This is a genomic window from Microvirgula sp. AG722, from assembly GCF_003269145.1.
Lineage (GTDB): Bacteria > Pseudomonadota > Gammaproteobacteria > Burkholderiales > Aquaspirillaceae > Microvirgula > Microvirgula aerodenitrificans.
In genome coordinates this window covers 1-46,111 of the sequence record NZ_QLTJ01000022.1, presented here as the reverse complement: position 1 = coordinate 46,111, position 46,111 = coordinate 1, and the positions used below count along the sequence as shown (strand labels likewise).

The 46,111-nt window shown below is 66.2% G+C and carries 45 protein-coding genes and 1 pseudogene; 10 read left to right on the top strand and 36 right to left on the bottom strand.

Annotated features, from left to right (window positions below; all coding sequences use genetic code 11):
- Positions 1-333 precede the first annotated feature (333 nt).
- From DFO50_RS17555 to DFO50_RS17450, 22 genes are all read right to left on the bottom strand, one after another.
- Positions 334-696 carry a DUF2069 domain-containing protein gene (locus DFO50_RS17555; protein ID WP_028499400.1) on the bottom strand — a complete coding sequence of 121 codons (363 nt, stop codon included), beginning with the start codon at positions 694-696 and terminating at the stop codon, positions 334-336.
- A complete protein-coding gene (gene tatC / locus DFO50_RS17550; protein ID WP_028499401.1) occupies positions 693-1,439 on the bottom strand; it encodes a twin-arginine translocase subunit TatC in 747 nt (248 codons plus the stop codon). The genes DFO50_RS17555 and tatC overlap by 4 nt, the downstream gene beginning before the upstream one ends.
- A complete protein-coding gene (gene tatB / locus DFO50_RS17545) occupies positions 1,436-1,993 on the bottom strand; it encodes a Sec-independent protein translocase protein TatB (protein WP_112692933.1) in 558 nt (185 codons plus the stop codon). Before tatB ends, tatC begins: the two co-directional genes overlap by 4 nt.
- Positions 1,994-1,996: 3 nt before the next feature.
- Positions 1,997-2,218: a Sec-independent protein translocase subunit TatA gene (gene tatA / locus DFO50_RS17540; RefSeq protein ID WP_028499403.1), complete on the bottom strand. Its 222-nt coding sequence runs from the start codon at positions 2,216-2,218 to the stop codon at positions 1,997-1,999.
- Between the two features lie 110 nt (positions 2,219-2,328).
- The gene (locus DFO50_RS17535) at positions 2,329-2,652 is read right to left on the bottom strand and encodes a histidine triad nucleotide-binding protein (protein WP_028499404.1); all 324 of its coding nucleotides are present in this window, start codon (positions 2,650-2,652) and stop codon (positions 2,329-2,331) included.
- Positions 2,653-2,675: 23 nt separating this feature from the next.
- Complete coding sequence (locus DFO50_RS17530; protein WP_028499405.1) at positions 2,676-3,002, bottom strand: phosphoribosyl-ATP diphosphatase; 327 nt, start codon at positions 3,000-3,002, stop codon at positions 2,676-2,678.
- A 104-nt stretch (positions 3,003-3,106) separates the two neighbouring features.
- Positions 3,107-3,511, bottom strand: coding sequence for a phosphoribosyl-AMP cyclohydrolase (hisI, locus tag DFO50_RS17525; protein ID WP_036386105.1), 405 nt, complete (start codon positions 3,509-3,511; stop codon positions 3,107-3,109).
- A gap of 59 nt (positions 3,512-3,570) precedes the next feature.
- Positions 3,571-4,338 (bottom strand): imidazole glycerol phosphate synthase subunit HisF, encoded by a 768-nt coding sequence (gene hisF, locus DFO50_RS17520; protein WP_028499407.1) that lies wholly within the window; start codon positions 4,336-4,338, stop codon positions 3,571-3,573.
- 99 nt (positions 4,339-4,437) lie between these two features.
- A complete protein-coding gene (gene hisA, locus DFO50_RS17515) occupies positions 4,438-5,178 on the bottom strand; it encodes a 1-(5-phosphoribosyl)-5-[(5-phosphoribosylamino)methylideneamino]imidazole-4-carboxamide isomerase (protein ID WP_028499408.1) in 741 nt (246 codons plus the stop codon).
- Positions 5,179-5,189: 11 nt separating this feature from the next.
- Positions 5,190-5,555 carry a hypothetical protein gene (locus tag DFO50_RS17510; protein WP_146745134.1) on the bottom strand — a complete coding sequence of 122 codons (366 nt, stop codon included), beginning with the start codon at positions 5,553-5,555 and terminating at the stop codon, positions 5,190-5,192.
- 43 nt (positions 5,556-5,598) lie between these two features.
- Positions 5,599-6,243: an imidazole glycerol phosphate synthase subunit HisH gene (hisH, locus tag DFO50_RS17505; protein ID WP_028499410.1), complete on the bottom strand. Its 645-nt coding sequence runs from the start codon at positions 6,241-6,243 to the stop codon at positions 5,599-5,601.
- Complete coding sequence (gene hisB / locus DFO50_RS17500; RefSeq protein ID WP_028499411.1) at positions 6,240-6,833, bottom strand: imidazoleglycerol-phosphate dehydratase HisB; 594 nt, start codon at positions 6,831-6,833, stop codon at positions 6,240-6,242. Before hisB ends, hisH begins: the two co-directional genes overlap by 4 nt.
- Position 6,834: 1 nt before the next feature.
- Complete coding sequence (gene hisC, locus DFO50_RS17495; RefSeq protein ID WP_107889078.1) at positions 6,835-7,899, bottom strand: histidinol-phosphate transaminase; 1,065 nt, start codon at positions 7,897-7,899, stop codon at positions 6,835-6,837.
- A 119-nt stretch (positions 7,900-8,018) separates the two neighbouring features.
- Complete coding sequence (hisD, locus tag DFO50_RS17490; RefSeq protein ID WP_028499413.1) at positions 8,019-9,317, bottom strand: histidinol dehydrogenase; 1,299 nt, start codon at positions 9,315-9,317, stop codon at positions 8,019-8,021.
- Between the two features lie 59 nt (positions 9,318-9,376).
- Entirely contained in the window at positions 9,377-9,994 is a 618-nt protein-coding gene (locus DFO50_RS17485) for a LysE family transporter (protein ID WP_028499414.1), read from the bottom strand.
- An 11-nt stretch (positions 9,995-10,005) separates the two neighbouring features.
- Positions 10,006-10,644: an ATP phosphoribosyltransferase gene (gene hisG, locus DFO50_RS17480; protein WP_028499415.1), complete on the bottom strand. Its 639-nt coding sequence runs from the start codon at positions 10,642-10,644 to the stop codon at positions 10,006-10,008.
- A gap of 22 nt (positions 10,645-10,666) precedes the next feature.
- The gene (locus DFO50_RS17475; protein WP_028499416.1) at positions 10,667-11,467 is read right to left on the bottom strand and encodes a flagellar brake protein; all 801 of its coding nucleotides are present in this window, start codon (positions 11,465-11,467) and stop codon (positions 10,667-10,669) included.
- Between the two features lie 49 nt (positions 11,468-11,516).
- On the bottom strand, positions 11,517-12,113 hold the full coding sequence (locus DFO50_RS17470; RefSeq protein ID WP_028499417.1) for an SCO family protein: 597 nt from the start codon (positions 12,111-12,113) through the stop codon (positions 11,517-11,519).
- Between the two features lie 34 nt (positions 12,114-12,147).
- Positions 12,148-13,056, bottom strand: a complete 909-nt coding sequence (gene cyoE / locus DFO50_RS17465) for a heme o synthase (RefSeq protein ID WP_051528888.1) — start codon at positions 13,054-13,056, stop codon at positions 12,148-12,150.
- Complete coding sequence (locus DFO50_RS17460) at positions 13,038-14,072, bottom strand: heme A synthase (RefSeq protein WP_051528889.1); 1,035 nt, start codon at positions 14,070-14,072, stop codon at positions 13,038-13,040. Before DFO50_RS17460 ends, cyoE begins: the two co-directional genes overlap by 19 nt.
- Positions 14,072-14,599, bottom strand: coding sequence for a hypothetical protein (locus DFO50_RS17455; protein ID WP_028499419.1), 528 nt, complete (start codon positions 14,597-14,599; stop codon positions 14,072-14,074). The genes DFO50_RS17460 and DFO50_RS17455 overlap by 1 nt, the downstream gene beginning before the upstream one ends.
- A complete protein-coding gene (locus DFO50_RS17450) occupies positions 14,596-15,258 on the bottom strand; it encodes an SURF1 family protein (RefSeq protein ID WP_028499420.1) in 663 nt (220 codons plus the stop codon). The genes DFO50_RS17455 and DFO50_RS17450 overlap by 4 nt, the downstream gene beginning before the upstream one ends.
- Positions 15,259-15,310: 52 nt before the next feature.
- On the opposite strand from DFO50_RS17450, the gene DFO50_RS17445 reads away from it, so the two are divergent.
- Entirely contained in the window at positions 15,311-15,514 is a 204-nt protein-coding gene (locus DFO50_RS17445) for a DUF2909 family protein (protein WP_028499421.1), read from the top strand.
- Positions 15,515-15,523: 9 nt separating this feature from the next.
- Here the strand turns inward: DFO50_RS17445 and DFO50_RS17440 are convergent, their stop codons facing one another.
- The 5 genes from DFO50_RS17440 to coxB form a co-directional block, all read right to left on the bottom strand.
- Positions 15,524-16,387, bottom strand: a complete 864-nt coding sequence (locus DFO50_RS17440; RefSeq protein ID WP_028499422.1) for a cytochrome c oxidase subunit 3 — start codon at positions 16,385-16,387, stop codon at positions 15,524-15,526.
- A 10-nt stretch (positions 16,388-16,397) separates the two neighbouring features.
- Positions 16,398-16,574, bottom strand: a complete 177-nt coding sequence (locus DFO50_RS17435; RefSeq protein ID WP_084300092.1) for a DUF2970 domain-containing protein — start codon at positions 16,572-16,574, stop codon at positions 16,398-16,400.
- Positions 16,571-17,119 carry a cytochrome c oxidase assembly protein gene (locus DFO50_RS17430; RefSeq protein ID WP_028499423.1) on the bottom strand — a complete coding sequence of 183 codons (549 nt, stop codon included), beginning with the start codon at positions 17,117-17,119 and terminating at the stop codon, positions 16,571-16,573. The genes DFO50_RS17435 and DFO50_RS17430 overlap by 4 nt, the downstream gene beginning before the upstream one ends.
- Positions 17,120-17,216: 97 nt before the next feature.
- The gene (ctaD, locus tag DFO50_RS17425) at positions 17,217-18,851 is read right to left on the bottom strand and encodes a cytochrome c oxidase subunit I (protein WP_028499424.1); all 1,635 of its coding nucleotides are present in this window, start codon (positions 18,849-18,851) and stop codon (positions 17,217-17,219) included.
- Positions 18,852-18,862: 11 nt separating this feature from the next.
- The gene (coxB, locus tag DFO50_RS17420) at positions 18,863-19,981 is read right to left on the bottom strand and encodes a cytochrome c oxidase subunit II (protein ID WP_028499425.1); all 1,119 of its coding nucleotides are present in this window, start codon (positions 19,979-19,981) and stop codon (positions 18,863-18,865) included.
- 200 nt (positions 19,982-20,181) lie between these two features.
- Between coxB and bioD the strand changes: the two genes are divergently transcribed.
- Both bioD and DFO50_RS17410 read left to right on the top strand, forming a co-directional pair.
- Entirely contained in the window at positions 20,182-20,811 is a 630-nt protein-coding gene (bioD, locus tag DFO50_RS17415; protein ID WP_028499426.1) for a dethiobiotin synthase, read from the top strand.
- 5 nt (positions 20,812-20,816) lie between these two features.
- Positions 20,817-21,473 (top strand): TIGR02117 family protein, encoded by a 657-nt coding sequence (locus DFO50_RS17410; protein ID WP_112692932.1) that lies wholly within the window; start codon positions 20,817-20,819, stop codon positions 21,471-21,473.
- A gap of 16 nt (positions 21,474-21,489) precedes the next feature.
- Here DFO50_RS17410 and tal read toward each other — a convergent pair whose 3' ends face one another.
- The 8 genes from tal to DFO50_RS17370 all read right to left on the bottom strand — a co-directional run bounded on the left by tal (position 21,490) and on the right by DFO50_RS17370 (position 36,598).
- The gene (gene tal / locus DFO50_RS17405) at positions 21,490-22,551 is read right to left on the bottom strand and encodes a transaldolase (protein WP_028499428.1); all 1,062 of its coding nucleotides are present in this window, start codon (positions 22,549-22,551) and stop codon (positions 21,490-21,492) included.
- A gap of 89 nt (positions 22,552-22,640) precedes the next feature.
- Positions 22,641-23,951, bottom strand: coding sequence for a phosphate regulon sensor histidine kinase PhoR (phoR, locus tag DFO50_RS17400; protein ID WP_107889074.1), 1,311 nt, complete (start codon positions 23,949-23,951; stop codon positions 22,641-22,643).
- Complete coding sequence (gene phoB / locus DFO50_RS17395; RefSeq protein ID WP_028499430.1) at positions 23,948-24,637, bottom strand: phosphate regulon transcriptional regulator PhoB; 690 nt, start codon at positions 24,635-24,637, stop codon at positions 23,948-23,950. Before phoB ends, phoR begins: the two co-directional genes overlap by 4 nt.
- Before the next feature lie 108 nt (positions 24,638-24,745).
- Positions 24,746-27,808 (bottom strand): EAL domain-containing protein, encoded by a 3,063-nt coding sequence (locus tag DFO50_RS17390; protein ID WP_084300094.1) that lies wholly within the window; start codon positions 27,806-27,808, stop codon positions 24,746-24,748.
- Positions 27,809-28,305: 497 nt separating this feature from the next.
- Positions 28,306-30,081, bottom strand: a complete 1,776-nt coding sequence (gene lpdA / locus DFO50_RS17385; RefSeq protein ID WP_112692931.1) for a dihydrolipoyl dehydrogenase — start codon at positions 30,079-30,081, stop codon at positions 28,306-28,308.
- Positions 30,082-30,184: 103 nt separating this feature from the next.
- Positions 30,185-31,822 carry a dihydrolipoyllysine-residue acetyltransferase gene (gene aceF, locus DFO50_RS17380; protein ID WP_112692930.1) on the bottom strand — a complete coding sequence of 546 codons (1,638 nt, stop codon included), beginning with the start codon at positions 31,820-31,822 and terminating at the stop codon, positions 30,185-30,187.
- Positions 31,823-31,918: 96 nt separating this feature from the next.
- Positions 31,919-34,591 carry a pyruvate dehydrogenase (acetyl-transferring), homodimeric type gene (gene aceE / locus DFO50_RS17375; RefSeq protein ID WP_028499433.1) on the bottom strand — a complete coding sequence of 891 codons (2,673 nt, stop codon included), beginning with the start codon at positions 34,589-34,591 and terminating at the stop codon, positions 31,919-31,921.
- A 564-nt stretch (positions 34,592-35,155) separates the two neighbouring features.
- The gene (locus DFO50_RS17370) at positions 35,156-36,598 is read right to left on the bottom strand and encodes a M48 family metalloprotease (RefSeq protein ID WP_107890303.1); all 1,443 of its coding nucleotides are present in this window, start codon (positions 36,596-36,598) and stop codon (positions 35,156-35,158) included.
- Between the two features lie 119 nt (positions 36,599-36,717).
- Between DFO50_RS17370 and DFO50_RS17365 the strand changes: the two genes are divergently transcribed.
- From DFO50_RS17365 to rlmH, 4 genes are read left to right on the top strand one after another with little or no spacing between them, the layout of a single operon-like run.
- The gene (locus DFO50_RS17365; protein ID WP_036386065.1) at positions 36,718-37,716 is read left to right on the top strand and encodes a DUF2804 domain-containing protein; all 999 of its coding nucleotides are present in this window, start codon (positions 36,718-36,720) and stop codon (positions 37,714-37,716) included.
- Positions 37,700-38,371, top strand: a complete 672-nt coding sequence (nadD, locus tag DFO50_RS17360) for a nicotinate-nucleotide adenylyltransferase (protein ID WP_233495300.1) — start codon at positions 37,700-37,702, stop codon at positions 38,369-38,371. The genes DFO50_RS17365 and nadD overlap by 17 nt, the downstream gene beginning before the upstream one ends.
- Entirely contained in the window at positions 38,372-38,764 is a 393-nt protein-coding gene (rsfS, locus tag DFO50_RS17355) for a ribosome silencing factor (protein WP_036386070.1), read from the top strand.
- 22 nt (positions 38,765-38,786) lie between these two features.
- Positions 38,787-39,257, top strand: a complete 471-nt coding sequence (gene rlmH, locus DFO50_RS17350) for a 23S rRNA (pseudouridine(1915)-N(3))-methyltransferase RlmH (RefSeq protein WP_028499438.1) — start codon at positions 38,787-38,789, stop codon at positions 39,255-39,257.
- Positions 39,258-39,271: 14 nt separating this feature from the next.
- On the opposite strand, the pseudogene DFO50_RS17345 reads toward rlmH, so the two are convergent.
- A pseudogene (locus tag DFO50_RS17345) lies at positions 39,272-39,712 on the bottom strand (YidB family protein); the annotation flags it as partial.
- Positions 39,713-39,969: 257 nt separating this feature from the next.
- On the opposite strand from DFO50_RS17345, the gene DFO50_RS17340 reads away from it, so the two are divergent.
- The 3 genes from DFO50_RS17340 to DFO50_RS17330 all read left to right on the top strand — a co-directional run.
- Positions 39,970-41,259, top strand: a complete 1,290-nt coding sequence (locus DFO50_RS17340) for an NCS2 family permease (protein WP_107889071.1) — start codon at positions 39,970-39,972, stop codon at positions 41,257-41,259.
- Positions 41,260-41,270: 11 nt separating this feature from the next.
- Complete coding sequence (gene guaD, locus DFO50_RS17335; protein WP_112692928.1) at positions 41,271-42,578, top strand: guanine deaminase; 1,308 nt, start codon at positions 41,271-41,273, stop codon at positions 42,576-42,578.
- Positions 42,579-42,984: 406 nt separating this feature from the next.
- A partial coding sequence (locus tag DFO50_RS17330; protein ID WP_146745133.1) for a hypothetical protein occupies positions 42,985-46,111 on the top strand: 3,127 nt, incomplete at its 3' end.

Genomic DNA, 46,111 nt, shown 5'->3' with positions numbered 1-46,111 from the left:
GGGGTCTGGATGTCGACCTGCGGCAGGCCGCTGGCGGTGCGCTGCACCACCGGCTGCTGCGTGCTCGCGGCCCCCGGGTCGGCGACGATGCCGTCCGCGCCGGCGCCGGCAGCCAGCAGGAACAGCAGCGGAATCAGCAGGGACGGCACGCAGCGGCGGACGAGGGGCATGGTGACGGCGCGGGACGGATTGGACTCCGTCACGCTACGCGGCACCGGCGCGCATGCCATCTGCCGGATTCCCGAGTTGCAACGGGAAGCCGCTGATTATTTGCTGGTTTTTACTGCAGAAAGCAGCAGGAAAGACGGCATTGACCGGGTCAATGCCGGGGGATCAGCGCACCGGGATGCCGGCCATCCGGGCGAATCTGGCGTAGTAGACCGCCGAGGCGAAGAACAGGGTGCACAGCGCGATCTCGATGCCGGCGCAGACACGGGACAGGAGTACGGTGTCCGACCAGGCCCGCATCACGCCTTCGGCAAAGAAGAACAGGATGAACATGCTCGCCCACTGGTAGGTGTAGACCCGGCCGCGCAGGACGCCGAACAGCGGCGCCAGCAGCAGCAGGCTCTTCAGCGCCATCAGGCTGCCGCCCGGACGCAGCGGCGCCAGCCACAGCTCCCATGCCAGGGTCAGCACGATCAGGCCGATCAGGCTGGTGATCGCCCCCCAGTGGCACACGGCGATCCGGTTCATGCGTCCTGCTCCTTGCGTGGCTGCGGCTTGCCGAGCCAGCCCGAGCAGATGATGCCCAGTTCGTACAGCAGCCACAGCGGCAGTGCCAGCATGATCTGCGACAGCACGTCCGGCGGTGTGACCACGGCGGCGACGACAAACGAGCCGACGATCACGTACGGACGGGCTTCGCGCAGTTTTTCGACGGTGATGATGCCGAAACGCGTCAGCAGCACGACGATGACCGGCACTTCGAAGGTGATGCCGAAGGCGAGGAACATGCCGAGCACGAACGACAGGTATTTGTCGATGTCGGTCATCATCGCCACGCCATGCGGGGTGACGGCGGTCATGAAGCCGAATACCACCGGGAATACCAGGAAGTAGGCGAACGACATGCCGATCAGGAACAGCGAGATCGACGCCACCATCACCGGCAGGATCAGCCGCTTCTCGTGGCTGTACAGCCCCGGGGCGACAAAGGACCACAGCTGGTACAGCGTGTTCGGCAGCGCCAGCACGAAGGCGACCATCATCGTCACCTTCAGCGGGACGAAGAACGGCGTGGTGACGTCGGTGGCGATCATCTGCGCACCGGCCGGCATCACCTGCATCATCGGTCGCGCCAGCAGCGCGTAGATGTCGCCGGACCAGTGGAACAGCGCAAGAAAGACGATGACGATGCCGAGGATCACGCGCACCAGGCGCGTGCGCAACTCGAGCAGGTGCGCGACGAGGGGTTGTTCGGTAGCGGGTTCGGTCATGCGGCCTTGCTGGAAACGTCGCCGGCCGCAGGCGGGGTGGCCGGCGGCGGCGGGGCGGTGGCAAACAGGTCGAGCTGGCCGTCGTCGACGTCCGGCGCCGGCTGACCGTCGGTCGCCGGGGTATCGCTGGCGGCGACGCTGACCGTGTCGGTCGCAGTGGCGGCAGGCACGGTGTCAGCCGTTGCGGCATCGGCGCGCAGGTCGAAGGCGGCGGCCACGCTGTCGCCGGCTTCACGCACGGCGGCGCCGGCCTCGGCCAGCGGTGCCTCGATGCCGGACTTGACGTCGTTGACCGCGCCTTCCACTTCGCTCATCTGGCGATGGATGGTCTGGCGCAGGTTGTCGGCGGCATCGGTCATTTCGCTGCCCAGTTGCCTGAGTTCGCTGAAACTGGTCTCGCGCTGGATGTCGGTCTTGACGTCATTGACGTAGCGCTGGAGCCGGCCGACCAGGGCGCCGACGGTACGGGCGACACTGGGCAGCTTCTCCGGCCCGATGACCACCAGCGCGACGATGCCGATGACCAGCAGCTCGCCGAAACTGATGTCGAACACGGCTTACTTCTTGTCAGTCGGTTCGGCGTCGATCACGCGGCCTTCCTTCTGCGCCGCGCTGTCGTCGGCCTTGGCGGCGGGAGTGGCGTCACTGTTCATGCCGTCCTTGAAGCCCTTGACGGCGGAGCCCAGGTCCTGACCGACGTTGCGCAGCTTCTTGGTGCCGAAAATCAGCACCACAACGACCAGCACGATGAGCCAGTGCCAAATGCTGAACGATCCCATAATGTCCTGCCTTCAGATATCGATGTTGCCCCCGCGCGGCGGGTGCGGATGGTAAGTAAATGCCCGTCCCGGCGGGAAGCGGGGGATTGGCGGCGTCGCCGCGCGCGATTTTACGCTGCTTCGCCCAGTACGTGGACGTGCAGATGAAACACTTCCTGCCCGCCGGCCTCGCCGGTATGCACGATGGTCTTGTAGCCTTCGCTGAGGCCCTGCTCGCGCGCGAGTTTCGACGCGGTGACCATCAGTTTGCCGAGCAGCGGTGCATCGCTGTCGTCGACCACGAACAGCGAGTCGATATGCCGTTTCGGGATCACCAGAAAGTGCACCGGTGCCTTCGGATGGATGTCGTGGAAGGCCAGCACGTCGTCGTCTTCATACAGCTTGCTCGACGGGATGTCGCCGTGGGCGATCTTGCAGAAAATGCAGTCGGTCATGGGGGAAAACCTTGCGGATGCGGTCAGGAAGCGGTCCGCGACGCTTTTTCGTCGTGGCCCGAGATGCCTTCGCGGCGCTTGAGCTCGGCCAGCACGTCCTCGGGACGCAGGCCGTGGAAGGCAAGCAGCACCATCGAGTGGAACCACAGATCCGCCACTTCCCGCACCAGGTGCAGCTTGTCGCCGTCCTTGGACGCCATCAGCGTCTCGGCGGCTTCTTCCGCAACCTTCTTCAGGATGGCATCTTCGCCCTTGTTGAACAGGCTCGCCACGTAGGACGAGCTCGGGGCCGCGCTTTTGCGCGCTTCGAGCGTGTCGGCAATGCTGTACAGCACTTCGGCGGGAATCATGGTTCGCACTTTCGTGAGTCTGGGGAGTTACCGGCGCCAGTCTAACGGCGCCGGATGACAAAAGCAGCCCGGCAGGTCAAGAAAACCGCATGCCGGGCCCGGATTCAATGCGCGTCCGGTTTGCCGTAGATCGCTTGCGGATCCTTTTTCACCGCGTCGGTCACGATCCAGGCACTGCCTTCGAGCCGGCGGTAGAAGCAGCTTTCGCGGCCGGTGTGGCAGGCAATGCCGCCAACCTGCTCGATCAGCAGCAGCACGGCGTCGCCATCACAGTCGAGGCGGATTTCCTCCACGCGCTGCAGATGGCCGGACTCTTCGCCCTTTTTCCACAGTTTGGCGCGCGAGCGGCTCCAGTAATGCGCGATATGGGTGTCGGCGGTCAGCTGCAACGCTTCGCGGTTCATCCACGCCACCATCAGGATGCGGCCGGTGCGCGCATCCTGGGCAATGACGTTGACCAGCCCCTGTTCGTTGTAATGGACCAGATCGGCCCAGTCCTGCGGGTGCATCGTACTCATCGTGCTTCTCCTGGCTGCCGGGCCGGCGATACGTTCGCCGGCTTAAATGCTTAGAGTCGGACTTCAATGCCCTGCGCGCGCATCAGCGCCTTGGCCTCGCCGACAGTATGCTCCCCGAAGTGGAAGATGCTGGCGGCCAGCACGGCATCGGCATGGCCTTCGATGACGCCGTCGGCCAGATGCTGCAGGTTGCCGACGCCGCCGGATGCAATCACCGGCACGTCGACGGCATCGCTGACCGCTCGGGTCAGCGGCAGGTTGAAGCCGATGCGGGTGCCGTCGCGGTCCATTGACGTCAGCAGGATTTCACCGGCGCCCAGCGCCTGCATCCTGCGCGCCCATTCGACCGCATCGAGCCCGGTGGCGTTGCGGCCGCCATGGGTGAACACTTCCCAGCGGTCATTCTCCGGCGAGACGCTCTTGGCGTCGATGGCGACGACGATGGCCTGCGAGCCGAAGCGGGCGGCGCAGTCGGCCACCAGTTGCGGGTTGGTGACCGCCGAGGTGTTGATGCTGACCTTGTCGGCACCGGCATTCAGCAGCCGGCGGACATCGTCCACCGCGCGGACGCCGCCGCCGACGGTCAGCGGAATGAAGACTTCCGCCGCCACCGACTCGATCACGTGCAGGATGATGTCGCGTGCGTCGCTGGAGGCGGTGATGTCGAGAAAGGTCAGTTCGTCCGCGCCCTGCTCGTTGTAGCGTCGCGCGATTTCGACCGGATCGCCGGCATCGCGCAGGCCGACGAAATTGACACCCTTGACCACCCGTCCGGCGGTCACGTCAAGGCAGGGGATGATACGTTTGGCTAGCGACATGGAGTCGGTCTGTTCCTGTTGGGTGAACGCGCGGCACGCCGCGACACCCGCCCCCTCGCGAGGGCGGGCCGGTACGCGGCGGCCGCGCCGCCGGGCCCCTTACGCGGCCAGCGTGTCGGCCAGATCCTGCGCGGCCTTGAAGTCGAGCGTGCCTTCGTAGATGGCGCGACCGGTGATCGCCCCCTCGATGCCTTCGCTCTCGACGGCAGACAGCGCGCGCACGTCGTCGAGGTTGGTCAGGCCGCCGGAGGCAATGACCGGGATGGTCAGCGCCTGGGCCAGCTTGACGGTCGCTTCGACGTTGACACCGGACAGCATGCCGTCGCGGCCGATATCGGTGTACACCACCGACTCGGCACCGTAGTCCTGGAAGCGTTTCGCCAGGTCGACGACGTTCTGGCCGGTCAGTTTGGCCCAGCCGTCGACGGCGACATTGCCGTCCTTGGCGTCGAGACCGACGATGACATGGCCGGGGAAGGCGTCGCAGGCGTCACGCAGGAAACCGGGGGTCTTGACCGCAGCAGTGCCGATGATGACGTAGGTCAGGCCGAGGTCGAGATAGCGCTCGATGGTGTCGAGATCGCGAATCCCGCCCCCCAGCTGGACCGGCATGTCATCAGCCACTTCGGTCAGGATGTCGCGGATCACGCCGAGATTCTTCGGCTTGCCGGCAAAGGCACCGTTGAGATCGACGAGGTGCAGGCGACGAGCCCCCTGATCGCGCCAGTGCGTGGCGACTTCGACCGGGTTGTCGGAGAACACGGTGGCATCTTCCATGACACCTTGGCGCAAACGGACGCATTGTCCGTCTTTCAGATCGATGGCGGGAATGAGCAGCATGATTGCCAGATTTACAAATGGTTGGGTTGAGTCCACTGTTCCAGCGGACAATCCGGACTCGCCGGGATACTGGCGGTGTCCGACAAAAGCACGGTACGAGCCTCGCGGCGATCGCGTCCGAGCACGGCAGCGTACAGCACCCGGTCATGACCGAGCGCCCCACGCCAGTTAACTTTGATGATGCCGGCGCGATCCGCGCCATACCGGCGTGCGCCGCCCCAGGCCGACTGCGTCAGCTGGACATCGTGCACATCGCCGGACGGGTGATAGCAGCCGAGCACGGCACGGCCGACATCGTCGAGCAGCGCGGGTTTCGGTACATGTTCGGGCGGGCGGTCGGCCAGCGGCAGCAGGTTCACCAGCATCAGCAGCGCCATGGCACTCATGTCCGGGCCACGCATCCGCGGGCAGTGACGGATGTCATGCGTCGCTCCCGTCCCAGCCGATGAAATTGTCCAGCAGCCGCAGACCGGCCGCCGCGCTTTTCTCCGGGTGGAACTGGGTGGCGAACACATTGCCGCGCCCGAGGATGGCCGAAAAGGCAAACGGATATTCCGCAAAGCCGAGGCTCAATGCAGGGTCGGCCGGCGCCATGTAGTAACTATGGACGAAATAAAACCGCGCGCCATCTTCCACGCCGTCGAACAGCGGGTGACGGCGGGTCTGCCAGACTTCGTTCCAGCCCATGTGCGGCACCTTGAGCCGCGCACCGGCCGCATCGAGCTGGCCGCTCGGGAAACGCTTGACCGTGCCGGGGTAAAAACCGAGCGCGGCGGTGTCGCCTTCCTCGCTGTGGTCGAGCAGCAGTTGCGCGCCGACGCAGACACCAAAGAACGGCTTGTTGCGGGCGGCGTCCAGCACCACGTCGCGCAGCCCGGACTGCACCAGCCCGGCCATGCAGTCGCGCATCGCGCCCTGCCCCGGAAACACCACCTTGTCGGCAGCGGCCACCAGCTCGGGCCGGTCTGTCAGCAGGATCTCGGCCCGCCCGGCGGACACATGCTCCAGCGCCTGGGTGACCGAGCGCAGATTGCCCATACCATAATCGACGACTGCGATTTTCATGCCGTCAGCGTCCCTTTGGTCGACGGCGTGCGGCCGGCCATGCGTTCATCGGGTTCGACCGCCATGCGCAAGGCACGGCCAAAGGCCTTGAACACGGTCTCGGCCTGGTGATGGCTGTTGACGCCGCGCAGGTTGTCGATATGCAGCGTGACCATCGCGTGATTGACGAAACCGTGGAAGAACTCGCTGAACAGGTCGACGTCGAAGCTGCCGATCGTCGCGCGGGTGAATTCCAGGTTGTAGACCAGGCCCGGACGGCCGGACAGGTCGATGACCACGCGCGACAGTGCCTCGTCGAGCGGCACGTAGGCGTGACCGTAGCGGCGGATGCCGCGCTTGTCGCCGATCGCCTGCGCGAAGGCCTGGCCCAGCGTGATGCCGATATCCTCGACCGTGTGGTGCGCGTCGATATGCAGGTCGCCGGCCGCCTCGATATCGAGGTCGATCAGGCCGTGGCGCGTGATCTGGTCGAGCATGTGATCGAGGAAGGGCACGCCGGTCCGGAAGCGGCCGACCCCGGTGCCGTCGAGGTCGATCGACACCGTGATCTGGGTTTCAAGGGTATTGCGGGTAACGGTAGCTTGGCGCATGTCAGGCAAACAGTGCATTGAGGACCGCCAGCATGGCGGCATTGTCTTGTGGCGTGCCCACGGTCAGCCGCAGGCAGTTGTCGAGCATCGGGTGGGCGCCGTGCAGATTCTTGATCAGGATGCCGGCTTCCTTCAGCGCTGCATAGGTCGCCGGGGCATCCGGTACGCGGATGGTGATGAAATTCGCCTCGCTCGGATAGACGGTCAGCGCCGGCAGGCGGGCCAGCGCGTCGGACAGCCGGCGGCGTTCGGCGCGCAGCTGCGTTGCCTGCCGGTCCAGCACGTCGAGGTGTTCGAGCGCGAACAGCGCGGCAGTCTGGGTCAGCACGTTGACGTTGTACGGCAGCCGCACCTTGTCGAATTCGGTCAGCCACGCCGGACTGCCGGCCAGGAAGCCCAGTCGCAGCCCGGCCAGGCCGAGCTTGGACAGCGTGCGCATCACCACCACATTGTCGAATTCGCCCAGTCGCGGCAGGAACGAGTCGTCGGCAAAGGCGTGATAGGCCTCGTCGATCACCACCAGGCCCGGGCTGGCCGCGCGGATCACGTCCTCGACCGTGGCACGGTCGAAGCGCGGCCCGGTCGGGTTGTTCGGATAGGACAGGAAGGTCAGCGCCGGACGATGCTCGCGCACGGCGGCCAGTGTGGCGTCCAGGTCGATCTGGAAATCGTCGCGCAGCGGGACGCCGACATATGCCAGCCCGCAGAAGGTGGCGATCATCCGGTACATGACGAAACTCGGCTCGACCGCCAGCAATGTGGCCCCCGGTCTGGCCAGCGTCATCGCCACCAGCTGGATGATTTCGTCCGAGCCGTTGCCCAGCAGCAGATCCATGCCGGCCGGCACGCCGAAGCCAGCGGCGATCCTGGCCTTCAGGCCGGCCGGGGACGGGTCCGGATAGCGATTGATCAGTGCGTCGGCCAGTCTGGTCCCCATCTCGGCACGCAGCGCGTCCGGCAACCGGTACGGATTTTCCATCGCGTCGAGCTTCAGATAGCCCGAGGCATCGTGTACGTGGTAGGCCGCAAGTGCGGCAATTTCAGGGCGAATCAGTGGGGAGGTCATCTCTCAACTCGGGCACGACAACAATTTCGGCAGGCCGGGCAGTCGCCCGGACCTTCATTATGACGCCATCACGGGAAATACCCAGTACTGGATTGCCCGCTGCCGGGCAGCCCCGGCCATCAGTCGTGCAGGCGCATCTCGGCACTGCGTGCGTGGGCGATCAGCCCTTCGCCATGCGCCAGCGGACTGGCGATACGGCCCAGGGTCTGTGCCCCGGCCTCGCTGACGCGGATCAGGCTGGAGCGCTTCTGGAAGTCGTACACCCCCAGCGGCGACGCAAACCGCGCGGTGCGCGACGTCGGCAGCACGTGGTTCGGTCCGGCACAGTAGTCACCCAGCGATTCGGACGTGAAACGCCCCATGAAGATCGCGCCGGCATGACGCAGCTGCGGCAGCCACGCTTCCGGATCGGCGACCGACAGTTCCAGGTGCTCGGGCGCGATGCGGTTGGAGATGTCGCACGCCTCGGCCAGGTCGGCGACCTGGATCAGCGCGCCACGGTTGGCCAGGCTGGCGGCAATGATGTCGCGACGCGGCATGGTCGGCAGCAGGCGCTCGATGCTGGCGCGGACTTCGTCGATAAAGGCCGCGTCCGGACAGAGCAGGATGGCCTGGGCGATCTCGTCGTGTTCGGCCTGGCTGAACAGGTCCATCGCGATCCAGTCGGCCGGCGTGCTGCCGTCACAGATGACCAGGATTTCCGACGGACCGGCCACCATGTCGATGCCGACCACGCCGAACACGCGACGCTTGGCGGCGGCAACATAGGCATTGCCGGGGCCGGTGATCTTGTCGACGGCGGGAATGGTTTCGGTGCCGTGGGCCAGCGCGGCGACAGCCTGGGCCCCGCCGACGGTGAACGCACGGTCGACGCCGGCCAGATAGGCGGCGGCCAGTACCAGGTCGTTGCGTTCGCCACCCGGCGTCGGCACCACCATGATGATTTCGCCGACACCGGCCACCTTGGCCGGCATGGCATTCATCAGCACCGAGCTCGGATAGGCGGCCTTGCCGCCCGGCACGTAGATGCCGACCCGGTCGAGCGCCGTGACCTGCTGGCCGAGCAGCGTGCCGTCGTCCTCGACGTAGCTCCACGAGCTGCTCAACTGGTGCTGGTGGTAGCGTCGTACCCGGTCCGCGGCCTGTTCCAGCGCGATGCGCGTCGCATCGGGGATGCGCCGGAACGCGGTTTCCAGTTCGGTGCGGGTCAGTTCCAGCGCCGTGGCGGACGCCGGGGTGAAACGATCGAAGCGGGCGGTATATTCGACCAGCGCGGCATCGCCACGCACCTTGACGTCTTCGACGATCGCGGCAACGGCGGTGTCGACCGCCGGATCCTGCGCGCTTTCGAAGGCGAGCAACTCGGACAGCGCGGCGTCGAAGCCGGCCTCGGCGGTATTCAGAATGCGGACAGACATGGACTCACACCAACACTAAAGTTCGTTACGGACCGGCGCGCCGGTCCCGGCGGAAACGCTCAGGACAGCGCGACCTTGATGCCCAGCGCCACCAGCACGCCGCCCAGCACGCGGTCGATGCCGCGTTGCAGGCGCGACATCACCCGGATCACGGCCGGATGCTGGATCGCCAGCACCAGCAGTGGCCAGTAAACCACGCCCAGCGCGAAAATGACAAAGCCGATCAGCGCTTTTTCGCCCAGTCCGGTATCCGGGCGGATCAGCTGGGTGAACACGCTGAAGAAGAACAGCGTGGCCTTCGGGTTCAGCAGATTGCACAGGAAGCCCTGCATGAAGGCAGCGCGCAGGCCGATCTGCTCGCGCGGCGCCGTGCCGACACTGGCCAGCCCGGGACCGCCGCGCGAACGCAGCGCCTGGATGCCGATCCAGATCAGGTAGGCTGCGCCGGCGTACTTGAGCAGGTTGAACAGCCACGGCGTGGTGGCAATCACCAGCGCCAGCCCGGCAATACAGTAGCTCATGTGAACCAGGATGCCGACATTGACGCCGGCGACGGTCGCCATGGCCGCCGCACGCGGATAGCGGGCGGCATTCTTCACCACCAGGAAGAAGTCCGGACCCGGACTCATCATCGCCAGCGTGGCGATGACAGTGATGGCCAGCAGGGTTTCCCACATGGTGCCGGCTCCTAGACCGCGACGCTGGACGCGAACGTGTCGAGCAGCGGGCGGATGATGTCGTGTTTGAGCTTCAGCGCGGCCATGTTGACCACCAGCCGCGAGCTGATGTCGACGATCGGTTCCACCGCGACCAGATCATTGGCCTTCAGCGTGTTGCCGGTCGACACCAGGTCGACGATGGCGTCGGCCAGCCCGACCAGCGGCGCCAGCTCCATCGAGCCGTACAGCTTGATGATGTCGACGTGAACGCCCTTCTTGGCGAAGTGGTCGCGGGCGATGCCCGGATACTTGCTGGCGATGCGCAGCCGCGCGCCCTGGCGCACGGCGGCCTCGTAGTCGAAGCCCTTGCGGACCGCGACCATCATCCGGCACTTGGCGATTTCCAGGTCCAGCGGCTGGTACAGGCCGGCGCCGCCGTGTTCGATCAGCACGTCGCGGCCGGCGATGCCGAGATCGGCCGCACCATGCTGGACATAGGTCGGCACGTCGGACGCGCGGACAATGATCAGCCGCACGTCCGGCTGGTTGGTGCCGATGATCAGTTTGCGCGAGGACTCCGGGTCCTCGGACGGAACGATGCCCGCCGCCGCCAGCAGCGGCAGGGTTTCATCGAAAATGCGGCCCTTGGAGAGCGCAATGGTAAGCATGAAGACGACTTTCTGAAGCGGTTCAGTCCAGCAGCGCGCGGCGTTCGCGCTCCAGCTGGGCGATATAGCGTTGCAACTGGTTCTGCAGCGGGTGGTTGAGATGGATGAACATGCAGCCGATACGATGCTGCTCGGCGCCGTTCTTCTGCTGCATGATCAGCCGGTTGCGGATTTCGAGTTCGACCGGCAGCGAGCCCTGCTGGCGCAGGTCGAGCGAGCAGTCGGAGAACACGGTGCCGATCTCGAAGCCGGGCGCATCGCCCGGCAGCACCAGCGACAGGCCGCCGAGACTGACATCGTAGATCGGCAGCGAGATGCCGCGTTCGCCATCCGGGTTCACGTAGTCGTGCAGGCGGCACAGCAGCGGGCTGGCCAGCGGGGTCTGGATGCGGAAATACTCGCGGCGCTGCAGCTTGATCACTTCGAGCGGCAGGTCGACGACAAAGGCCGGGCGATCTTCCCAGCTGATCAGCCGGGCCGGGCCGGTCACGAACTGGGTCTTGATGCCTTCCGGCGAGCAGACGAACACATTGCGGTCCGACGAGGCAATCTGGCGATTGACGTCATCGCCGGAGCCGATGTCGAACACCAGTTTGCCGGCCTTGGCATCCACCGCCAGCAGCCGGGTCAGCATGAAGGTCTTGCCTCGATTGGAGAACACCGTCACCAGGTTCGACGCGGCAATGACCCGGCGAATGTGATGGACGATCTCCAGCGGCGTGCTCATGGCGAATTTCGCCAGTTCGTCGCTGGGACGAAGCGGTTTGTGGAGCCCGTTGGTATCGCTGGGCTCGGCGGCTGGGGATTCGGCGGAATCGGTCACGTGTTTCTAATCCTGTGTGAATCTTGGGGTCAGGCCTGAAGGATGACGCCTAGCGGTCAGGGCCGATCAGCGCACCGATATCGTGGGCAAACACGTCGGCGCCGCTGCCGTACGGCACATAGACCCGCAGGCGACCGTCCGGATCGTACAAATACGTGCCGGCGCTATGATCGATGGTGTACTCGGCGGCATGATCGCCGGCGACCTTGCGGTAAACCACTTTGAAATCGCCCGCCACCCTGGCGATCGCCTCTGGCGTACCGGTCAGCGCCCGGAAGCGCGGATCGAATGCTCCAGCATAGGCGGCCAGCACATCCGGCGTATCGCGTTCCGGGTCGACGGAAACGAACAGCACCTGGACCTTATCGGCCCGGGCGCCGAGTTTCTTCATCGCATTGGCCAGTTCGGCCATGGTGGTCGGACAGGCATCGGGGCAGTGGGTGTAGCCGAAGAACACGGCGACGACCTTGCCGCGATAGTCCGACAGCCGGACCGGCTTGCCGCTGGTGTTGACCAGGGAGAAGTCGCGCGCATAGTCGATCCCGGTGACATCGGTCGCCGAGAAAGCAGGCGCCGCCGGCTCGGGCGAACAGGCGGCGAGACAGGCAACGAGCATAAGCGCCAGGGCGCGGATCAGGTATTTCATAGCGTCCACGCCAGTGCCCTCCCCGCAACGGGGATCAGGACATTGGCCAAGGCAGGTAGTGGTCCACAAGCAAGGCCGCGAACAAGCCGGAAAGATACCAGATCGAAAAGACAAACGCGCGGCGGGCAGTCGCGTGAGCATAACGACGATGCATGCCAAATGCAATCTGCAGGAAGCGGCCGTTCAGTGCCAGCGCAGCCAGCAGATACAGCCCGCCGGCCATGCCGGTCGCCACCGGCAGCAGTGTCACCGCCGACAGCAGCAGGGTGTACAGCAGCACGGCCAGGGTGGTGAAGCGCTCGCCGTGCGTGACCGGCAGCATCGGCAGGCCGGCACGGGCGTAGTCGTCGCGCCGGTACAGCGCCAGCGCCCAGAAATGCGGCGGCGTCCACACAAAGATGATGGCGAACAGCAGCAGCGCATCCCCGCTGATCTGCCCGGTGGCCGCGACCCAGCCGAGCAGCGGCGGCATCGCCCCGCTGGCGCCGCCGATAACAATATTCTGCGGCGTGGCCGGCTTCAGCCACAGCGTATAGACGATGGCGTAACCGACGAAGGTTGCCAGCGTCAGCCACATGGTCAGCGCATTCACCCGAATCCACAGTATGCCGAGCCCGGTCACCGCCAGCAGCACGGCGAACACCAGCGCCTCGACCGGCGCCAGCCGGCCGCTGGCCAGCGGCCGGCGCTCGGTGCGGCGCATGCGCGCATCGACCGTCCGTTCGACCAGACAGTTGATCGCCGCCGCGCCGGCCGCCGCCAGGGTGATGCCGACCCCGGTGGCGACGAACGTCACCGCATCCGGCCAGCCCGGCACCGCCAGCAGAAAACCGATCAGTGCGCAGAAAGTGATCAGTTGCACCACGCGCGGCTTGGTCAGCGACAGCAGCGCCGCCGCCTTGTCACGCCACAGCCCGGCAGGGCTCAGTACCGATTCACGCATGATGGACTCCAGGCAGCGGATGGGTCGGAAACGGTCTGTGCCGCCGACTGCCAGACCCGCCAGCCGAGCAGCACCACACCGGCCAGCAGCCAGGCACCGACCGCGTTGTGCGCGACGGCCAGCGGCAGCGGCAATTGCAGCAGGACATTGGCCATGCCGAGCAGCAATTGGGTCAGCAGCAGGACACCGAGCGCCAGCAGGTGCCGGCGCAGGCGGTGTTGCGGCCACAGCCGGACCAGCAGCAGGCCCAGTGACAGCGTCACCACGCCGGCACCGGCGCGGTGCAGCCAGTGGATGGCAGTCAGGTGATCGCTGGACAGCAGCGCGCCGGAGGCGGTTTCGCCCAGCGCGCGCCAGACATGAAAACTGTCGCGGAACAGCATGCCGTCCGGCAGCCATTCGCCGCGACAGGCCGGAAACTGCACGCCGCAGGCCAGCGCCGCGTAGTTGCTGCTGACCCAGCCGCCAAGCAGCACCTGGCCAACTACCGCCACCAGAACCAGCCCGACCCCCCAGCGCGCCCGCGCCGCCAGCCGGACCGGCGCCAGTCCGCGCTCGCGGGCCAGCAACACGGTCAGCAGCGCCAGCGTGCTCATGCCGCCGATCAGATGCAGCGTCACCACGGCGGGTTTCAGCAGCAGCGTGACCGTCCACATGCCAAGCAGGGCCTGCAGCACCAGCACGGCCGCCAGCGTAGTTTCCAGTGCCGGTGGCGGCAGGCCGGCCCGACGCGCGCGGCGCCAGCCGGCGACCGTCAGCGCCAGAATCGTCAGCCCGAGCAGACCGGCCGCATAGCGGTGGATCATCTCCTTCCAGGCCTTGCCGGCATCCAGCGGCTGGTCGGGAAAGCGGCTTGCGGCATGGTCCAGCTCATGGGCGGCAGCCGGCACCGACAGATGGCCATAGCAGCCGGGCCAGTCCGGGCAGCCGAGTCCGGCGTCGGACAGCCGCACATAGGCGCCGAGTGGCACCACCACCAGCGTCAGCCACCAGGCGATCCACACCAGTTTGCGCATCAGCCCATCCCCCGGTTGACCTTCATCACCTTGCCGATTTCGACCAGGGCGCGGCGTGGCTCGAATCCGGCCGGGTAGCGCAAGACCAGATTGCCGTGCGGGTCGATCAGGTACAGGTCGTCGAGCGGGTGCATCCCGGGCGCCAGCGCGACCAGCACCCCGGCATCCAGCGCCACGGCATGCACATCGTCGGCGTCGACACTGACCGTTGCCCCGGGCGGGTACAGCCAGACCACGTCGAGCCGCGAGGCCGCCTCGCCCTGCGCCACCCGCAAGCGGCGGGCATTGTCCAGCCGCTGACCGCAGTCGGCATCGCACGGCGCCGGCGCCCAGCTGGCCAGCACCCAGTGCCCCGGCGCGATCGCCACCGGCAGCGGCTGCACGATCAGCTGGCCATAGCTGGCGCCGCCGCGCGGCGGCCACCAGTAATAGGCCGCGGTGGCCAGCAGGATCGGCGCGGCGGTCAACAGCAGCAGCAGGATCAGGATGCGACGGGCGCGGCGGCCTCCGGCAGCGGGCGGGCTCATGGGCGTGTCCTTTCCGGGTGACGGACCAGCGCCGCGCAGACCGCCAGTGCGGCAATGGCCAGCAGTGCCCATTGCAGTGCATAGGCGTAATGCCGGTCGGGGGTCATGCCCCGCCCGGCCATCGTATCGAGCGGCTGCAACGGTGGATCGGTCCGGTCGGCGATCAGGCTGAGCGGCGCCAGCCTGACCCGATAGGCCGCCGCCAGCGCGGCCGGCGGCAGCGCCTGCCACACATCGCCGGCGTGATCCGGCCCGTCAAGCACGCGACGCACGCCCGGCCATGCTGCCAGCCGGCCGTCGACCCGGCCCGCGCCGGCCGGCAGTGCATCACGGGCGGCCCGATCGGCAAAACCGCGCACCACCAGTACGCTGCGGCCGTCGGCCAGTTCCAGCAACTCATGCACCCGCCAGCCCGGCTGGCCGTTGCGGGTCACGTTGTCGAGCAGGATCGGCGGCGAGACCACCCGGCCGACCAGGGTCACCCGCCGGCCGATCCAGGCACCGGTATCGGCCGGCAATTCATCCAGCATGACCGGTGCGTGGACCGCGCGCGCCGCCAGCTGCATGTCCGCTGCGGCCTGGCGCTGCCCGCGCTGCCACTGCCAGCCGGCCAGTGCCAGGCAGGCGGCGGCCACCATCATGGCAGCCAGCCACGGCATGGCCCGTCCGCGCCGTCTAGACTGGGAGGCACCGTCCTGCGAATCCGTCGCCATGAGATATGTCGCCATTGCCTTGCTCATCCTCATTGTCCTGAGCCTGGGCCACGCGCTGCGCCGCGTGCTGCGCCAGCCCCCGGGCTCCCGGGGCGCGGTGCGTGCGCTGACGGCACGCATCGCGCTGTCGCTGCTGCTGTTCGGTCTGCTGTGGCTCGGTGCGGCGCTCGGCTGGTGGGCACCGCACGGCCCGGGCCGGTAAAGGGCACGGTCACAGCCAGTAGACGAAGACGAACAGCATCAGCCACACCACATCGACGAAGTGCCAGTACCAGGCCGCCGCCTCGAAGGCGAAATGGTGGTCGGCATCGAAGTGCCCGCGCAGCACCCGCAGCCAGACCACCAGCAGCATGACCGAGCCCAGCAGCACGTGCAGACCGTGAAAGCCGGTCAGCATGTAGAACGTCATGCCGTAGGCGCCGGAGCCGAGGGTCAGGTTCAGGCTGCTGAAGGCGTGGTGGTATTCCCAGGCCTGCAGGCACAGAAAGGTCAGGCCAAGGGCAACCGTCGCGCCGAGCGCCAGCACCAGCCGGCGCCGCTGGCCGGCCAGCATGGCCCAGTGCGCGACGGTCACGGTCGCCCCCGACGACAGCAGGATCAGCGTATTCAGTGCCGGCAGCCCCCATGCTTCCATCGGCGTGTAGTCGCTTGCGGTCAGCGGGCCGGTGCTGGCCGGCCACGCGGCGCGGAAATCCGGCCACAGCCACTGGCCGGTCACCTGGCCGGACAGGTCGGGCAGCGCAATGGCGCGGACATAGAACAGCGCGCCGAAGAAGGCGCCGAAGAACATCACTTCGGAAAAGATGAACCAGCTCATGCCCCAGCGGAACGACTGGTCCACCTGGCCGGAGTAGCGTCCGCCGACCGACTCGCGGATCACGTCGCCAAACCAGCCGACCAGCATCCACACCAGCACCGCCGCACCGGCTGCCAGCAGCCACATCCCGGGTGCGATGCGGTTGACCGCCAGCGCCGCGCCCAGCCCGAGCAGGAACAGCGCCACGGCGCCGACCATCGGCCAGCGACTGGGGGCCGGGACGAAGTAGTCGCCGCTGTCGGGGGTATGTGCCTGCATGTCGTTCTCCTTATCCCGCAATCCATCTGACCGCCAGCACCAGCAGGACGATCAGGCACAGCACCAGCAGCAGCGCGGTCAGGATGATGTCGCGCGGCGAAATCTGCCGGTCGCGCTCGGCCGAGCGGCGGCCACGCACCCCGAAGAAGGCCGCCAGCACGGTGCGCAGCGTCTGCAGCACGGTCATGACCCGCCCTTCCCCGCCACTTCGATCACCCGGTACGACAGCGCCAGTGCGCCGACGCTGTCCGGCACCTGGCGATCGATCACGAACACCACCGGCAGCGTGCGCGACTCGCCGGGCTCCAGCACCATTTCGCGAAAGCAGAAACATTCCAGCTTGTGGAAGTACTGCGCCGCGCTGACCGGCGAATAGGCCGGCAGCGCCTGCGCCCAGATCCGGCGCTGGCTCTGGTTGACGATGCGGTATTCGACATGGGCGAATTCGCCCGGATGCACGTTCAGACTGGGCCGCAGCGGCACCAGCGACAACGGCGACCCCGGCTGCGGATTGGCGTCCAGCGCCACACTGAGGCTGCGGCTCAGGTCGACCTGGGTATTGGCCGGCGCCGCATCCGCCCGCGTCAGCTCGTTGAGCCCGAGTGCGGCGCAGATCTCGCGATAGAACGGAATCAGCGCAAAGGCGAAGCCGAACATCAGCACGGCAATCACCAGCAGTTTGTACAGCAGCACGCGGTTGCCGGCCGCACGATCCACCGTCGGGGCCGTCATCCGCCCAGCCCTCCGCTGATGGCCTGGCGCAGCATGACGCCGACAAAGCACGCCAGCGCGAACGCGGCGGCCAGCCAGGCGGTACGGGTCGCCGGTTTCATCGCCGCACCACCCGGCCGTTGAGGTCGAATTCGGCATGGGCGACCTCGGCCGGGTCCGAGAACGAGTGGTACGGCGCCGGGCTCGGCTCGGTCCATTCCAGCGTATCGGCACCCTCCCACGGCCGAGCCGGTGCCGGCGGCCCGTACCGGATTGTCCACAGCACGTTGTACAGGAAGATCAGCTGGCCGAAGCCGAACAGGAAAGCACCGATGCTGGCGACCTCGTTGAAGCCGGAAAACTGCAGGGCGTAGTCGGGAATCCGCCGTGGCATGCCGGCCAGGCCAAGGAAGTGCATCGGGAAGAAGGTGACGTTGAACCAGACCAGCGACCACCAGAAGTGGAAGCGGCCCATGCGCTCGTTGTACATCCGCCCGCTCCACTTCGGCAGCCAGTAGTAGGTGGCCGAGAACAGGCTGAACAGCGCGCCGGCGACCAGTACGTAATGAAAGTGAGCGACCACGTAGTAGGTATCCTGCAGTTGCACGTCGACCGCCGCCACCGACAGCACCACGCCGGACAGCCCGCCCATGGTGAACAGGCAGACGAAGCCGATGGCGAACAGCATCGGCGTCTCGAAGCTCATCGCGCCCTGCCACATGGTGGCGACCCAGTTGAATACCTTCACCCCGGTCGGCACCGCGATCAGCATGGTCGAGTACATGAAGAACAGTTGCGCGGTCGCCGGCATGCCGGTAGTGAACATGTGGTGCGCCCAGACCATGAACGACAGGATGGCAATGCTGGATGTTGCGTACACCATCGAGTGATAGCCGAACAGCGGCTTGCGGCTGAAGGCCGGAATCACCTGGCTGACGACGCCGAAGGCCGGCAGCGCCATGATGTAGACCTCAGGATGGCCGAAGAACCAGAAAATGTGCTGGTACAGCACCGGATCGCCGCCGCCGGCGGCATTGAAGAAGTGGGTGCCGAAATGGCGGTCGGTCAGCACCATGGTCACCGCGCCGGCCAGCACCGGCATCACCGCGATCAGCAGGTAGGCGGTGATCAGCGAGGTCCAGACGAACATCGGCATTTTCATCAGTGTCATGCCCGGCGCGCGCATGTTCAGGATGGTGGTGATGATGTTGATCGAGCCCATGATCGAGCTGATGCCCATGATGTGGATGGCGAAGATGGTCATGTCCATGCCGACGCCCATCTGCGTCGACAGCGGCGCGTACAGCGTCCAGCCCGCTGCCGCGGCGCCACCCGGCACGGCGAACGACAGCATCAGCAGCAGGGCGGCCGGCGGCAGCAGCCAGAAGCTCCAGTTGTTCATCCGCGCGAAGGCCATGTCCGGGGCGCCGATCAGCAGCGGGATCATCCAGTTCATCAGCCCGGTAAAGGCCGGCATGATGGCGCCGAACACCATGATCAGCCCGTGCAGCGTGGTGAACTGGTTGAACAGCTCCGGTTGCCAGAACTGCAGGCCGGGCCGGAACAGTTCGGCGCGGATCGCCAGCGCCAGCACCCCGCCGGACAGGAACATGATGAAGGCGAAGGTCAGGTACAGCGTGCCGATGTCCTTGTGATTGGTCGCGTACAGCCAGCGCCGCCAGCCCTGCGGATGACCGTGATGGGGGGCGGCGTGCTCATCGTGGGCCAGGCCCGGTTCGACAACCGTCGTCATGTGAAGCCTCCTCAGGCGGTCTTGCCGCCGCGCGCGGCGACGATGTCCTTCGGCTGCACCACGTCACCGGTGTGGTTGCCGAAGGCATTGCGTTCGAAGGTGATGACCGCGGCGAGATCGGTATCGCCGAGCTGCTTGCCCCAGGCCGCCATGGCCGGGTTCTTCCGGCTGCCGTTGAGCACGATATCGATATGGGCGGCCGGCGCGCCGGTGGCGATGGCCGAGCCGGCGATGGACGGGAAGTTGCCGGGGATGCCGTGCCCGTCGGCCTGGTGACAGACGACACAGTTGGCCTGGTAGACCTTCTCGCCACGCGCCTTCAGGTCGGCCAGCGTCCACACCTTGTCCGGGTCGTCACGCTGCGCGGCCGCCTGTTTCTTCTGCGCGTCCAGCCACACCTGGTAGTCGGCCGGGCTGCGCGCATCGACCACGATCGGCATGAAGCCATGCTCCTTGCCGCACAGCTCGGCGCACTGGCCGCGATAGACGCCGGGACGGTCGATCTTGAACCAGGCATCGCGGACAAACCCCGGGATCGCATCCTGCTTGACCCCGAGAGCCGGTACCCACCACGAATGGATGACGTCATTGGCGGTGATGATCAGCCGGACCTTGCGTCCGACCGGCACCACCATCGGCTGGTCGACTTCGAGCAGGTATTCGGCGTTCCGGGGCACGTTGCGCTCGATCTGCGCGCGCGGCGTCGACAGGTTGCTGACGAAACTCAGCCCGTCATCGACATAGTCGTAACCCCATTTCCACTGGTAGCCGGTCACCTTGACCGTCATGTCGGCGCCGCTGGCGTCTTTCTGGGCAAGGATGGTGCGCGTGGCCGGCAGTGCCATGACGACCAGGATCACGAACGGGATCACGGTCCAGATCACCTCGACCGTGGTGTTTTCGTGAAAGTGCCGCGCCTGATGACCGGCCGCCTTGCGGTGGCGGAAGATCGAATAGAACATCACGGCGAACACCACGACGAAGATCGTCACGCACACCAGCAGCAGCATGGTGTGCAGATCGAAAATGTCGCGGGCAATCCGGGTGACGGGTGCCTGGAGATTCAGCGCCCAGTCCGCGCGCGCCGTCGGCGCGACAACGGCACAGGCCGTTGCGACGGTACGAATCATGGTTTCCCCCCGCAGAAATGGCGGACGGCGTCTTGTCACTCGCTGCGCCGTATCACCTCGGTATATGTAGCAACGATGGCGATGGGCAAGAAAGAAATTCCATTCGCAACAGTATGTTGCGATGCAGCGGGCGCAATAGCCCACCGTATCCGGGTGCGTCGCGCTACACTCGTCCGTCCGATCCTCACGGACATTCATCCATGGCCCAGGGCTATTTCCTTACCGGTACCGACACCGATGTCGGCAAGACCCATGTCGCCGTACAGCTGATCGAACGCTGGCGGCGCGACGGCCGGCGTGTGCTGGCGATGAAACCGGTGGCGTCCGGCTGCGAGCGTGCGGCCGACGGCACGCTGGTCAATGGCGATGTGGAGCGGCTGGTGGCGGCGACCGGCCAGCGCGACCGCGAGCTGATGAATCCCTATCGTTTCGAGCCGGCGATCTCGCCGCATTTCGCCGCCCGCGACGCCGGGGTCGAAATCAGCCTGGCGCGGCTGGTCGAGCATTACCAGTCGCTGGCCCGGCAGGCCGACATCGTGCTGGTGGAAGGGGCCGGCGGCTGGCTGGCGCCGCTGTCCGACCGGCTGGACATCGCCGACCTGGCGGTGGCACTGGATCTGCCGGTCATGCTGGTGGTCGGCATGCGCCTCGGCTGCATCAATCATGCGCGTCTCAGCGCGCAGGCCATTGTCGACCGTGGTCTGCCGCTGGCCGGCTGGATCGCCAACCGCATCGACCCCGACATGGCGCGCCATGAAGACAATCTGGCCACGCTGAAGGCGAAGATCGCCGCCCCGCTGTTGCTGGAAGTCCCGTACACCGGTCAGTGACGCCGATGAGGCGAACGCTGCTGTCGGGCCTGCTGGCGCTGCCGCTCGGCTATGGCGCCGCCAGCGTGCTGCTCGGCGACTGGCTGTCGTCGCCCGGTCGCCCGCAGGCGAACGGCGCCACAGTACCGGTCTACGCCTGCAGCAATGGGGTGCATGTCGATCTGGTCCTGCCGGTGCGGGACGCCGGCGGCACCGGACCCGATCTGTCCCGGTGGTTCCCGCCGTCCCACTTCCGCGCGGATGTCCGCGCGCTGGGCTGGCTGGGCTTTGGCTGGGGCAGCCGGCGCTTCTATCTCGAAACCCGCGACTGGTCGGACCTGCGCCCCGGCATGGCCCTGTCGGCTGCGCTGGGGCTGAACCGCAGCCTGATGCATGTCGGCTACCGGTCCGATCCGGCCGGGCAGCGCGACTGCCGCGCCGTGCCGCTGTCCCCGGCCGACTACCGTGCGCTGCAGCAGCGCATCCTCGCCCGCTTCGCCGCGCCGCTCACGCCGCTGGCCGGCATGGCCTATGGCGACCACGATGCGTTCTACCCGGCCAATGGCCGCTACAGCCTGCTGCAGACCTGCAATGTGTGGAGCGGCAGCCTGCTGCGCGACGCAGGAGTGAAGATGGGATGGTGGACGCCATTCGCCGGCAACGTACTCGGTCACCTGCGCTGAACGGCGTCCTTGCCGCTCAGGCGGTCAGTTCCAGCAGGGCGCGGTAGGCGTTGTCGAACAGCGCCAGTCCCTGCTGCTGCAACGTGTCGCCGACCTGGTCGAGGTCGATGCCGGCAGCGACCAGCGCGGCCAGTTGCGCATCGACCGCATCCAGTCCGGCCGTCAGCGTCGGCGCGGCTTCGCCATGGTCGCGGAAAGCGGCCAGCGTGGCGTCCGGCACGGTATTCACCGTGTCCTTGCCGATCAGGCCTTCCACGTACATCACATCGGAGTAGGCCGGGTCCTTGGTGCCGGTGCTGGCCCACAGCAGGTATTGCGGGCAGGCGCCATGGGCGCGCAGCGGCGCGAACTCGCTGCCGTGAAACCGTTCCAGATAGCGCTGATAGGCGCTCTTCGCCAGCGCCAGCGCGCTCTTGCCGCGCAGGGCCTCCGGCAGTTGCGGATCGAGCAGACTGTCGACGCGGGACAGGAAGAAGCTGGCGACCGCCTTGACGTGATGCAGCGGCAGGTCGTCGTCCATGCGCGCATTCAGGCCGGCGATATAGGCGTCCCACACCGCCTCGACCTGGCGCAGCGAGAACAGCAGCGTGATGTTGACGTTGATCCCTTCGCGGATCAGCGTGCGGAAGGCGGCGATGCCGGCCGGCGTCGCCGGGATCTTGATCATGGCGTTGGGACGCGCAATCGCACGCCACAGCCGGCGGGCGGCCGCCAGCGTGCCGGCCTCGTCATCGGCGAGCAGCGGCGACACTTCCAGGCTCACATAGCCGTCTTCGCCATGGCTGCCGACATAGGCATCACGCAACTGGTCGCACGCCAGCTGGATGTCGGGGATGACCAGGGCTTCGTAACGCTCTTCGGCCGACAGTTTCGGCACCGCCTTCAGGCGGCCGAGATCGGTCTGGTAACGCGGATCGTGGCGAATGGCTTTTTCGAAGATGGCGGGGTTCGAGGTGACGCCGGCAATGCCGTCATCCCGGACCAGGCATTCCAGCGCGCCGGTCTGCAGCAGTTCGCGTGACAGGTTGTCGAGCCAGATGCGCTGGCCCAGCGGGCGTATGGCGGAGAGTCGCTTCATGAGGCTTGTCCGTTCTTGTTCTACAGGATTCAGACAAACATCCTAGCGCGACGGTTCCTTTGCCGCCACGTCCGCGCGCAATCCGCGCGCTATGGCGTGACCGCGTCCGGTTCGGCGACCCGCTCGCGCGGGAACGACACGCTGAAAGTACTGCCTTTTTCCAGCTCGCTGCTGACTTCCAGCCGCGCATGGTGGCGCGCCAGCACATGCTTGACGATGGCCAGGCCAAGACCGGTGCCGCCCGAGTTGCGCGAACGTCCCCGGTCCACCCGGTAGAAGCGTTCGGTCAGTCGCGGCAGGTGTTCGCGGGCGATGCCGATGCCGGAATCGGTCACGCTGAACACGGCGCGGTTGCCGTCGAACTGCCAGCGCAGGGTCACGGCGCCGCCGGCCGGCGTGTAGCGGATGGCATTGGACACCAGGTTGCCGAATGCGCTGTGCAGTTCGTTGACCGAGCCCCACAGCCAGCGGTCGCTCTGCTGCTCCAGCACCACCTCATGCCGGCCCTGCGACAGCCCCTGCGCCTCGACCAGCAGCACGCGCAGCAATTCATCCATGTCGACGCGGTCGGTCTGGGTGCCGCCGCCGTTCTCCAGCCGCGACAGCGTCAGCAGGTCCTCGACCAGGCTCTGCATGCGCCGCGCCTGCTCCATCATCAGCGGCAGGAACTGGCGCAGCACTTCGGGGCTGGGCGACTCCATGTCGACCAGCGTCTCGACAAAGCCGCCAATCACCGTCAGCGGCGTGCGCAGCTCATGCGACACATTGGCGACGAAATCACGGTGCACGGTCTGCACCCGTTCCAGCTGGGTGATGTCGCGCGACAGGATCAGCTTGCGGGTCGAGTCGAACGGCACCAGCTGCACCGACAGCACCCGCTCGGTCGGCTGCGACTGGCGCAGGATCAGCGGCTGGCTGTAGTTCTGTTCGGTCAGGTAGCGATGAAAGCCGGGCTGACGCACCAGGTTGGCGATCTGGTTGCCGACGTCGCCCTTGCGGTCGAGGGCGAAGTGCTCGACCGCCATCGGGTTCAGCCATTCGATACGGTCGTGCTCGTCGAGCACCACCACGCCGTCCGGCATGGCTTCGCCGGCATTGATGAAGCGTTCGAGCACATTCGACAGCTTCTTCTGGTTCATGCTCTGCTGGCGCGCCTGGCGGTACAGCGCGGAGAAGATCTGCTGCCAGCTTCCCAGCCCCTCGGGAATGCGCTCCGGACGCGGATGGCGCATCCACTGGATCAGCAGCGCAACGTGGTACAGATGGAAGACCAGCCACGCCGCCAGACCGACCGCCAGCACGGCGAACAGCGCAGCGGCACCGGCGGTGAACCACGCAGCCAGTGCGAACAGGCACAGGACGCCGGCCCAGGCGGCACTGCGGGTCAGGAATGCCTTCATGCCTGGGCCGAGAAGCGGTAGCCCGTGCCTCGCACGGTCTGCACCAGCGAATCATGGCCGCTGCCTTCCAGCGCGCTGCGCAGGCGGCGGATATGAACGTCGACGGTACGCTCCTCGACGAACACATGGTCGCCCCAGACCTGGTCGAGCAGCTGGGCACGGCTGTGCACGCGTTCCGGGTGGGTCATGAAGAAGTGCAGCAGGCGGAACTCGGTCGGGCCGAGATCGAGCGGCTGGTCGCCGGCATAGACCCGGTGCGTGCCCGGATCGAGCTTGAGCCCGCGCACCTCGACCGCATCGTCGGTCATCTGCGGCGCGCGGCGACGCAGCACGGCCTTGATCCGTGCCTGCAGCTCGCGCGGCGAGAACGGCTTGGTGATGTAATCGTCGGCGCCGGTTTCCAGCCCGGTGATCTTGTCCTGCTCGTCGGAGCGAGCGGTCAGCATGATGATCGGCACGGCGCGGGTCCGCTCGTCGGCGCGCAGTTTCTTCGCAAACTCGATCCCGCTCTGGCCTGGCAGCATCCAGTCGAGCAGCACCAGATCCGGCAGGGCGTTCTTGACCAGTGTCATTGCGGCTTCCGCGCTGGCGGCACGCAGCACGTGGTGCCCGGACTGGTTCAGATTGAAGGCGATCAGTTCCTGGATCGCCGGCTCGTCTTCGACAAGCAGAATGTTGGCGGGCATGGGGGAAGTCGGGTCCTGGCTGCAAGAATTGTGGCAAGCATAGAAACGGCCTGTTACCGAAACATGACAAGTCACCTACAAAATGCAAATAGCGGAGAGCCGGGCCGCTCAGCCTGCCAGATCGGCCACCCTCGCCTCGGCCTGGTCGTCGCGCAACCGGGCAGCGAAATCTTCCGCCAGCAGCGGGCGGCTGAACCAGAAGCCCTGGATCAGGTCGACGCCGGCCGCCTGCAGGAAGGCGAACTGCCCTTCGGTCTCCACCCCTTCGGCCACCAGGCGCAGGTTCAGGTGCTTGCCCAGCGAAATCACGGCGCGCACGATGGCGGCGTCTGAATCGTCGTTCTCCAGGTCGCGCACGAAGCTCTGGTCGATTTTCAGCAGGTCGACCGGGAAGCGCTTCAGATAGCTGAGGCTGGAGTAGCCGGTGCCGAAGTCGTCGATCGACAGCTGTACCCCGAGCTGTTTGAGCTCGGACAGCGTGGCGATCACCTGCCGCACATCGTGCATGACGATGCTCTCGGTCACTTCCAGTTCCAGCCATTGCGGCGCCAGACCGGTCTCGACCAGCGCATCAGCCACCTGGGCGACGAAGTTCGGCTGCTGGAACTGCCGGCCGGACAGGTTGACCGCAACCGTGATCGGCTCCAGCCCCTGCCGCTGCCAGACAACGGCCTGCCGGCAGGCTTCGCGGATCGCCCAGTCGCCGATCTGCACGATCAGCCCGCTTTCCTCGGCGATCGGGATGAAACGTCCCGGCGAGATCATGCCGTATTCGGGATGCTGCCAGCGCATCAGCGCCTCGGCACCGACGATGCGGCCGCTGATGGCATCCACCTGCGGCTGGTAGTGCAAACACAGCTCGCCGCGCAGATGGGCCGTGCGCAGCTGCACTTCCAGCTCCAGCCGCTCGGCGGCGCGGTCGTTCATGTCGCTGCTGTAGAACTGGAAGGTATTGCGTCCGCGCCCCTTGGCCTGGTACATCGCCGCGTCGGCGTTGCGGATCAGGTGATCGGCCTCGATGCCGTCACGCGGATACAGGCTGATGCCGATCGACGGCGTGGTCGACAGTTCACGTTCGCCGACCCGGAACGGCACCGACATCGCGGTGACGATGCACGAGGCCACCTCGCCGGCGCCCTGCTCGGTGGCACCGGGCAGGATGATCAGGAATTCGTCGCCGCCCAGGCGCGCCAGCGTATCGTCCGGGCCAATGAATTCGTCCAGCCGGCCGGCTACCGCCTTCAGCACTTCGTCGCCGACGGCATGGCCTAGCGAATCGTTGATGTTCTTGAAGTTGTCCAGGTCGATGAACAGCACGCCGATCGGCCGCTCCTGGACTTCGGCCTCGTCGATCGCATGCGACAGGTGCTGGTACAGCGCATAGCGGTTGGCCAGCCCGGTCAGCGCATCGAAGCGCGCGTAATACTCGATGCGCGCCTCGTTGAGTTTCTGCGCGGTCACGTCGTTGATGGTGCCGATCAGCCGCTGCGGCCGACCCAGCACATCAGGGTCGACAAACTGGCCGCGAGCCTGCACCCAGCGCGTTTCGCCGTTGCGCACATTGACCCGGTGCGTGCTTTCCACCCGTTCCGGCGGCACCCGCTGCCAGCCGGTGAATTCGGCTTCGACCCGGGCGCGATCCTCTTCATGCAGATGGGCAAACCAGGCTTCGAGCGGCAGTTCCAAGTGGCTTGAGTGCAGGCCGAAGCGGCGCAGCACCGAGCCGGTCAGCACGATTTTGCCGCTGGACAGGTCCATTTCGTACAGCGCGGTATCGGACGCTTCCAGCGCCAGCCGCAACCGGGCCTCGCTGGCGGCCAGCGCGGCCTCGGTCCGGCGCCGCGCGCTGATGTCGCGCGCCTGCAGGCACATGACGGTCTCGCCGGTCTCGCGCACCAGCACGCTGCTGGTCACTTCCGCCGCGACTTCGGTGCCGTCCGCCAGCCGCAGCGTGCATTCGAACAGTTCGCTTTGCCGGTCCAGTCCGCGCAGGTACAGCGCACGCCAGCGATCCGGCTCCAGCTGCGGCATCAGGCTGCCGATGCGCCGTCCAATCAGGATCTCGTCGTTCCGTGCCAGGCAGCGGGTTGCCTCGCGATTGGCGTAACTGACCGTGCCGTCGGCAAACACCCACAGCACCAGCTCGGCGCTGTTGTCGACCGAGTTCTGTGTCAGTCGCAGTCGCCGTTCGCTGCGCTCCAGCCGCTTCAGCTGCGCGAGCAGTACCAGCAGCAGGGCAGTCAGGCCGGCCATGGTCAGGGCCAGCAGCAGGCCCTTGGACAGCATCTCCGCCCACCAGCCGGCCAGCGCCCGGGACTTGCTGCGGCTGACGCTGACCACCAGCGGCAGTTTCTCCAGTGGCGCAATGGCGACCAGCCGGGTGTCGCCGTCCAGCACCGATTCGAACAGCCCGCCCTCGCGGCGATCGCGGATCAGCCCCGAGACGATGCGGGCGCGCTGTGGCGATGTTGTCTGCGCCAGGCTCTGTTCCGGAAACGAAATCAGCCGGGTACCGTCCTGCTGCAGCAGATCGATCGCGGTATCGTCGTCAATGCCCAGCGTGCGGTAGAACGCCTGAAAAAAACCGGGATCGATCCCCGCCATCACCACGCCATGCAGGCGACCGCCACTTTCGATCGGCGCCGCCATCGGCACGAACTGATGCTGGTTGATGCGGTTGGCGACCGGCCGGCCGAACAGAAACGCCTGCGCCGGGTTGCGACGCAGCGACTCGAAGACTTCGCGCCCGCGAATGTCCAGCTGGTGCACCGGGTAGACCATCGAGGTGGCGACCACGTCGCCGTGACGATCGGCCACGGTCAGGAAATTGGATTGCGGATCGAGCATCAGCGCATCGCGCAGCACGTCGTGCAGCGCCGCCTCGTTGCGCTTTGCCAGCAGGGCCTGCACTTCCTCGGAACGGGTCAGGGACATCAGTTGCCCGGTCGAGGCGCGGAAGACTTGCGAGAAATGGGCAGCCAGCACCCGGGACAGGGAACCAAGCTGGCTGCGTTCGGCTTCCAGCGCATTGCGGTAGCCGTGCCAGCCGGTAATCAGCAGCCCGGAAGTCACCAGCAGCACAAGCAGGCAGAAACCGATCACCAGGATCCGGCGCAGCCGGTCGATCGGATACAGGCTCAACGGCAGGTGGGAAGGGATGCGTTCAGCCATGATGCGCGGGGGACTGAGTGCGGTCGGGCATGCGCAGCCGCCCCAGGGCCGGATGGCAGCGCAAACAGGGAGAACCGGTGAGCGAAGGACGACGCCCGTCAGGCCGCAGCCCCCGTGCCCGGGATGGCCGGCCCTGCTGTACGCTCCACTCCCTGCCTTCCCGCCCCAAAGTCACGCTCCCGTTATGCTATTCGTAATAATAAAGGCGGGTCGATTATGCCTTGTGTGAAACAAAAGCACACCGTTGGCACAAAATTATCTTTCAGCCGCTTCGGCAGGGGTCAAATCTACACCAGACAGGCCGTGAACTGCAGCACAAATCACAGTTTCAGGCGGTGGCGACAAGCACTGGCTCCTTGAGTAACGACCCATGCCGGGCAGAGTATTCAGACAAATCATATTGATAGCGGGCACCGGCTTCCCGACTAAGTACATGAGCATAAAAAATCGCCCCGAACCGAAAATTCCGGCACGGGGCGATTTTTTGGCTTTTTTGCTTACTTGCGTCGTTGCGGCGGCAGGTCGGTACACACGCCCAGCGCCACCTCGGCCGCCATGCCGACCGATTCGCCCATGGTCGGGTGCGGATGGATGGTCTTGCCGATATCCTCGGCATCGCAGCCCATTTCAATCGCCAGGCAGATTTCACCGATCATGTCGCCGGCATGCGGTCCGACAATGGCACCACCGACGATATGGCCGCTGTCGGCATCAAAAATCAGCTTGGTGAAGCCTTCGTCGCGGCCATTGGCGATCGCGCGGCCGCTGGCGGCCCACGGGAACACGCCCTTGCTGATCTTGCGACCGGCCTTTCTGGCCTCATCCTCGGTCACGCCGACCCAGGCGACTTCCGGATCGGTGTAGGCGACGCCCGGAATCACGCGGGCATCAAAATACGCCTTGTGACCGGCGCAGTTTTCCGCCGCCACATGCCCCTCGTGTACCCCCTTGTGCGCCAGCATCGGCTGGCCGACCACGTCGCCGATGGCGTAGATGTTGGGCACGTTGGTCCGCTGCTGCTGGTCGACCGGGATAAAGCCGCGTTCGTTGACCAGCACACCGGCGTTTTCCGCACCGATCAGCTTGCCGTTCGGCGCACGGCCGGCGGCAACCAGTACCAGGTCGTAGCATTGCGGGCCGGCCGGGGCCTTTTCGCCCTCGAACGTGACCCAGATGCCGTCTTCCTTCGCCTCGACCGCCGTGGTGCGGGTGTTCAGCATGATGTTGTCGAAGCGGTGGCTGTTCCACTTTTCCCACACCTTGACCAGATCGCGATCCGCGCCCTGCATCAGGCCGTCCATCATCTCGACCACGTCGAGACGCGCACCCAGCGTCGAGTACACCGTGCCCATTTCCAGGCCAATGATGCCGCCACCGATAATCAGCATGCGTTTCGGCACCGAACGCAGCGCCAGCGCGCCGGTCGAATCGACAATGCGCGGGTCCTCGGGAATGAACGGCAGCTTCACCACCCGGCTGCCGACGGCAATGATCGCCTGCTTGAAGCGGATCACCTTGCGTTCGCCGGTCTGTTCGCGGCCTTCACCCAGGGTCACGCTGACCTCAAGATGGTTCGCATCGAGGAAGCGGCCTTCGCCGCGCACGATATCGACCTTGCGCGCGCGGGCCATGCCGGCCAGGCCACCGGTCAGCTTGCCGATGACCTTGTCCTTGTAGGCGCGCAGCACGTCGACGTCGACTTCCGGCTTGCCGAACTTGATGCCGTGACTTTCCAGGTGGGCCACTTCGTCGATCACCGCCGCGTTGTGCAGCAGTGCCTTGGACGGAATGCAGCCGACGTTCAGGCACACGCCACCCAGCGTCGAATAACGCTCGACGATCACGGTCTTCTGACCCAGGTCGGCACTGCGGAACGCAGCCGAGTAGCCACCGGGCCCGCCACCAAGCACCAGCACATCGCACTCGATGTCGGCATTGCCGGCAAAGGCGCCTGCAGCGGCGGGTGCGGCCACCGGGGCAACTGGCGCAGCAGCAGGAGTGGCAGCAGCCGGTGCGGCGGCTACGGCAGCGGCCGATCCGGCCTCCAGCAGCACGATCACGTCACCTTCGCCGACCTTGTCGCCGACCTTGATCCGGACTTCCGTCACCACGCCGGCAGCTTCTGCCGGTACGTCCATGGTCGCCTTGTCCGTTTCCAGCGTGACCAGCGTGTCATCCTTCTCCACCCGGTCGCCCACTTTCACGGACACTTCGATCACATCCACGCCCGCATGCCCGCCGATGTCGGGAATCTTCAGTTCGATTTGGCTCATAGGTTTTCCCGGGCATGGACGAGGGCGTTGCCGCCGCCCATGCCTGAATTCTGTTTGTGGGTCTGCGGCATGCCGCCACCAGGACGGCATGCCGCTTCCGGCGTCACAGCATCAGGCGGCGGATATCACCCAGCACCTGGCTCAGGTAGCTGGTGAAACGCGCAGCGGCCGCGCCGTCGATCACGCGGTGATCGTAGGACAGGCTCAGCGGCAGCATCAGCCGCGGCGCGAATTCCTTGCCGTTCCACACCGGCTTGATCGCCGACTTGGACACGCCGAGGATGGCGACTTCCGGGGCATTGATGATCGGCGTGAACGCCGTGCCTCCAATACCGCCCAGGCTGGAAATCGAGAAGCAGCCACCCTGCATGTCGCCCGGCAGCAGTTTGCCGTCGCGGGCCTTTTTCGCCAGCACGCCGGTTTCCTGCGCAATCTCGATCAGGCTCTTCCGGTCAGCGTCCTTGACCACCGGCACCACCAGACCATTGGGCGTGTCGGCGGCAAAGCCGATATTCACGTATTGCTTCAGCACCAGGTTGTCGCCGTCCAGCGACGCATTGAAGGCCGGGAATTTCTGCAGCGCCTTGACCGCGGCCTTGATCAGGAAGGCCAGCGGCGTCAGCTTGACCCCGTCCGCCTTCAGCTCTTCGCCCATCTGCTTGCGGAAGGCTTCCATGTCGGTGATGTCGGCCTCGTCGAACTGGGTCACATGCGGAATCATTACCCAGTTGCGCGACAGGTTGGCGCCGGAAATTTTCTTGATCCGCGACAGCGGTTCGCTGGTCACCGGACCGAACCTGGCGAAATCGACCTTCGGCCACGGCAGCAGGTCGAGGCCCGAGCCGTTGACCGGCGCAGCGGCGACGGCCGCGGCCGGGTTCTGCAGCACGCCCTTGACGAAGGTCTTGACGTCGCTTTCGGTAATGCGGTTCTTGCGGCCGGTGCCGGAGACCTTCGACAGGTCGACACCCAGCTCGCGCGCCAGGCGGCGGACCGACGGTCCGGCATGGGCGCTAACAAAGGCGACCTGATCGACCGGAGCGACCGCACGCGGCGCTGCCGCCACGACCGGGCTGGCAGCCGGCGCGGTCACGACAGCGGCCGGTGCCGCCACCGGGGCCGGGGCGGCGGCCGGCGAGGCGGCAGCCTGGCCTTCAGCCTCGATAACGACAATGGCGGCGCCCTCGCCGACCTTGTCGCCGACCCTGACCTTCACTTCCACCACCAGACCGGCAGCGGTAGCCGGCACGTCCATGGTCGCCTTGTCGGTTTCCAGCGTGATCAGCGTGTCGTCGACAGCAATCCGGTCACCGGCCTTGACCGCAACGTCGATCACGTCGACGCCGTCATGGCCGCCGATATCCGGCACGGTCAGCGTTTGCCGGCCACCTGCTGCTGCGGGAGCGGCAGGTGCGGCCGCCACCGGAGCCGGGGCAACAGCGACCGGGGCAGCTGCAGGGGTGGCAGCAGCCGGGGCAGCGACCGGCGCCGCAGCGGCCGATTCAGCCTCCAGCAGCACGATCACGTCACCTTCGCCGACCTTGTCGCCGACCTTGACCCGTACTTCCTTCACCACGCCGGCGGCTTCTGCCGGTACGTCCATGGTCGCCTTGTCCGTTTCCAGCGTGACCAGCGTGTCGTCCTTCTCCACCCGGTCGCCCACTTTCACGGACACTTCGATCACATCCACGCCCGCATGCCCGCCGATGTCGGGAATCTTCAGTTCGATTTGTTGGCTCATGTCTTGTCCTTGGCCCGGCGCGAGGCGGCGAATCCGCCCGCCCCGCGCCCGAGGGGCCCCGCCGGCTGGCGGGGGCCCGGTTCATCCCTTACCCGCTTATACCGTCCACGGGGCCGGCTTGTCGGCCTGGATACCGTATCTGGTGATGGCTTCCTCGACCCGCGCGACATCGATCCGGCCTTCGTCGGCCAGCGCCTTCAGTGCCGCCACGGCGACCTGGTAGCGGTCGACTTCGAAGAAGCGGCGCAGGTTGGCGCGGCTGTCCGAACGGCCGAAGCCGTCGGTGCCCAGCACGGTGTAGCGTCCCGGCACGAATTCGCGGATCTGGTCGGCGTAGGCGCGGATGTAGTCGGTTGCAGCCACGCACGGGCCCTGACGTCCGCCCAGTTGCGTTTCCACGAACGACTGGCGAGCGGTCGCGACCGGATGCAGGCGGTTGTAGCGCTCGGTTTCGCGGCCGTCGCGGGCCAGCAGGTTGAACGAGGTCACGCTCCAGATATCGGCGCTGACGCCGAAATCGTCGCGCAGCAGCTCGGCACCGGCGATGACTTCGTTGAGGATGGTGCCCGAGCCCATCAGCTGGACCTTGAGTTCGCTGTCGGCACCGGCCTTCAGCAGGTACATGCCCTTGAGGATGCCGTCGATCGCCGCATCGCCTTCCGGCAGCGCCGGGTGGGTGTAGTTCTCGTTCATCAGGGTGATGTAGTAGTACACATCTTCCTGTTCGACATACATGCGCTTGAGGCCATCCTGCAGGATCACGGCCAGTTCGTAGGCGTAGGTCGGGTCATAGGACACGCAGTTCGGGATCAGCCCGGCCTGAATGTGGCTGTGGCCGTCCTCGTGCTGCAGACCTTCACCATTCAGCGTGGTCCGGCCGGCGGTGCCGCCGAGCATGAAGCCGCGGGCGCGCAGGTCGCCGGCCGCCCAGGCCAGGTCGCCGACGCGCTGGAAGCCGAACATCGAGTAATAGATGTAGAACGGCACCATCGGGATGCCATGGTTCGCATACGAGGTGGCGGCAGCGATCCACGACGACATCGCGCCGGGTTCGTTGATGCCTTCCTGCAGCATCTGGCCGTCCTTGGACTCCTTGTAGAACATCAGCTGGTCGGCATCCTGCGGCACGTAGTTCTGGCCCTGGCTGGACCAGATGCCGTACTGGCGGAACATGCCTTCCATGCCGAAGGTACGCGACTCGTCAGGCACGATCGGCACGATCTGCTTGCCGATGTTCTTGTCCTTCAGCAGCACGCCAAGCATGCGCACGAAGGCCATGGTGGTCGAGAATTCGCGGCTTTCACTGCTCTTCAGCAGCGCGTCGAACACGTGCAGGCCCGGAATCGCCATCGGTGCCTTGACCGGCAGACGCGACGGCAGGTAGCCGCCGAGCGCGCCGCGACGGCTGCGCATGTACTGCATTTCCGGGCTGTCGTCGGCCGGCTTGTAGTACGGAACTTCGTGTTCGAGCTGCTCGTCGGTCACCGGAATGCCGAAGCGGTCGCGGAAGCGGCGGATGGAGTCGATATCCATCTTCTTTGCCTGGTGGGCGATGTTCTGCGCCTCGCCGGAACGACCCATCGCGTAGCCCTTGATGGTCTTGGCCAGAATCACGGTCGGGCGACCGCGCGCATTGGTGGTCGCTTCGTGGTAGGCCGCATAGACCTTGTGCGGGTCATGGCCGCCACGGTTCAGCGCCCAGATCTCGTCGTCGGACATGTTGGCGACCATTTCGCGCAGCTCCGGATACTTGCCGAAGAAATGTTCGCGAACGTAGGCACCGTCCCTGGACTTGAAGGTCTGGTAGTCGCCGTCGACGCACTCGTCCATGCGCTTCTTCAGCAGGCCATGGGTGTCCATCGCCAGCAGCGGGTCCCAGCGGCTGCCCCAGACAACCTTCAGCACGTTCCAGCCGGCGCCGCGGAAGTCGCCTTCCAGTTCCTGGATGATCTTGCCGTTGCCGCGCACCGGGCCGTCCAGACGCTGCAGGTTGCAGTTGACCACGAAGATCAGGTTGTCGAGGCCTTCGCGTGCGGCCAGCGCGATCGCGCCCAGGCTTTCCGGCTCGTCCATTTCGCCATCGCCACAGAATACCCAGACCCGGCGTCCCGGCGTACGCGCCAGCCCGCGGCTCTCCAGATACTTCAGGAAGCGGGCCTGGTAGATGGCCATCAGCGGGCCCAGGCCCATCGACACGGTCGGGAACTGCCAGAAGTCCGGCATCAGCCACGGGTGCGGATACGACGACAGGCCATGACCGTCCACTTCCTGGCGGAAGTTGTCCAGCGCGTCGGCGGACAGGCGGCCCTCGATAAAGGCGCGCGCATAGATGCCCGGCGCGGAGTGCCCCTGCACATAGATCAGATCGCCGTCCTGCTCTTCGTTCGGCGCACGCCAGAAGTGGTTGAAGCCCACGTCGTACAGCGTCGCGGCTGACTGGTAGCTGGCGATGTGGCCGCCCAGCTCGAGATCCTTCTTGCCGGCGCGCAGCACCAGCGCCATCGCGTTCCAGCGGATGATCGAGCGGATGCGGTGTTCGAGTTCGTGATTGCCGGGCGACTTCACTTCCTTGCCGACCGGAATGGTGTTCCGGTAGGCCGTCGTCGCGTCGAACGGCAGGTGCGCGCCCTGGCGGCGCACACGTTCAACCATTTGTTCCAGCAGGTAATGGGCGCGCTCGGCGCCGTCGCTGGCAAGCACCGATTGCAGTGCTTCCAGCCATTCCTGGGTTTCCTGCGGGTCGATGTCGTTGTGCAGGGGTTCGGTCATGTCTCATCCACCTCAAACGAGTTATCCGGCTGGCGTCAGTCTTCCGCCGGAAAGCGAAATCGCGTGTTGCGCGAATTTGTAATGATTGGAAACGAACAGCTTATGTCGTTTTTTGTACACCGGATTGTGTCGCAAGTCGGTTTTTTTTGCAGCCGTTTTCGTTCACGTCAACCAGTCACGTCGACGGCAACGACACCCGTCATGTTGCGCTGCAGCGCGGCAAAACCGAACATTTCAGCAAATAATTGCCAGTACAACAGCATTTTTCACTGCCCCGGAGCCCGCTGCCTCCGCTTTTGACCCTTTGGCGCGGCAATGTTGCTTTGCGAAAGAAATTGTCACCGCATCCGCAAATGCAGCGTGTTCGCCACACAATCGTCACTATAACCGGATTGTCGAACACGCCAAGGGGGTCGGCAGCAAAACGCCGCGACGGAAGCGCGGCGCTGGAGGCGGAAGCGGCTGGATCCAGTCAGGCGGACTGTCGTGCCCACGACGGATCCTGTCTGTCGGGCATGCACCGACGCCACGGTGACCGTCGGTGCCCACCTGACATCAGCAGTCTTAACGGCGTTCGTTCTTTTCTTCCTTGACGATGGGCGTCAGTTCGTCGACGCGGGCGTCGATACGCGAACGGACGTAGAAATCATCGCCCCTGGCATCGCGGGCGAAACGGTACTGCTCCAGCGCCGCACGATAATTGCCCTCGTAATAGAACTGCTGGCCGAGTGCGAAGTGGTAGCGCATCACGTCGCGGTCCGCGTAGATGCGCGCCAGCCGCTGCCACAGCACGGCGCTGTCCGGGCGGCGGGTGACTTCACGTTCGGCCAGGTCGCGGGCCGGATCGAGCCGCTTGCCGGCGATCAGGCTGTCGATCTCGCCATAGGCCAGCGCCGGCGCATCCGGGAAGCGCGCCCGGCCGTCATGGTAGAGCCGTGCCGCCACATCGTAATTGCGCGCCGCCAGTTCGATGGCCGCTTCCTGGCCGATCAGCCACGGATTCGGCTGGCCGGCCAGCGCGGCCGCCCGCCGGTTCGCGTCCCGCGCGCCGGCAATGTCGTTCTGTGCCAGCAGGGCAGCGGACAGCCCGTACCACTGGGCCATTTCGCTGACATAGCGGCGATCGCGGATCGCATCGCGGTAGAAGCGTGCCGCCGCCAGCGGTTCCATCACCGCAACACGGGACTTCTCCCGCGCCAGCAGGAATTCGACCGAGTCGGCCGGCATCCGTGCCGGCTGGCTGGCCGCACGGTTCTCGGCGTCGGACACCCGTTCGGAGGTCACCGGGTGGGTACGCAGGAAAGCCAGCGCATTGTTGTCGTTGATGCGGTTGGTCTTTTGCAGCCGCTCGAAGAAACTGCCCATCGCCCGGGAATCGAAACCGGCCTTGCCCAGCGTCTGGATGCCGACGCGGTCGGCCTCGCGCTCGAAGTCGCGGCTGAACGACAGCTGGTTCTGGATCGCCAGCCCCGGGCCGGCAGTCGCGGCGGCAATCGCCGCGTTGGCGCCGCCACCGGCGCTGGCGGCCAGCACGGCGGCCAGCATGCCACCAAGCGCCATCAGGTTGCCCAGCCCGCGCTGCTCCATCTGCCGCGCGATATGGTGCTGGGTCACGTGCGCCATTTCGTGCGCCATGACCGAGGCCAGTTCGCTTTCGTTCTGTGCCGCGACGATCAGCCCGGTATGGATGCCGATATAGCCGCCGGGCATGGCGAAGGCGTTGATCTGGTTGTCGTCGATGGCGAACAGCCGGTAATGCTGGGCCGGGTCGGGGCTGGAATTGGCCAGCCGCACCGACATCCGCCTCAGGTAGTCATCCAGCTCGGCATCGCCAAGCAGGGCATTGTTCTCGCGCAGCCAGCGGAAGCCGTCGCGGCCGGCGCGCGCTTCGTCGCTGCTGGTAAAACCGGCTTGCGCCGAATCCCCCAGATCGGGCAGCAGGATCTGGGCCGGGACAGTCGGGCTGACCAGCAGGCAAGCCAGCAGGAGGGCGGACGATGTTCTCATGCGGTCAATCATAGCCGCCAAACCGGTCATCAGTCTTGCCGCGAAGACGACTTTCGCCACGGCAGCCGCGTCCAATCTGGGTACACTCGGGGTCATTCCCGTTTCCGATCCGCCTGCGCATGAACGGCTTCTCCTCTTCCTTCCCGCCCGCACCGGAGCGTGCCACCGACGATGCCGGACAGCCGCGCTGCGGTCGTTACGCCGGTCTGATCGCCGATACCGGCTGGTCGGCACTGGCCCTGTCCCCGTTCGCCCGTCTGAGCCGGCGGCTGCGGCACAAGCGCTGGCAATACGCCGGCATCAGCCATCCGCGCTTCTTCGTCGGCATGGCGGTCGTCGACGCCGGCTGGATCGCTTCCGGCTTCTGCTACGTGTTCGACCGCAGCAGCCGGCGCATGGTCGCCGCCTGCGCCAGCGACGGTCTGCCCGGCCTGCACGCACATGTGGCGGATACGCCACTCGGCGACGCGCACTATGCGCGCGGGGCGGTCCGGCTGGGTTTCGTCCGCCATCCCGACCGGCTGGAACTGGCGGTCAGCGCCGACGGGCTGCGCCTGGCCGCCCACCTGCCGACGGCCCCCCTGCCACCGGTACTGTCGGTGATCGCCGTGCCGCAGGGCGGGATCGCGCATGTCACGCACAAGACCGGCGGACTGGCACTCAGCGGCTTTGTCGACGCCGGTGGCGAACGCTATTCGCTCGACGGTGCCGTGGCATCGCTTGACCACTCCAGCGGGCTGCTGGCCCGTCATACCCGCTGGCGCTGGGCCAGCGCCTTTGACGGCCGCCTCGGCCTGAATCTGCAGCAGGGCTATCTGGGCGAGGCGGAAAACGCGCTGTGGATGGATGGCCGGCTGATACCGGTCGGCCCGGTCAGCATCGAGCATGGCACCGACCCGCTCGAACCATGGCGCATCCGCGACCGCGACGGGCTGGTCGATCTGCATTTCAGCCCGGAAGGCGCCCGCCATGAGGACCGCAATCTGGTGCTGGCATCGACCCGCTATGTCCAGCCGGTCGGCACGTTCAGCGGCAGCCTGCGCGCCGGTCCCGACGGCGCCGTGTCAGTCATCCGCGGCCTGGCCGGCGTGACCGAGGACCATGATGTCCGCTGGTAAGCCGGCCAGGCCGGCCGGCATCGGCCTGTACGGCGGCACCTTCGACCCGATCCACAGCGCCCATCTGCGGCTGGCGTGCGCGCTGCGCGACGAGCTGGCGCTGGACAGCGTGCGCCTGGTCCCGTCCGGGGTGCCGCCGCACCGCCCGCCACCGCATGCGTCCGCCGTCCATCGGCTGGCCATGGCCCGGCTGGCAGTGGCCGACGAGCCGGGGCTCGATATCGATGCCCGCGAGCTGGCGCCCGGCGCCAGCGGCTATACCGTCGATACGCTGGCGGCGCTGCGCCGCGAAGTCGGGCCGTCGCGGCCGCTGTGGTGGCTGATCGGCGCCGACCAGCTGGCCGGCCTCGATCGCTGGCATCGCTGGCAGGACTTGCTGACGCTGGCCAACCTGGCGGTCGCCGCCCGTCCGGGCTTCGGGACCCTGCCGCTGCCACCTGCCGTGGACGCCTTGTGGCAGTCGCGCCAAGCGACTGATTTTGCAAATTTTCCTGCCGCGGGTAGAATCCGCGCCCTGACTTTATCGCCGGTCGACGTATCGGCCACCGCCATCCGCGCCGACCTGGCTGCGGGCGGGGACGGGTTGGGGGCGTTGCCGCCCGCCGTCCTGGGCTACATCCGCCGACACCGGCTCTACCGAATTGAAAGTATCTAGATGAATCAAACCGCAACCGCTTACCCCAGTTCCGACGCCATTGCCGCCCTCGCCGTCGAGGCGCTGGAAGATGTGAAGGGCAAGGAAATCGTCAACCTCGACACCCGCGAGCTGACGTCGCTGTTCAACCGCCTGGTGGTCTGCACCGGCGACTCGAACCGCCAGGTCAAGGCGCTGGCCAACAGCGTGCATGTGAAGCTGAAGGAAAACGGCGTCGACATCGTCGGCACCGAAGGCGAGCTGAGCGGCGAATGGGTGCTGGTCGATGCCGGTGACGTGGTCATCCACGTCATGCTGCCGGCCGTGCGCGACTACTACGACCTCGAAGCGCTGTGGGGCGGCCAGAAGCCGGTGTTCACGCCGATCCCGGGCAAGGACTGGAAAGCGGTCTGAGTCCCGTCACGCCGCAACAGTCATGAAGATCACACTGCTCGCCGTCGGCACCAAGATGCCGCGCTGGGTTGACGACGCCTACGCCGACTACGCGAAACGCCTGCCGCGTGAGGTCACGCTCGAACTGCGCGAGATCAAGCCGGAGAAGCGCGGGTCCGGCGTCACGGCAGAAAAGGGCATCGCCGCCGAGCATGCGCGCATCGTCGCCGCGCTGCCGCCGCGTGCAAAGCTGGTGCTGCTCGACGAGCGCGGCAAGGCCTGGACCACGATGCAGCTGGCCGACGGTCTCAAGGGCTGGCTCGGCGACGGCCAGGATATCGCCATCGTGGTCGGCGGTGCCGACGGCACGTCGGACGAACTGAAGGCGCGTGCCGATCTGCTGCTGCAGCTGTCGGCCATGACGCTGCCGCACGGTATGGTACGCGTGCTGCTGGCCGAGCAGATTTACCGCGCGGTCAGCATCCTGAACGGCCACCCGTACCACCGCGAGTAGCCTTCCGGCTCATCTCAGCGCTTGAACAGCCCCGACAGCGCACCCAGTCCCTGCGACAGCAGGTCGCCGCTGCCGGCCTCGACTTCGCCGTTCGGTGTCAGCGTATCGACCACCTGCGGCAGATACTGCGCCACCAGATCGGATGCCTGCTGCGGGTCGACACCGAAGCGCGCCGCCAGGGCACTGACCTGTTCGCTGCCGAGTATCTGCTGAATCTGCTCGGCACTGACCGGTGCATTGTCACCGGTACCGATCCAGCTGCCGACCACGTCCGACAGCCCGCCCTGCTGGAACTTTTCCACCAGTCCCCCCAGGCCACCCTGCTGCTGGATCAGTTCGGAGATGCCGGCCAGTGCATTGCCGCCCTCACCCTGCTGCCCGCCCAGCAGCCCGCCGGCCGACTGCAACAATCCGTCCAGAAGTCCCATGGTTTTTCCTTTCCCGGTTTTCATGCACGCGGCACGCGGGCCGCTCCGCTCCCAGTGTAGAAGCTATTGGCACAATGCGCCGCCCGCTGACGCCGGGACAGTCAGTCGCTATACTCGCAGCCGATCGCAATCCCTGACTGCGGCGCGCCGGATTTCCCGCCGGTTGCGCTGCCTGGCGCCCCCCGGCGCCGCCATCGGGCGTCCGTCTGTTTCACGGATGCATTCCGGAATCGTCCCCGCCTGTCGGCTACGATGAATTCCGCCACCAGCCCATCACCTCCTCCATGCTCGAACGATACTTTTCGCTCGTGGCGAACGGCACGACCGTGCGCCGCGAAATCCTGGCCGGCCTGACTACCTTCCTGACCATGTCGGCCATCCTGTTCGTCAATCCCGACATCCTGTCGCAGGCCGGCATCGACCATGGCGCCGCCTTTGTCGCCACCTGCCTGGCCGCTGCCGTCGGCTCGCTGATCATGGGCCTGCTGGCCAATTACCCGATCGGCCAGGCGCCGGGCATGGGCATCAATGCCTTCTTCACCTTCGGCCTGGTCAAGGGCATGGGTCTGCCATGGCAGGTCGCGCTCGGCTGCGTGTTCGTATCCGGCTGCCTGTTCGTGCTGGTCAGCGGCCTGCGCATCCGCGAATGGTTCGTCAACGCGTTCCCGCGCAGCCTCAAGCATTCGATCGCTGCCGGCGTCGGCCTGTTCGTGGCCCTGCTCGGCCTGTCCACGGCCGGCATCGTGGTCGGCAACCCGGATACGCTGGTCGCCATCGGCAAGGTCGGTTCGCCGCAGGCGCTGCTGGCGATGGGCGGTTTCGTGCTGATGGTCGTGCTCGACAAGCTCGGCGTGCGCGGCGCGATCCTGATCGGCATCCTCGCGGTGACGGCGGTCTCGGTGGCACTGGGACTGACACCGTACGGCGGCGTGTTTTCCGCCCCGCCGTCACTGGCGCCAACCTGGCTGCAGGCCGATATCGGCGGCGCACTGCAGAGCGCCACGCTGGGCATCGTGCTGAGCCTGTTCCTGATGGACCTGTTCGAGACCTCGGGCACGCTGATCGCCATCGGCGAGCGCGGCGGCTTTCTCGACCGCGACGGCAAGCTGCCACGCCTCAAGCAGGCCATGCTGGCCGACAGCACCGCCATCACCATCGGCGCCCTGCTCGGCACGTCCAGCACCACGTCCTACCTGGAAAGCACGACCGGCATCGCCGCCGGCGGCCGCACCGGCCTGACCGCGGTCGTTATCGGCCTGCTGTTCCTGCTGTCGCTGTGGTTCGCGCCGCTGGCGGCCATGATCCCGGCCCACGCCACCGCACCGGCGCTGCTGTTCGTGGCCGTGCTGATGCTGCGCAGCCTGACCCATATCGACTGGGACGACATGAGCGAATCGGCCCCGGCCATCGCCTGCGTCACCACCATGGCCTATACCTTCTCGATCTCCGACGGCATTGCCTTCGGCGTGATCGGCTATGTGCTGATCAAGACCCTGTCCGGCCAGTGGCGCCAGGTCAGCCTGCCGATTGCCGCCGTGGCCGCGCTGTTCGTGCTGCGCTTCTGCATTGAATGAGGACACCGCCAATGAAAACCGCCCTGCGTGGTGCCATGCTGACCTTCCGCGACGATCCGTTCACGCACGCGCTGTCCGACTGTGCGGTCTACGAGCCCGACGCCGTCATCGTCATGGCCAACGGACTGATCGATGCCGTCGGCCCGGCCGCCGACATCCTGCCGACCCTGTCCGCCGACGTACCGGTCACGGTCTGGCGCGACTGCGTGCTGCTGCCGGGCTTTATCGACAGCCACGTCCACTATCCGCAGACCGAAATGATCGGCGCCCATGGCGAGCAACTGATCGACTGGCTGAACAACTACACCTTCGTCGCTGAACAGGGCTTCAGTGACAAGACACATGCCGCCGAAATCGCCGAAGTCTTCCTGCGCGAGCAGCACCGCAACGGCGTCACCGCATCGACGGTGTTCTGCACCGTGCATCCGCAGTCGGTCGACGCCCTGTTCGAGGCCGCCGCCCGGGTCAACATGCGCATCATGGCCGGCAAGGTATGCATGGACCGCCACGCGCCGGCAGCGCTGCTCGACACGCCGCAGCGCGCGTATGACGAGTCGAAGGCACTGATCGGGAAATGGCACGGCAGGGGTCGCGCCGAATACGTGATCACGCCACGCTTTGCCCCGACCTCGACCCCGGAGCAGCTCGATGCGCTCGGCAGCCTGGCGCAGGACTTCCCGACCACGCTGATCCAGTCGCATCTGGCGGAGAACATCGACGAGCTGGCCTGGGTCCGCGCACTGTTTCCGTCCTGTACCCACTACACCGACGTCTACCAGCGCTACGGCCTGCTGCGGCCGCGCGCCCTGTACGGCCACGGCATCCACCTGTCGGAAGCCGAGCTGGACATCCTGTCCGCGACCGGCAGCGCCATCGTGCACTGCCCGACCTCGAACTTCTTCCTCGGTTCCGGCTGTTTCGACCTGCGCCGCGCCCGGGACGCCCGCCGCCCGGTCGCGGTCGGCCTCGGCACCGACCTCGGCGCCGGCACCAGCTTCTCGATCCTGCAGACGCTGAACGAGGCGTACAAGACCGCCCAGTTCCACGGTTTTCCGCTGTCGGCCGCCCAGGCCATCTACCTGGCCACGCGCGGCAATGCCCGCGCACTGGGCCTGGACGACCGTATCGGCGCGATCGAGGCCGGCATGGAAGCGGATATCGCCGTGCTTGACCTGATGTCCACCCCGCTGATCGCCTACCGCATGAAATACGCGCGCGACTGGCAGGATGCCCTGTTCATCCAGATGACGCTCGGTGACGATCGCGCCATTGCCGCAACCTATATCGCCGGTCAGCAGGTGCATTGCCGGAACGGGTAATACGTATGCTTTCCGGCCCGTTTATTATCACGATCCGGCAAAGTGCCTTTCAAATAGTGCGCAGCAAAAACGGGATTTAAACGGAAAAGTAAAAAAGCTTGCACCGCATGGTTATTTCTCATCGCCGCCCCAATAAAAACCGGCAACGACATTCCATCCATCCTCATAAAAAAACAGAAAAACTCCCGACAAGAAAACGTATTGCTTTCCTTATCGCCGATTTGCAAACCGTATAGCCTCGCAGCCTTGTTTTCATGATGAAACGGAATCTGCGATGCAGCGATTATATGGTTATCTTTCGGGATTAACTGCCAGGCAAATCCAGTACCGCGCCAGAAAGCGAAAAACCGGACCTGTGCACTGCCCGCGGCATTTGCCGTCCGGGTTTGGCCGGACAGGCGGCATCGTGGCGCTGTCGGCCCTCATTGCCGGCATCCCGGCGGCCAATGCGGCCCCCGCCGACATCACATGGGATGACCGGGCCGATAACTGCGAGGCGGCGGCCCCGGCATCCGGCCCCTGCCACACCGCGCTCCGTTTCTCCGGTATCCACACCGCCAGGCTGGGTCTAGCCGGACTCGGGCTGGCCGGACTGGCCGCGCTGCTTGGCAGCAAGAAGGGGGACAAGCCGTCGGCACCGGCAGGCAATCACATCGCGCCTGACGCCGCCCTGCCGCCCCGCTCCACACCGGCTGGCCAGCCGGGCGGAAACCCGGCCAGTCCCGATACCGGCAATCCTCCCCTGTCCGCGCCGGCAGACCGGCAGATCGGAGCCCCCGTCAATCCCGGCACCGGCAGCCCCCCCGTCCTTCCCCTGCCGAGCGCCATCAGGCAGAACCCGTACCGGCCAATCAGCCTGATCCGTTCGGCCACGCTGCACATTCCCGACCAGGGCGCATTCATCAACACCGGGACGCTGAGCGACACCACCCTGGCCGCTCATGGTCCCCTGCATAACGGGCCCAGCGGCCGCATCGCACTGCATCCGCTGGCGGACAGCCACTTTCATCACACCCTGCGCAACCATGGCACGATCGATCTGGAAGCCGCACTGACCGGTGCCGGCAGCGGCCGGCTGATCAATGCGCACAGCGGCGTCATCAGGCTGAGCGGCAAGGGCACGATCCGCGCCACGGCACGCAGCCTGTTCATCAACGACGGCACCGTCACCGCCCGTCATGCCATCGGCCAGCGCAGCGAGCGCTTCATCCTGATGATGAGTGCAGAGGGTGGCGGGCCCGCCCGGCCGGGACTGAATACCGGCACCCTGATCGCCCGTGGCGGCTACGGTGCCGTCACGTTCAAGGCCAGCGACTACCAGAAGCGGACGTTCATCAACCGTGGCAACATCGATTTCACCGCCGAGAACGGCGCCACGCGCGCACTGCACATCCCTGAATTCAACAATTTCAACACGCTGATCAACGACCGCGGAGGCATCATCACCGTCCGCGGCAACCATGCGGTCGCCATGGGCAGCAACGGCATGGCAAGCCACCTGGTAAACCGGGGCACCATCAATCTCGGAGTCAGGGACACGGCCGACTTCGGCATGGCCGCGATGGAGGCGGGCGCCTGGGGCAAGCCCGACGGCCGGCACCCGGCCGTCATCATGCGCTCGACCCTGCTCAACGACACCGAGGGGGTCATCAATGTCTTCGCCAGGCACTCGTTCGCTTTCCGGATCCACCGGCCTGACGGCAACCTGCCATCGGCTGCCATCCTGATCAATCGCGGCAAGGTCCATCTGCTCTGCGGCAACAGCAGTTGTGCAAACAGCGAGCGCCGCATTGTCGTCAGCCCCCATGCCACCCAGACTTACCGGTTCACGCTGCCGGACACGTCCGGTCTCGATGCGCCGGACCCCGCCGGGCCGACCGGAACCGGCCATGTCCATCTGGGTGTGGACGGAAAGGCCGGCGGGATATTCGTCAATACCGGCCGGCTCGATCCTTTGCACCTGACTTCGTCCGGCCATGTGCACAACACCGACAGCGGCGAGCTGAAGCTGGACAGCGCGCAGATCCGGAACACGCTGTGGAACGACGGGCAGATCCGCACGGAAGCCCGCCTGGAGACCCTGGATGGCGGCCGTTTCGTCAACCGGCATGGCGGGCAGATGCTGCTGACCGGCAACGGCTCCCTGTATGCGTCATCCGACAGCGCCTTCGTCAACCTGGGCCGTATCCTGGCGGAGCGGGCCGGGCCTGCCGCGGCCGGTACCGCACTGCTGGTTCTGAGCGGCAGCGGGGACAACAATGGCAGCCGGACAAAATCCAACGTCGGCAGCATGATCACCCGTGGCGGCTACACGGCAGTCAGGGCCGAAGCCGGCAACAAGCGGCAGATGTTCATCAACCGCGGCAGCATCGACTTCACCGCCGAGCACGGCGCCACCAGCGCGCTGTCCGTCACGGCCTCGACCGGCAACGACCATGACCTGATCACAGACCTGGTCAACGACAAGACAGGCGTCATCACCGTGCGCGGCGACAATGCCGTCGCCATGAGCAGCGACACCACCTCGCAGCTGATCAACCGCGGCATCATCAACCTTGGGGAGCCCGGCTCACGCCATGTCGGCATGGTCGCCATGGCACAGCGGGGCTGGCAGGGCTCGCGGCCCCGGTCGGCCCCCTCGCTGCTGGTCAACGAGCAGGGAGGCATCATCAATGTCCACGCCAGACAATCGCATGCATTCAGCATTGACGGGAACAATGCCTTGCTGGTCAACCGCGGCATGGTCAGCCTCTCCTGCGGCGACCAGAGTTGCCAGACATACCGGGACGCCTCTACCCGTGACCAGGACATCAGCCTGAATACAGCCGGCCTGCAGTTTCGCAGCGAAGCCAGCGTTCCGGCTGACGACGAATCGGATCACCGCGGCAACGACAGCCCGCACTATGACCACAACGGCCTGCCTGTCGCCGCCCCGGCCGCCGCTCATGCACAGTCGCTGGCCGGCTACGTGATCGGCACCCGGCCGGACGGCGGCGCCGGTACGCTGGACGGCGGACATCTCGATGCCAGCGGCGTGACCGTCGACACCGGGTTCGCCACCGGCAGCAGCCTCAGGCACGCCACCTTCAGCAAGGTACTGCGCGGCAAGCGCATCGACGGCATCGAACGGATCACCTCGCGCAATGCCGCCTGGCGGGCACAGGCCTACCGTGACGCCGATGGCGATATCGGCATCACCCTGATCAAAAACGACTACCGCGATCTGGTCCCCGATGCGGCACTGCATCCGGTCGCTGCGGCGCTGGAACGGGGCTACGACGGCAGCGCGCTGTTCCACAGCCTGGAACTGGGCTCGGCAACTGATATCGGTCACGCGCTGCGCCAGTTGTCCGGCGCCGGCATCGCCTCCTCACTGCAGCCGCTGCGCACACTGGAACAGCGCTTCGCCCGCTTCAGCGATGACATGCCCGGCAACCGGGCCGGCTTCGGCTTCCGCCTGGTCGGCAGCCGGCATGGCCAGCCCGAAGCCAGGCTTGGCAGCTCGACCTATGACCTCGTCGCCCTGCGCCAGC

Excerpts from the sequence above, each read along its gene's own strand:
- DFO50_RS17555 (WP_028499400.1), bottom strand. The coding sequence starts at position 696 with ATGAACCGGATCGCCGTGTGCCACTGGGGGGCGATCACCAGCCTGATC.
- tatC (WP_028499401.1), bottom strand. The coding sequence starts at position 1,439 with ATGACCGAACCCGCTACCGAACAACCCCTCGTCGCGCACCTGCTCGAG.
- tatA (WP_028499403.1), bottom strand. The coding sequence starts at position 2,218 with ATGGGATCGTTCAGCATTTGGCACTGGCTCATCGTGCTGGTCGTTGTG.
- DFO50_RS17535 (WP_028499404.1), bottom strand. The coding sequence starts at position 2,652 with ATGACCGACTGCATTTTCTGCAAGATCGCCCACGGCGACATCCCGTCG.
- DFO50_RS17530 (WP_028499405.1), bottom strand. The coding sequence starts at position 3,002 with ATGATTCCCGCCGAAGTGCTGTACAGCATTGCCGACACGCTCGAAGCG.
- hisI (WP_036386105.1), bottom strand. The coding sequence starts at position 3,511 with ATGCACCCGCAGGACTGGGCCGATCTGGTCCATTACAACGAACAGGGG.
- hisF (WP_028499407.1), bottom strand. The coding sequence starts at position 4,338 with ATGTCGCTAGCCAAACGTATCATCCCCTGCCTTGACGTGACCGCCGGA.
- hisA (WP_028499408.1), bottom strand. The coding sequence starts at position 5,178 with ATGCTGCTCATTCCCGCCATCGATCTGAAAGACGGACAATGCGTCCGT.
- DFO50_RS17510 (WP_146745134.1), bottom strand. The coding sequence starts at position 5,555 with ATGGCGCTGCTGATGCTGGTGAACCTGCTGCCGCTGGCCGACCGCCCG.
- hisH (WP_028499410.1), bottom strand. The coding sequence starts at position 6,243 with ATGAAAATCGCAGTCGTCGATTATGGTATGGGCAATCTGCGCTCGGTC.
- hisB (WP_028499411.1), bottom strand. The coding sequence starts at position 6,833 with ATGCGCCAAGCTACCGTTACCCGCAATACCCTTGAAACCCAGATCACG.
- hisC (WP_107889078.1), bottom strand. The coding sequence starts at position 7,899 with ATGACCTCCCCACTGATTCGCCCTGAAATTGCCGCACTTGCGGCCTAC.
- hisD (WP_028499413.1), bottom strand. The coding sequence starts at position 9,317 with ATGTCTGTCCGCATTCTGAATACCGCCGAGGCCGGCTTCGACGCCGCG.
- DFO50_RS17485 (WP_028499414.1), bottom strand. The coding sequence starts at position 9,994 with ATGTGGGAAACCCTGCTGGCCATCACTGTCATCGCCACGCTGGCGATG.
- hisG (WP_028499415.1), bottom strand. The coding sequence starts at position 10,644 with ATGCTTACCATTGCGCTCTCCAAGGGCCGCATTTTCGATGAAACCCTG.
- DFO50_RS17470 (WP_028499417.1), bottom strand. The coding sequence starts at position 12,113 with ATGAAATACCTGATCCGCGCCCTGGCGCTTATGCTCGTTGCCTGTCTC.
- cyoE (WP_051528888.1), bottom strand. The coding sequence starts at position 13,056 with ATGCGTGAATCGGTACTGAGCCCTGCCGGGCTGTGGCGTGACAAGGCG.
- DFO50_RS17460 (WP_051528889.1), bottom strand. The coding sequence starts at position 14,072 with ATGCGCAAACTGGTGTGGATCGCCTGGTGGCTGACGCTGGTGGTGGTG.
- DFO50_RS17455 (WP_028499419.1), bottom strand. The coding sequence starts at position 14,599 with ATGAGCCCGCCCGCTGCCGGAGGCCGCCGCGCCCGTCGCATCCTGATC.
- DFO50_RS17450 (WP_028499420.1), bottom strand. The coding sequence starts at position 15,258 with ATGCCGTGGCTGGCTGCCATGATGGTGGCCGCCGCCTGCCTGGCACTG.
- DFO50_RS17445 (WP_028499421.1), top strand. The coding sequence starts at position 15,311 with ATGAGATATGTCGCCATTGCCTTGCTCATCCTCATTGTCCTGAGCCTG.
- DFO50_RS17440 (WP_028499422.1), bottom strand. The coding sequence starts at position 16,387 with ATGCAGGCACATACCCCCGACAGCGGCGACTACTTCGTCCCGGCCCCC.
- DFO50_RS17435 (WP_084300092.1), bottom strand. The coding sequence starts at position 16,574 with ATGACCGTGCTGCAGACGCTGCGCACCGTGCTGGCGGCCTTCTTCGGG.
- DFO50_RS17430 (WP_028499423.1), bottom strand. The coding sequence starts at position 17,119 with ATGACGGCCCCGACGGTGGATCGTGCGGCCGGCAACCGCGTGCTGCTG.
- ctaD (WP_028499424.1), bottom strand. The coding sequence starts at position 18,851 with ATGACGACGGTTGTCGAACCGGGCCTGGCCCACGATGAGCACGCCGCC.
- coxB (WP_028499425.1), bottom strand. The coding sequence starts at position 19,981 with ATGATTCGTACCGTCGCAACGGCCTGTGCCGTTGTCGCGCCGACGGCG.
- bioD (WP_028499426.1), top strand. The coding sequence starts at position 20,182 with ATGGCCCAGGGCTATTTCCTTACCGGTACCGACACCGATGTCGGCAAG.
- DFO50_RS17410 (WP_112692932.1), top strand. The coding sequence starts at position 20,817 with ATGAGGCGAACGCTGCTGTCGGGCCTGCTGGCGCTGCCGCTCGGCTAT.
- tal (WP_028499428.1), bottom strand. The coding sequence starts at position 22,551 with ATGAAGCGACTCTCCGCCATACGCCCGCTGGGCCAGCGCATCTGGCTC.
- phoR (WP_107889074.1), bottom strand. The coding sequence starts at position 23,951 with ATGAAGGCATTCCTGACCCGCAGTGCCGCCTGGGCCGGCGTCCTGTGC.
- phoB (WP_028499430.1), bottom strand. The coding sequence starts at position 24,637 with ATGCCCGCCAACATTCTGCTTGTCGAAGACGAGCCGGCGATCCAGGAA.
- DFO50_RS17390 (WP_084300094.1), bottom strand. The coding sequence starts at position 27,808 with ATGGCTGAACGCATCCCTTCCCACCTGCCGTTGAGCCTGTATCCGATC.
- lpdA (WP_112692931.1), bottom strand. The coding sequence starts at position 30,081 with ATGAGCCAAATCGAACTGAAGATTCCCGACATCGGCGGGCATGCGGGC.
- aceF (WP_112692930.1), bottom strand. The coding sequence starts at position 31,822 with ATGAGCCAACAAATCGAACTGAAGATTCCCGACATCGGCGGGCATGCG.
- aceE (WP_028499433.1), bottom strand. The coding sequence starts at position 34,591 with ATGACCGAACCCCTGCACAACGACATCGACCCGCAGGAAACCCAGGAA.
- DFO50_RS17370 (WP_107890303.1), bottom strand. The coding sequence starts at position 36,598 with ATGAGAACATCGTCCGCCCTCCTGCTGGCTTGCCTGCTGGTCAGCCCG.
- DFO50_RS17365 (WP_036386065.1), top strand. The coding sequence starts at position 36,718 with ATGAACGGCTTCTCCTCTTCCTTCCCGCCCGCACCGGAGCGTGCCACC.
- nadD (WP_233495300.1), top strand. The coding sequence starts at position 37,700 with ATGATGTCCGCTGGTAAGCCGGCCAGGCCGGCCGGCATCGGCCTGTAC.
- rsfS (WP_036386070.1), top strand. The coding sequence starts at position 38,372 with ATGAATCAAACCGCAACCGCTTACCCCAGTTCCGACGCCATTGCCGCC.
- rlmH (WP_028499438.1), top strand. The coding sequence starts at position 38,787 with ATGAAGATCACACTGCTCGCCGTCGGCACCAAGATGCCGCGCTGGGTT.
- DFO50_RS17340 (WP_107889071.1), top strand. The coding sequence starts at position 39,970 with ATGCTCGAACGATACTTTTCGCTCGTGGCGAACGGCACGACCGTGCGC.
- guaD (WP_112692928.1), top strand. The coding sequence starts at position 41,271 with ATGAAAACCGCCCTGCGTGGTGCCATGCTGACCTTCCGCGACGATCCG.